This window comes from bacterium (genome assembly GCA_037128595.1).
Classification (GTDB): Bacteria; Verrucomicrobiota; Kiritimatiellia; order CAIKKV01; family CAITUY01; genus JAABPW01.
Genome location: JBAXWB010000024.1, coordinates 1 through 57,671, shown reverse-complemented (window position 1 = coordinate 57,671; position 57,671 = coordinate 1). Strand labels below are relative to the sequence as shown.

At 57.6% G+C, this 57,671-nt stretch carries 40 protein-coding genes (1 of these 40 running past the window's edge); 21 read left to right on the top strand and 19 right to left on the bottom strand.

Translation table 11 applies throughout. From position 1 onward, the window contains the following. The 5 genes from WCS52_14225 to WCS52_14205 form a co-directional block, all read right to left on the bottom strand. Positions 1-288, bottom strand: partial view of a LysM peptidoglycan-binding domain-containing protein gene (locus WCS52_14225; protein ID MEI6168335.1) — the 5' portion only. The gene continues 243 nt to the left of window position 1, outside the view; only the first 288 of its 531 coding nucleotides appear in the window; it begins with the start codon at positions 286-288; the stop codon falls past the left edge of the window. Positions 289-787: 499 nt separating this feature from the next. Beyond that, positions 788-1,492 (bottom strand): DUF1638 domain-containing protein, encoded by a 705-nt coding sequence (locus tag WCS52_14220; protein MEI6168334.1) that lies wholly within the window; start codon positions 1,490-1,492, stop codon positions 788-790. Between the two features lie 148 nt (positions 1,493-1,640). Continuing rightward, positions 1,641-2,423 (bottom strand): nucleotidyl transferase AbiEii/AbiGii toxin family protein, encoded by a 783-nt coding sequence (locus tag WCS52_14215; protein ID MEI6168333.1) that lies wholly within the window; start codon positions 2,421-2,423, stop codon positions 1,641-1,643. Continuing rightward, the gene (locus WCS52_14210; protein ID MEI6168332.1) at positions 2,420-3,037 is read right to left on the bottom strand and encodes a hypothetical protein; all 618 of its coding nucleotides are present in this window, start codon (positions 3,035-3,037) and stop codon (positions 2,420-2,422) included. The genes WCS52_14215 and WCS52_14210 overlap by 4 nt, the downstream gene beginning before the upstream one ends. Positions 3,038-3,177: 140 nt before the next feature. Then, positions 3,178-4,191, bottom strand: a complete 1,014-nt coding sequence (locus tag WCS52_14205) for a LacI family DNA-binding transcriptional regulator (protein ID MEI6168331.1) — start codon at positions 4,189-4,191, stop codon at positions 3,178-3,180. 265 nt (positions 4,192-4,456) lie between these two features. Here WCS52_14205 and WCS52_14200 point away from each other — a divergent pair, with 265 nt between their 5' ends. From WCS52_14200 to WCS52_14140, 13 genes are all read left to right on the top strand, one after another. Beyond that, on the top strand, positions 4,457-8,431 hold the full coding sequence (locus WCS52_14200) for a PQQ-binding-like beta-propeller repeat protein (GenBank protein ID MEI6168330.1): 3,975 nt from the start codon (positions 4,457-4,459) through the stop codon (positions 8,429-8,431). 9 nt (positions 8,432-8,440) lie between these two features. After that, positions 8,441-10,108 (top strand): hypothetical protein, encoded by a 1,668-nt coding sequence (locus tag WCS52_14195; GenBank protein ID MEI6168329.1) that lies wholly within the window; start codon positions 8,441-8,443, stop codon positions 10,106-10,108. Beyond that, entirely contained in the window at positions 10,105-11,787 is a 1,683-nt protein-coding gene (locus WCS52_14190; GenBank protein ID MEI6168328.1) for a hypothetical protein, read from the top strand. Before WCS52_14195 ends, WCS52_14190 begins: the two co-directional genes overlap by 4 nt. Continuing rightward, positions 11,784-12,782 carry a prenyltransferase/squalene oxidase repeat-containing protein gene (locus WCS52_14185; protein ID MEI6168327.1) on the top strand — a complete coding sequence of 333 codons (999 nt, stop codon included), beginning with the start codon at positions 11,784-11,786 and terminating at the stop codon, positions 12,780-12,782. Before WCS52_14190 ends, WCS52_14185 begins: the two co-directional genes overlap by 4 nt. Further along, entirely contained in the window at positions 12,779-13,504 is a 726-nt protein-coding gene (locus WCS52_14180; GenBank protein MEI6168326.1) for a hypothetical protein, read from the top strand. The genes WCS52_14185 and WCS52_14180 overlap by 4 nt, the downstream gene beginning before the upstream one ends. Before the next feature lie 3 nt (positions 13,505-13,507). Then, a complete protein-coding gene (locus WCS52_14175; protein MEI6168325.1) occupies positions 13,508-14,896 on the top strand; it encodes a MoxR family ATPase in 1,389 nt (462 codons plus the stop codon). Between the two features lie 32 nt (positions 14,897-14,928). Continuing rightward, the gene (locus WCS52_14170; protein MEI6168324.1) at positions 14,929-15,846 is read left to right on the top strand and encodes a DUF58 domain-containing protein; all 918 of its coding nucleotides are present in this window, start codon (positions 14,929-14,931) and stop codon (positions 15,844-15,846) included. Further along, positions 15,843-17,852 (top strand): VWA domain-containing protein, encoded by a 2,010-nt coding sequence (locus WCS52_14165; protein MEI6168323.1) that lies wholly within the window; start codon positions 15,843-15,845, stop codon positions 17,850-17,852. The genes WCS52_14170 and WCS52_14165 overlap by 4 nt, the downstream gene beginning before the upstream one ends. After that, positions 17,849-20,287, top strand: a complete 2,439-nt coding sequence (locus WCS52_14160) for a hypothetical protein (GenBank protein MEI6168322.1) — start codon at positions 17,849-17,851, stop codon at positions 20,285-20,287. Before WCS52_14165 ends, WCS52_14160 begins: the two co-directional genes overlap by 4 nt. Positions 20,288-20,308: 21 nt before the next feature. Next, entirely contained in the window at positions 20,309-21,274 is a 966-nt protein-coding gene (locus tag WCS52_14155; protein ID MEI6168321.1) for an aminotransferase class IV, read from the top strand. A gap of 146 nt (positions 21,275-21,420) precedes the next feature. Continuing rightward, positions 21,421-22,773 carry a sodium:alanine symporter family protein gene (locus WCS52_14150; protein ID MEI6168320.1) on the top strand — a complete coding sequence of 451 codons (1,353 nt, stop codon included), beginning with the start codon at positions 21,421-21,423 and terminating at the stop codon, positions 22,771-22,773. Further along, positions 22,770-23,966 carry a hypothetical protein gene (locus WCS52_14145; protein MEI6168319.1) on the top strand — a complete coding sequence of 399 codons (1,197 nt, stop codon included), beginning with the start codon at positions 22,770-22,772 and terminating at the stop codon, positions 23,964-23,966. Before WCS52_14150 ends, WCS52_14145 begins: the two co-directional genes overlap by 4 nt. A 14-nt stretch (positions 23,967-23,980) precedes the next feature. Continuing rightward, positions 23,981-24,148, top strand: coding sequence for a hypothetical protein (locus WCS52_14140; GenBank protein ID MEI6168318.1), 168 nt, complete (start codon positions 23,981-23,983; stop codon positions 24,146-24,148). Positions 24,149-24,196: 48 nt separating this feature from the next. Here the strand turns inward: WCS52_14140 and WCS52_14135 are convergent, their stop codons facing one another. Next, a complete protein-coding gene (locus WCS52_14135; GenBank protein MEI6168317.1) occupies positions 24,197-25,279 on the bottom strand; it encodes a hypothetical protein in 1,083 nt (360 codons plus the stop codon). A gap of 191 nt (positions 25,280-25,470) precedes the next feature. On the opposite strand from WCS52_14135, the gene WCS52_14130 reads away from it, so the two are divergent. Together WCS52_14130 and WCS52_14125 are read left to right on the top strand one after the other, a co-directional pair. After that, positions 25,471-25,749 (top strand): DUF2191 domain-containing protein, encoded by a 279-nt coding sequence (locus tag WCS52_14130; GenBank protein ID MEI6168316.1) that lies wholly within the window; start codon positions 25,471-25,473, stop codon positions 25,747-25,749. Continuing rightward, positions 25,746-26,174, top strand: coding sequence for a type II toxin-antitoxin system VapC family toxin (locus WCS52_14125; GenBank protein MEI6168315.1), 429 nt, complete (start codon positions 25,746-25,748; stop codon positions 26,172-26,174). Before WCS52_14130 ends, WCS52_14125 begins: the two co-directional genes overlap by 4 nt. Before the next feature lie 68 nt (positions 26,175-26,242). Here WCS52_14125 and WCS52_14120 read toward each other — a convergent pair whose 3' ends face one another. The 3 genes from WCS52_14120 to WCS52_14110 all read right to left on the bottom strand — a co-directional run bounded on the left by WCS52_14120 (position 26,243) and on the right by WCS52_14110 (position 28,912). Then, complete coding sequence (locus WCS52_14120) at positions 26,243-26,614, bottom strand: hypothetical protein (protein ID MEI6168314.1); 372 nt, start codon at positions 26,612-26,614, stop codon at positions 26,243-26,245. Between the two features lie 202 nt (positions 26,615-26,816). Next, the gene (locus WCS52_14115) at positions 26,817-28,199 is read right to left on the bottom strand and encodes an alpha/beta hydrolase-fold protein (protein ID MEI6168313.1); all 1,383 of its coding nucleotides are present in this window, start codon (positions 28,197-28,199) and stop codon (positions 26,817-26,819) included. A 26-nt stretch (positions 28,200-28,225) separates the two neighbouring features. After that, on the bottom strand, positions 28,226-28,912 hold the full coding sequence (locus WCS52_14110) for an SGNH/GDSL hydrolase family protein (GenBank protein MEI6168312.1): 687 nt from the start codon (positions 28,910-28,912) through the stop codon (positions 28,226-28,228). Between the two features lie 303 nt (positions 28,913-29,215). Between WCS52_14110 and WCS52_14105 the strand changes: the two genes are divergently transcribed. The 3 genes from WCS52_14105 to WCS52_14095 are packed head-to-tail and all read left to right on the top strand — an operon-like array spanning position 29,216 to position 32,095. Further along, positions 29,216-30,532 carry a glycoside hydrolase family 30 protein gene (locus tag WCS52_14105; GenBank protein MEI6168311.1) on the top strand — a complete coding sequence of 439 codons (1,317 nt, stop codon included), beginning with the start codon at positions 29,216-29,218 and terminating at the stop codon, positions 30,530-30,532. 40 nt (positions 30,533-30,572) lie between these two features. Continuing rightward, positions 30,573-31,007, top strand: a complete 435-nt coding sequence (locus WCS52_14100) for a hypothetical protein (GenBank protein ID MEI6168310.1) — start codon at positions 30,573-30,575, stop codon at positions 31,005-31,007. Positions 31,008-31,024: 17 nt separating this feature from the next. Then, on the top strand, positions 31,025-32,095 hold the full coding sequence (locus WCS52_14095) for a hypothetical protein (GenBank protein MEI6168309.1): 1,071 nt from the start codon (positions 31,025-31,027) through the stop codon (positions 32,093-32,095). A gap of 19 nt (positions 32,096-32,114) precedes the next feature. On the opposite strand, the gene WCS52_14090 is transcribed toward WCS52_14095, so the two are convergent. The 4 genes from WCS52_14090 to WCS52_14075 all read right to left on the bottom strand — a co-directional run bounded on the left by WCS52_14090 (position 32,115) and on the right by WCS52_14075 (position 41,392). Further along, on the bottom strand, positions 32,115-34,922 hold the full coding sequence (locus tag WCS52_14090) for an alpha-L-rhamnosidase C-terminal domain-containing protein (protein MEI6168308.1): 2,808 nt from the start codon (positions 34,920-34,922) through the stop codon (positions 32,115-32,117). Positions 34,923-34,998: 76 nt separating this feature from the next. Next, positions 34,999-36,135 carry a glycoside hydrolase family 172 protein gene (locus WCS52_14085; GenBank protein ID MEI6168307.1) on the bottom strand — a complete coding sequence of 379 codons (1,137 nt, stop codon included), beginning with the start codon at positions 36,133-36,135 and terminating at the stop codon, positions 34,999-35,001. Between the two features lie 31 nt (positions 36,136-36,166). After that, the gene (locus tag WCS52_14080; GenBank protein ID MEI6168306.1) at positions 36,167-38,734 is read right to left on the bottom strand and encodes a hypothetical protein; all 2,568 of its coding nucleotides are present in this window, start codon (positions 38,732-38,734) and stop codon (positions 36,167-36,169) included. 30 nt (positions 38,735-38,764) lie between these two features. Continuing rightward, the gene (locus WCS52_14075) at positions 38,765-41,392 is read right to left on the bottom strand and encodes a hypothetical protein (protein ID MEI6168305.1); all 2,628 of its coding nucleotides are present in this window, start codon (positions 41,390-41,392) and stop codon (positions 38,765-38,767) included. Between the two features lie 141 nt (positions 41,393-41,533). Between WCS52_14075 and WCS52_14070 the strand changes: the two genes are divergently transcribed. Next, positions 41,534-42,574 carry a LacI family DNA-binding transcriptional regulator gene (locus tag WCS52_14070; GenBank protein MEI6168304.1) on the top strand — a complete coding sequence of 347 codons (1,041 nt, stop codon included), beginning with the start codon at positions 41,534-41,536 and terminating at the stop codon, positions 42,572-42,574. 67 nt (positions 42,575-42,641) lie between these two features. Here the strand turns inward: WCS52_14070 and WCS52_14065 are convergent, their stop codons facing one another. Genes WCS52_14065 through WCS52_14045 form a run of 5 tightly spaced genes read right to left on the bottom strand, consistent with a single transcriptional unit; the run spans position 42,642 to position 53,042 of the window. After that, positions 42,642-44,696, bottom strand: coding sequence for a DUF5054 domain-containing protein (locus WCS52_14065; protein ID MEI6168303.1), 2,055 nt, complete (start codon positions 44,694-44,696; stop codon positions 42,642-42,644). Positions 44,697-44,744: 48 nt separating this feature from the next. Continuing rightward, positions 44,745-46,418 (bottom strand): glycoside hydrolase family 172 protein, encoded by a 1,674-nt coding sequence (locus tag WCS52_14060; protein ID MEI6168302.1) that lies wholly within the window; start codon positions 46,416-46,418, stop codon positions 44,745-44,747. Positions 46,419-46,429: 11 nt separating this feature from the next. Next, on the bottom strand, positions 46,430-48,001 hold the full coding sequence (locus WCS52_14055) for a hypothetical protein (protein MEI6168301.1): 1,572 nt from the start codon (positions 47,999-48,001) through the stop codon (positions 46,430-46,432). Positions 48,002-48,044: 43 nt separating this feature from the next. Next, the gene (locus WCS52_14050) at positions 48,045-50,177 is read right to left on the bottom strand and encodes a hypothetical protein (GenBank protein ID MEI6168300.1); all 2,133 of its coding nucleotides are present in this window, start codon (positions 50,175-50,177) and stop codon (positions 48,045-48,047) included. A 39-nt stretch (positions 50,178-50,216) separates the two neighbouring features. Next, positions 50,217-53,042 carry an autotransporter-associated beta strand repeat-containing protein gene (locus tag WCS52_14045; protein MEI6168299.1) on the bottom strand — a complete coding sequence of 942 codons (2,826 nt, stop codon included), beginning with the start codon at positions 53,040-53,042 and terminating at the stop codon, positions 50,217-50,219. A gap of 141 nt (positions 53,043-53,183) precedes the next feature. Between WCS52_14045 and WCS52_14040 the strand changes: the two genes are divergently transcribed. Then, a complete protein-coding gene (locus WCS52_14040) occupies positions 53,184-54,197 on the top strand; it encodes a LacI family DNA-binding transcriptional regulator (protein MEI6168298.1) in 1,014 nt (337 codons plus the stop codon). Positions 54,198-54,216: 19 nt separating this feature from the next. Here WCS52_14040 and WCS52_14035 read toward each other — a convergent pair whose 3' ends face one another. Further along, positions 54,217-55,470, bottom strand: a complete 1,254-nt coding sequence (locus WCS52_14035; GenBank protein ID MEI6168297.1) for an alpha-L-fucosidase — start codon at positions 55,468-55,470, stop codon at positions 54,217-54,219. A 697-nt stretch (positions 55,471-56,167) separates the two neighbouring features. Here WCS52_14035 and WCS52_14030 point away from each other — a divergent pair. After that, positions 56,168-57,595 (top strand): ATP-binding protein, encoded by a 1,428-nt coding sequence (locus tag WCS52_14030; protein ID MEI6168296.1) that lies wholly within the window; start codon positions 56,168-56,170, stop codon positions 57,593-57,595. Positions 57,596-57,671: the final 76 nt, after the last annotated feature.

Sequence of the window (57,671 nt, the reverse complement as noted above, 5' to 3'; positions counted from 1 at the left end):
CGAATCGCGGGCCGCCGCTAACGACTGGACTTGCCGCTCCAGCGTATCCAGCCGGTTCCGCACCACGGTATCCTCCTTGGGCGCCCCCTTCATGGAGCCGATGTCACGCTGGAGGTTCTGCTGTTCCAGCTCGAGCCCGTTGATCTTCTCCTGGATGCGTTGCACATTCTCGCGCAATTTCTCCATATCCGCCTGTTGCTGGGCCATCGTATTCTGATCCACCATCGTCACACAGCCGCTGCTCAGCAGCAGCCCCACGCCCAACAATCCACATAAAAATATTTTCATGAATTTTCCTTCGAGTTATATCCGAACATCAGGTTAACGACATCCCCATTCAGAAGTCAACGTTTAGCAGGCGCTAATAACAACATTTCCATGAAAAAGACTTCACCACTAATTCAAGAAATAAAAGAAATCCAGATCCAGACGAAAAAATAAAAATGTTGCGGCATTATTAATTCGGGGTGCCCGGTCTATTGGATTACACGGGGACGTGTTATGGTCTTCCCCGAATTCAAAATCCCGCAACGGTTTTTCTGGGGACATTAAAGAATAATAGCAGGACCAAGTCCTTGAGCTTCCTTATTTCCCCTGATGTCCGGGAAACACCGTTTTGCGATTTTTCATGGCTGGCAGCACATGAGGTTTTAACGGAGGCTATAATTGATCCCAGCCAGCCATGACAAATCGCAAAACATTTTTACTTTTCGTACCAGCCCGAACTGGCTATTCCGGATTTCCATAATTTCTTCAATTAGTTGAAGTCCCTCTTTTCGGCGGCGCCTCAGGTCTTCAACACCTGTTCATCATGCGAGGGCATAATGGCCTGGCCGGGCTCCACGATCAAAAACCGGTCCGCATCCCATTGGCCATTCACAAAATCCTTGATCAGCGAGGGGTCACCAGGAAGCTCATCACATTTCCACCCCAGCCACTGGGCACATTCATGAGTGAACTCCTTGTGCCGGACAGTATCACCGACTCCGAGATCCACGTAGGCGGCATTGTTATATTCCTTCATCCACCCCTGCTCCATCTCCATCAGGTAATCGGCATTCTCCTCGCCGTACTTTTCCGTATACTCCTTGCGCAGCAGATCATAGCGCCCCTTCCCGGGCTGAACCGAACACTCGACCCAACCCGGCGTGTACCAGTAGGTCCCCGGATGCGCATCAAAATAGGTCCGGTACCGCTCCTTGGACCCCAGGAAGAGCGTAATGCAGTCATGGGCCTTGGGAATGATCATTTTCTTATTGCGGGAAACCACTCCCGCCGCCCCATTGCTGCACAGACCATAGCCCAGGAGAATCGCGTCACACTCTTCCGGCGCCTCATCGACCGCCGCCTGCAGCTGGACCTTGAGCAGTTCAGGGGTATTATGCAGCCCCTGCTTGATGAAATTGAAGGTAAAGAAATGGGGCGACTGGGAGGCGAAATAACACAACTCCCGCCACAATACATGACACGCAATCAGATGATATCTCGCCATATTTCCCCTTGTTTTCATCAAGATACTGGCACACAAAAAGAGAATCAAGCGGGAACGTGGGGCTGCCCCCGTGACTGTTAAACTCAAACGAAAACAGCAGTCCGAGGTAAACATACCCGGGCTGCATGAGATAGGGGGGGGGATCGGGTCACAACGACTGGATGAATTCGCGAACGTGGAGAATGCGATTACTGTTGTCCCGGTTGAATAGCAAATGCTCGAAATCCCTCTGTTTCTTCCGCAAATCGATGGACGCGAGCGAAGTTTCCACGGCCGCCTTCAGTCCCTTCAAATCACCAATACCGTTGCGCGCTTCGAGAAACGTATAGTCCGGCATGGTTCGCGATAACAGAAACATGACATCGTAATAATCCCTGCCTTTACCCCTGGCCAACATGGCTGAAATCTTCATCGCACAAAGCACCGCATCTGACGGAACCGGGAACGAGAAAAAGAAACCACACCCTTTGATAAATCCCATGATCGGTTCGTAGTGAATCTTTTGATCCTGTGATTCCAGTTTCAACATGAAACGCTCATCCTTGTGCCCGGATAACCCCAGCTCAAATAGCAACTCGGGGAAATAGAGACTGCTCCGGAATGCCGTCAGGCGGCTTTGGTCCTTCTCCCTGACCTCGACCTTGAAGCCGTTACGACGAAGAAAAACCTGAACCTCACCCGTCATCCTCCCGAATTCTTCCGCCGGAAAATTCTTACAGTCGAAATCCAAATCTTCAGAAAACCGGTCAATCCCCTTGACCAGTCGCAGGTTCGCTCCCCCGATGAACGTCATTTTGCGAATATGCGGCGTCGTCGCCAGATAGTCGAGAACCAACAACTGGACATATTCCTTGAGAATATGCTTTAGAAAGCCCGCATTCCCGCTCAAGGCGGCGGGGTAGAAATTCCTGATCTGCTCTATCGTAATCATAAATCATAAACCTTGGATAATAAGCGCACCCGCTTCTCAAGTGCGGCACAATGAAAGCGTGCCGTCAGCGATTCCCATTCCGGCCGATTCAACTCCTCGCGCAAAAGCTCACCATCAAGCCGCAGATTTTTCAACTCCTGTTCCGTGTTGTAGAAGGGATAAAGATACAGCAGATCCAGCAAGGCCTTTTCGCGGGTGGCGAACCCCATCGCGCGACCGCCTTCCAGTGGGCGCGGTTCGTAACCGAACATCAGGTCTTCCCGGACGCTTTTGTACGAATACTCTCCAAAGTCGTTCTTGAACACCGCCGTCTTCAATGAAGTCACGCTGGTGATCTGGGTCACGGCCTCGGGAATCAACCCGTAAAACGAGAGCGCTGAGTGCAGGCTGATATAAGATGGATTGTAGATACGCCCCGCGAAATACATCGCCATATCCGGTTTTCCCCGGTACTCCGGGAAGGCATAAAGCCCCTGCCGCAATCTCACCAGGTAACCCCTCTTCGTCCATCGGACAAAGTTATTCCGGTCAAATCCAGGCTGCCAGGCATATACCTGATGGATGCTGAAGCACCCTTGATCAAACAACTTATTCCTGAACTCAATCCACCCCATACTATATTTCCTTAATGCATTAGATATAATGCATATCAGAAATAGATGCAAATATATTCAGCTTTGTCGGTGTAAAGATTCGCCTGTGCCCGCCGCAGGGCGAGGTAATACCGGGCTGCGTCAGCAGGAAGCGTCCTAGCTCAGACGTTGGGAGCCGGCCCGCATGACTCCCGCATCATGAGTTCGGGTGCCAAGACAATCTTCTCCAATTTTCCGGAAGGGCGATCCCCGGCCGTCACCGCCCGGAAAGCACTTTCGACCATCGCCTCCATCGGTTGGCGAATCGTGGTCAACGCCGGGATCATCAGGCGCGCCATCGGAATATCATCCATCCCCGCCAATGAGATATCCTGCGGCACCCGCACCCCGCACTCATACAGCGCCCTCAGCACCAACTGGGCCAGGGCATCATCGGACACAATCAAAGCCGTGGGCCGCCGCAACGGATCCTGGCAGAGCGCTTTCACCGACGCCCTGAGCGGCCCTTCCGACGTCCGTGGGACCTCGATAAATTCGATGGGCAAATGGCGGTTCTCCTGCAGCAACTCCCTCATGATCGCCGCACGCCGCCGGTTGGGGGCCGAGTCATCGCCCACAAACCCGAACCGGGCATGCCCCAGTCCCACCAGCATACGAACCAAGGCATCCAGCCCTGCCCGCTGATCAAAGGCCACCTGCTGAACGCCGGGAACAACCTCCCCCGTGCAGATCTGGACCACCGGCCGCCCTTCTGAAAGAAACAGTCCGACCGCCTTGGGGGTAAAATCGCTTCCGCACAGGATCAATCCATCGGGCCGGAACTGGCGCAGCAGAATCTGCCCCTCGGCTTCCCCCTGGGACGCTTCCCAGCCGGATAGCAACAGCGCATACCCATCCCTCACGGCCAGCCGCTGCATCGTGCCGATCATGTGTCCGAAAAAAGGGTCCTCGAAATTTTTAACCACCACCCCCAGCGTCCGGGTGGGCCCTCCTTTTAACGTCAAGGCCGCCGCACTTGGCCGGTAATGACAGGCCGCCGCCGCCGCCCGGATCTTCTCCGCCGTCGCCGGGGCCACCCCGATCTTCTCTGAATTCCCCGTGAGGACCCGCGATACCAATGCCTGTGAAACGCCCAGACGCCGGGCTATATCCTTCTGGGTAATCGCGCTTTTCATCCCCCCACGTTGACATATTCCCCTCACAGGCGTCAATCTCATGCGAATGAGAGGCCTCACCACCCGTTTCCCGATGAAGCTGATGAGAGGGCTCCTCTTTGAAATATTTCACGCGTCAGAATAAATTTACAGAGCCCCCGATTTTATTTATAATAACCCGATTGTGAACAGGTTGAACGGACAAAAGCGTTGTGACGGCCATCTGGATGTATTAGAATTTCATGTGTATAATCAAGTGGTTCAATGAGGAAAACACCATCCTGTGATGAGGCTAATTTCACATAATCGCTGTCCGATCGGGATGGCCCTGTTGCTCGCCCTCAGCACTCTGCTTGTGGGAAATCACAACGCAGAGGCGGCCCGGCACAAAACCAAGACCAAGGCCAAACTCAATCCCCCTCAGGAGCTTGTGACCGAGGCGCCGGCCTGGTGGAACAACATGACCGCATCCGCTCAGGATGGGTCCTTGCGGCCAGCCCTCGAGAGTTGGTTGCGGAAGGAACTTACCCCGCCTGTGCGTAAGACCTTGTATGATGCCATGGAGCGGACGATCGTGACCGCACCGCCTGAGACCCGGAGCAATCTGGTGAGCATCATTGCTCCCCTCTACATGAAAACCTTGCTGGAGCGCTGTGATACCCAGCAGGCAACTCACTTTCTCAAGTCACAGGACGCGATCCTGACCGCCAGCCTTCCCTTCCAGACGGCCATGTGGCGCTTGCAGTTAGCCATCATGACCGGCAATAGCGAGCAAGCGGGACAGTCACTGGCCAAGGCGATTCTTGCCAATCCGGCCTATACCAATTCAACCGAATACCTGAAAAGCAAAGAGACCATTTTTAAACTCAACGCAAACACCGCCCTGCCGCTCACCATGGATCTCACCCCGCAATCGGTTCCGGATGCCCTGGATGCCTTTGCCCGCAGTGGCGACACCAACCGCCTCTGCACGTATCTGAAGGAGGTGTTGCGCACCCGTAATGAAAACGCCCTTTCGATGGAGGGGGATGCCTCCTTATTTATCGGATCCAAGCCCTATTACCGTCAGGTGCTTGCCAAATATGCCCCCCTTTACGACACCTGGCTGAATCAGGAAATCCTGAATCTCAGTAAACAACCCTCCCGTCAGGCTGACGCCGCCCGCCTTTCACGAATCGCCCGGCTCACCCCCGCTGGCGACACCACCGGCCCCGACTCCGTCGGCCCCTCCGCCGCCGCCCCGCTTCAGTCCTCTGGCTTCATCCCGCTGGTGGACATGACGCCCGGAACCGTGGAGGTCAGCGAGAACCATTTACGGTTTATGACCCAAGGGGACTCGACCCCCATCCCCGTTGCCTCCCTCTCCATACGTGGTGGACAAACCTGGCTATCCAACTCACGAATGTTGACTCGCCTCCAATCGGGACGCGTCCTCTGGAGTTGGGCGGCCCCCCTGCAGCGCATCACCGAATCGGACAGCACCGAGGCCGCCCCGTTCCATCTTCTGGGAAAAACCCAGCCAGCGGTGGCGGGATCGGTTGTGGCGATCAGCGCCTTAATCCAAAATGCCGCGCTCTGGGTGGTTGGACTTGACCGGGAAACGGGCGCGTACCGGTGGGGCTGGCATAGTGATTCTGCCACCGTCGCCAGTGATCCGGCCTCCTGGGGCACCAACCGCCTGGTCGTCATGCAACTCTCCGGCCAACCCGCCCGAGCGGAACTGGTGACCCTCGACGCCGCCACCGGCAAAAGCCTGCTCACCCTACCGGTCAGTTCAAGCCAAACGCCCGGGAGTAAAACGTCCGCAGGCGCACTGGTATGTAACCAGGATTCCTCATGGAAACTTCCTGCCCCCACCATTGTGGGTGACAGGGCCTACGTGTCATCCTCCATGGGATTGATCGGGGCCATCAATTTAACGGATGAGAGCCTCCTCTGGCTTCGCAATTACACCCGTTTTGAAGATCCCGCACTGATGGGCCTGCGCCATCCGGCCAGCCCGGTCGTGGGGCGCACCGCGGTCCTGTTTGCCCCCTGGGACTCAAACAGCCTGTTGTTAACTGACAAAACTTCGGGAAAGTTACTGGCGCTCCGCACCGATCTCCCTTGGTGCGAGGTGGCCCCCTGCGGCCCGGATCATGCGTTGATCACCACCCCGACCACGACCCATCTGGTGAGCCTGACCGATCTCAAGGACGTCAAGATGCTGACCGGCCGCAACTCCCGTCTGCTGCAAGCGGTTCGCGAAGGATGCCTGATCCTGGCCCCCGACGCCACCACCAGCCTGATTCAGCCCAACGGCTACACGTCCATCCTCTCCCCTGAGTCTGATGAGGAACAGATATTGGGCTGTGACCCGGAGGGAAACTGGTATGCCGCAGGGGGCCCGGGCTTGCAGTGGTGCGGCGTCAAAATGGGAGCCACCGGAACCCTTCCCGCCCTACGCCATCCCCAACTGAATCTCCCCTCAACCTGTACCCTGACCGACGGGCTCCTCCTCTCCACGAATGGCGCTACCCCCCTGGCCCTGGCCGGTCAGATCCTGACCCCCGCCACCACCGCGCTCTCACCCCGCTGGGAGCTTCCCACGCCGGGCAATCCTCACGGCGTCCTCGCCCTGAAAGACCGGGTGATCATGGCCCATAGCGGCCGTCTATGGATTTATGATGCCCAGTCCGGCGACCTGACGCACACCTTGCCGGAGGGCACGGCAACCACCCCGAAGCTATCAGACCTCTTCCCCGGTCCCGGCTCCCCGGGCTTTGCCCTCGGACAGGACGAGGCGCCCGAGCTGGCCCTATGGGAACTGGATGCCAATGGCCACTTCACCGGCCCGCCGGTTGCCCGGATGGATAAAGAGTTCAGCTACCGGCAATTCGAGCGCTTTGCCATCCTTTCCAGCCCTAGCCACATTTCCGCCATTGTCACAGAAGCTTACTGGGGCCAGCCCTCCTCCATCTGGACGGCCCCGCGTAAACCTGAACCAGCCATCCTGACCGCCACCAAAGCCCCCCCATGCAACTATATCTGGGTCTCGAGCGACGGTTCACAGGGGGCCGCCGTTATGCCCACAGGCTGGTTTTACACCATCGATGCCTCGGGATTTCATGACGGCCGAACTGAATTCCTTCTGAGCCAGGACACGTGGCAATCCAAGGGCACCTGGAGCTCCGGCAACCTGATTGAGTCCAGACGTGACGCCGACTGGACGGAATATCTGAATCCCATGACAGGCACCATTTTCAACCCGAAAAAACAGAATGTCCGGCCCTCCGCCGTCATCGGCACGCAGGTGTATGGCATTAAGATTGACGGGTTTAATATCCACCCCTTCACGTACAACGTGCAGGGCGATAAAGCCGCCATTCAGGGAAAACCGCTTCCGCCATGGGCGGCCACCCTGCCCTTATCCGGCCAATGGCAGGCCAGGGCAACCCTGAACGGGGGCACCCCGATGCTGTTATTGATGCCCCCGCCCCTCGATGCAAATTCAGATAATATGCACCGGATGAGAAAGCAGACCTTAATCAATCTGCAACCCCCGCCACGCAATGACGGAGTGGCCATTGTTTGGGCCAACGCCGCCACCCAGACCGCGTACCGAGTGCCCAACATTCCGCGCGAGGCCCGGATATGGAGTACCCCCCAGGGGCTGGTCAACATTGCAGGCACCTGGATGAGTGCCACCCAGTGGGAAACCGCACTGCATCTCAGGGATTCGGTCCGGACCTGCTCCGCCACATCGGGCGCAGTAACCGTGGATGGGTTCCTTTCCGAATGGTCGACGAATGAGTTCTTCAGCATTCCCAACGGCACGATGGCCGTACGGATGAGTGCCGAAAACGAACTCGCCATCGCCGTGAAAATCACCAACCCCCGTCTGGCGGAACAACTCGGCATCAAAGGCCTTAACGGCCAACTCGAACTGTCCGCCCTGCCGGATAACGAAATTTTCTTCGGGGAACCCCCTTCCCTGTCGCCTCAAGCCCCCCTCACGCAAGGAACTGTCACCGAATTTTATCTATCCTCGAGGTATCTGAAAAACACGAAAACCGCCACGTTCGCCTGGACGGTTCACCCCGACGGGAAAACCTGCCAGATTGAGGCCATCGTCAAAGACATTCCCGTTGAACGTGAGTCCCGCACTGCTCAGCCTGTGGGCGTCAGAATGCTCTGGTATTCCAACCCGCTCGAGCTACCCGTAAATTTAGTTAGCGAAACTCCCTTTGGTCCTCTATCGTACGTGACGGTAAAATTTTAAACAGGGATCATGGCGACCAAACCCACAACTTCAGCGATTGACTCCGTGGCCTGGCTGCAGCAGCAGCTTCGCGTCGCGGCACGCCGTCATCAGGTCCTCGAAACCGTCAGCTTTGCCGCCACCGCGGGCTCCCTGGCCGTGGTGAGCTTCGGCTTCTATTTTCTCGCTGATTTCCTGGTGCGCTTCCCGGGGTTTGTCAGAATCCTGCTGACGCTCGGACTGCTGGGGGGCGGCGGGTATTGGGCGGCGAAAGTGGCCCGTCGGTGGATCATCCCCTACCGCACCCTCGACGCCACCGCCCGTGCCGTCCACCGGGCCGATGAAGCCGCAGGCCGGAAATCCCACTCCCTCACGATTTCCGCCCTTGAATTCGGTGAACGCCCCGCCATTCCCGGTTCTACCGAACTCAAGAATGCCGTGATTCAATCCGCCCGCGCCCAGGCGAATGACCCGGCCCTGGCCCGCCTCTGCTCCCCGCTCCATCTCAGGCTCATGCGGCATACCCTGACCGCGGCCGTGGCCGTGGCCGTTGTCCTGACGCTGACTGGATCCTATACGAAACTTTTTGCCCGCCGCATGCTCGGCCTTTCCGGGCAGTACCCCTCCGCCACCCGCATCGTGCGGGTCGACTGGCAGCGCCTCGCCTCCGCACGGGAGGACTATCCCGTCTCGGTCACCGTGACCGGCCGGATCCCCGGCACCGCCATGATGACGATCACCCCTGAGAAAAGCCGGCCGTTCACCCTCCCGATGACGATCCAGAGCAACGGCACCTTTTCGGCGACCCTTCAGGGACCGGAACAATCCTTCTCATTCACCTGCACCCTGGGGGATGCCAGCACAGATCCCATGCCGGTGATTATCCGGATGCCCCCCTCCGCCCGGAGTCTGGCCGTCAATATCAAACCTCCAGCCTACACTCAACTCCCCACCCGCGAAGAAACCGGCCCGGTAATCAGCGCCCCGCAAGACAGCCTCCTGAGCTTTACGGTCACCCTCGACACCCCGGTTGCGACCTGCACCCTCACCGGCGAAGGCCGGACTTTAGGCTGCACCCGGACCCCGGAGGGCACCTGGACCGCAAAAGCCATCCTCACCAATTCCTGGAATTTCAGTGTCTCGTTGACCACCTCCGAAAAACTCACCCACACGGACCCGACCACCCGGCAGATCCTGATTACGCCGGACGTCAGCCCGACCATAGAATTGCGCAATCCGAAACCCAACAGCGTGGTCGCCCCCAACAGTCTGCTGGTATTCGATATTCTCGCCCGCGACGATTACGGCCTCACGGAGGTCGGCATCAATTATTCAGTGTATGAACAACGGAATAATAACGATGTCAAAGTCAAGCAAGGCACCTTTGCCCCCCCTCTCAAACAACCTGCTGGACGGGAGGCGACCCTCCATCTCATCAAACCGGTGGCCGAGCTCGGCCTGAACGCCGGACAGCGGGTCGTGTTTACCAGCTATGCCCTCGATAACCGGCCGGCCCCCAAAACCCAGACGGGCGAGTCGGATCAGGCGCCGGTGACCGTCGTCACGCCGGACGAATTGCGCCGGATTCTCGAGACCGGCTTACAGCAGACCAGTGATTTGCTCCGCAAAGTCAGCGAGGATGAACGCCGGCAAAGCGAACTTCTGCGCCAGCGTTTATCCACTAAGGAGAAACCGTGAAATTTTCCCCTCCGATCCTGCTCGTGGTGGCCCTGGGGCTCTCGCCGGTTTTTGGCGAAGATGATTTCCTGCGCGATGCCGCCCGCAGTGACGCAATCATGAAGGATGCGGGCAACCAGCTCGACAGCCTCGCCCGTGAAATGGAAATCAGCAATGTGTTCGCCCCCTCTGACATCATCTCCAATCGCCAGGTCGCCGCCCAGCTGACGGCGACGCGCAATACGGATATGAAGAATGTCCTGAGATCCCTGGAACTCAGCCAACTGCAAGCCACCAATCTTCATACCCATCTGAGAAGCGCCGAGGCGGGCCACCGGCGTATCGCCCGGTCGCTGCTTGAAATGGGCAACCGCCTGGGCGTCGGCCAGGGGACCGACCTGCTGTCACGCGACAAACTGTTAGGCCTCAAGAAAGAAGTGGAGGCGTTGGCCGCCGAAGCCGATGCCGGCAAGGCGCTCACCGAAGACCAGCAACGGCGGGCGGATGATATGGCCCGTGAGTTGAGGGCCACCGAGAAGGCCGTGAACAATGCGGAAGCCGCCAAGGCCATGGACCAGGCGGCCGCCAAACTTGAAACAGGCAAACCGGAGGCGGCCGCGGAAGAAATCAACAAGGCCCTGGCCTCACTCGACAAGGAGTCGAATGCCCGGGAAAATGAAAGCGCCGCCGCTGAGGCCAAAAAGAATGCTCTTGAAAAAGCCGCCGCCCAATTGAATGCCCTGGCCAAGCAGGCCCAGACCCTGGCAGACAATCCCACCACGCCCAAAGCGGGAGACATGGCCCTGGACATGATGATGAAGGCGGAAGAGGTCGCCAAGGCCTTAGCCGGCGAACAACAGAACGCGGAAGCGGACACCGTCCGCTCCGCGGAGAATAACCTGCAAAACAACGAGTTCAGCAAGGCGGCCGCCAATCTGGAGGCCGCCGCTCAGGCGGCGTCTCAACAGGCGAAAGCCCTTTCGGCCCAAATGGAAAAAGCCCTGCAGGCCCAGTCCGAGGCGCTCAAGGCCCTGGCCAACGCCGCCGCTGAACTCGCCGCCCTCCAGGCGTTGCAGGAGCGGATTGACGATGCCGCCCAGGACCAGAAGGAGGCGTTAGCCACCGATGCGAATGCCGGGGAGGCCGCCCAGAAAACGGCGGACAAAAACAAACGGGCCGATCAGGCGGATCAGCTGGCCAAAGACCTGCAGGCCGCCAGCATGACCGAACCCGCCCAGGATGTGGGAAATGCAAAAAATGAGATCACCAGCGACCAGGGAGCCAAAGCCCTCAAATCGCTGGAGAGCGCCAGCCAATCCATGGCCTCGGCCATCAAGAATGCGGAAGCCAAGATGAACGCCCTGATGGCTCAAGCGCAAGGGGCCCCTCCCCAGCCGGGTCAGCCCGGCCAACCCCCGCCACCCGGGCAGCCGGGTCAGCTACCTCAACCCGGTCAGCCAGGGCAACCGCCTCAGCCAGGTCCGCCCACCGGCCAGGACTCACAGGACACCAAGGACACCGAAAGCAAGAATCTCGCCGCCGGCACCACGGAATCAGGCGTCCTCCCCGCCGAACAGGGAGCCTGGAAATCAAACCTGACTAAAAATGAACGGCAGGCCCTCCTGTCGGGTCAGCAGGAAAAAAGCCTGCCTTCCATGACGGAAGATGTTAAACGTTACTTCCAAAACCTTGCCGAATGAATACCCTTTTAACTCAATACTTGCGCAGCCTGACCCTCATCGTCATGGGGGCCTTCACCCTCACCACCAGCCGGGCTGAATTCATCTTTGATGCCGAAGTGCCCCTTGAGCCACAAGTGGAAAAAGCCATTGAGCGCGCCCAGGACTGGCTGGCGAAAACCCAGCAGCCCAACGGGTCATGGGGCACCTGCAATGGCGTGAATGCCATGTCACTGATCGCCCTGATGATCAACGGCGGCACACCCGGCCACGCCAAATATGGCAACAAAATCGCCAAGGGCATCGATTTTCTGATCACCAACCAGCAGGGGAACGGCTATCTGATTGTCGGGCAAACCGGCGACATGTACCAGCACGGGCTCTCCACCATCGCCCTCGCGGAAGCCTATGGCATGACCCATAATCCCGCTATCCGCGAAAGCCTGACCAAAGCCATTGCCCTCACCTTGAAGGCGCAAAACTCGGCCGGAGGCTGGCGCTATAAACCCGTCCCGCTGGATGCCGACCTTTCTGTCACCGTGATTCAGGTCATGTCCTTGCGCGCCGCCTCGGACACCGGCATCTATGTCCCGCGCGATGCGATCGATTTCGGCATCAAATATGTGAAGCAGAATTGGAGTCAGAAACAAACGGGCTTCGGCTATACCTCGTCTGACAAAGTCAGTCCCCGCATGACGGCGGCCGGCACCGTCTGCCTCTATTCCTGCGGACTGGAAGAGGATCCCAGCATTCCCCTGGCCATTCAATACCTCTCCCAGAACATCACCTATGATGCCAAAGGGCATGATCGCATGGCCTGGTATGGCCACTACTATTCCTCGTTGGCCTTCTATCACCACGGGGGTGACGCCTGGAAAACCTACTACCCGAAAATCTGCCAGCACATTCTGACGAGTTGGCAGGAAAAGGGCCATTTCGAGGATCCGCTCACGACGGCCTGGGGCATTCTGGTGATGGGAACTCCCTACCGTTATCTACCCATTTATCAACGATGAACTCACCCACACCATACCGACTCCTCTGCCTTCTGAGCGTCTTCGCGGCCTTGACCCTGCCGGGCTCTGCCGACACCCTCACCCTGCAGAACAAGGCCACGCTCACCCGGCCCATCACCCGCCTCACGTCCGCCGGGGTCATTCTGGACAAGAACCAGATGGTCTCCTGGACCAATCTGGCCAGCCTCGTATTCGACCGCCCTCCCTTGCAGGCTCCCGGCCAACGCCTGCTCCTGCGGAATGGCATCGGCCTGTGCGGCATCCTCGCGCGCACCACCCGCGACACCCTGACCTTCCGCAGCATTACCGCCGGCGAACTCACCGTCCCCTGGAGCGAGGTGACCGCCATCCGCTATGGGCAATCCAACCGGTTTCCCGATGCGGTCAACCTCCAACCCGGTGAAATCCTCGTGGTGTTGAATAACGACGAGCGCAACAAGGGCACGCTGATGGGTGCCACTGATCAGCAACTGGTGCTTCGTACCCCCGATGGCATGAAAAAAATGGCCACGGAAAACATTACCTGGCTGATCGCCTGCCCCACTATTTTCGCTTCCCGTAATGTCGTGATACTGCTTCGCAATGGAGACCGGCTCAATGGGCCGGTCCTCTGGAATCAAAATGAATTTTCGGTCACAGTCAATGGCCGGACACTGAACATGGACCAGGCCGCTATACGGGCCATTATCAATCCCGGGGCTGCCCCACAAGAGAAGGAATAACCAATGGAAGAAGAAATCAAAGTAGAGTGCGCCTCGTGCGGAGCTCATTATCTGGCACTGGCTAGCGACCTGGCGGGAATCACCTGCGTCCGTTGTAAAGGAACCGAGTTTCGCGCCATCACCTCGGCCCCCGCTCCCGCCGCTCCGACTCCGCCTTCGGCGCCCGTGCCCGCGCCCGCACCCAAACCTGCTCCCCCAGCCCCCGCGCCTAAGCCCGCTCCGGCTCCGGCCCCGGCTCCAGCGCCTAAGCCTTCACCTGCGCCCGCCCCAAAACCACCTTCGGCGCCCACTCCGGTCCCGAAACCGGTCGTAGCCCCCGCACCCACTCCTAAACCGGCCCCTGTTCCGGCATCCAAGCATGCCGCGGCACCCGCCCCGGCGAAACCTGCCTCAGAAGCCACCGTTGGAACCAGCGGAATGCCTCTGAAGCGCTTCAGGGAGCTGCATGCCGGCATCCGAACCGAGCTGGCCAAAGTCATTGTCGGTCAGGACGAGGTCATTGAGGAACTCCTCGCTGCCGTCCTGTGCGGCGGTCATTGTCTGCTGGAAGGCGTTCCCGGCCTGGCCAAGACCCTGCTCATCTCATCACTGGCCAAAGCCATGAGTCTCTCCTTCAAGCGGATCCAGTTCACCCCCGACTTGATGCCGAGCGATATCACGGGAACCGACGTCCTTCAGGAGGATCCGGTCACTGGCGAACGCAAGTTCAAGTTCCTGCAGGGCCCGATCTTCGCCAACATGCTCCTGGCAGATGAAATCAACCGGACCCCGCCCAAAACACAGGCTGCCATGCTGGAGGCCCTTCAGGAAAAACAGGTATCGGCAGGCGGAACCATCCATCGCCTCCCCTCCCCGTTCCTGGTGCTGGCCACCCAGAATCCGCTGGAACAGGAAGGCACCTATCCCCTCCCTGAAGCGCAACAGGATCGATTCCTCTTCAAGGTGTTTGTGGGCTATCCCACCCGGCAGGAAGAGCATGAAATCGTGCGCCGGGTCACCAGCGCCAATTTCGGCGACATCAACCCGGTCTGTTCGGGCGAGGAACTGATGGCCCTCCAGCGCTCCCTCACCAGTGTCCCGGTGGCGGATGCCGTCGTGGAGTACGCCAACCGCCTGACCCGCGCGACGCGCATCAAGACACCGGATGCCGTTGAGGCGGCCACCCGCTGGCTGAGCTGGGGCGGTGGCCCCCGGGCCACCATCAACCTCGTGATGGCCGCCCGGTGTATGGCCGTCATCAGCGGACGGGCCGCCCCCTCCTGTGATGATGTGGCGCGCGTGGCTAAACCCGTGTTGCGGCACCGCATCGCGCTCAACTATGTGGCCCGCGCCGAGGGGCTCTCCACGGATGAAGTCATCGACAAGATTGTCGCTGTGGTGCCTAAACACTAACCTCGCCTACACTCGTCCGGAGACGGTCATTTATGTCGGAGCATCCCCAGCATCTGGTCAAATACTTGAACCCTGACGCCGTGTCACGTATTGCGGCGATCGGCCTCAAGCCGTCCCAGCGGGTGGAGGGGTCCCTGGTGGGGAACCACCGCTCGCCGTTCCACGGCTTCGCGATTGAATTCGCAGGCCACCGGCAATATGTGCCCGGGGATGATCTGCGGCATCTGGATTGGCGGTTGTTCTTCAAGTCGGGCCGCTATTATACCAAACAATACGAACTGGAAACCAACTTCGTCGCCCACCTGCTGGTCGACATCAGCTCCACCATGACGTTCGAGCACAAGCACGGCCGCAAATGGGACTATGCCGCCTTCATGGCGGTCACGCTGGCCAACGCCGTGGTGGCCCAGGGCGACCAGACCGCCGCCACCCTGTTTGCCAATGACATCGTCGAAACCATGCCGCCCAGCGGCGCCGAGGAAGCGGGCATCACCCTGTCGCGGCTTCTCACGCACACCCCGCCCAAGGACCAGACGGCCATCGGGCGCGTCCTGACCCAGATCGCCGAACAGATCGGACGCCGCAAGGTGGTGTTCGTGATCAGCGACTTCTTCGGGGATCTCGACAGCATTTTCGACGGCATCCGCCGCCTGCTGTACAGCCGGAATGAAGTCATCCTCCTCCACGTGCTGGACCCGCTGGAGATGGACTTCACCTATCCCGGCCGCGTCGAACTGATTGAGCTGGAAGGTCAGGGACGGATCAAACTGGAAGGCCGGAACATCCGGGACAGCTATAACGCCCTGTTTGCAAAATACCTGGCGGAGATCAAAACCCGCAGCCTCCAGCTGAACGTCGATTACATCCGCTGTATCACCAGCGAAAATTTCGGGATTACGCTGTCGGAATACATGAACACCCGCATCCTCACCCGCGGAGGCCGGCCATGAGTCTGCTTAACCCCCTGGCCCTCTGGGGCCTGCTGTTTATCGCCGTCCCCCTCCTGCTCCTGCTTTTGCTGAACCGGAAAGTGCTCGTCCTGCCGTGGGCCGCCTATGCCTGGATGCAGGAGGCCGTGGTGCGCCAGCGCAAGGAATACGAGCTGACCGACCTGCTGAAACTGATCGCGAAATGTCTTCTACTCCTGGCATTAACCCTCTTCAGCGCCCGGCCTTTTCTGACCACCCAGGGCCAGAATGGCAACCTGATTATCGTGGTGGATAATTCCCCCAGCATGAATGCCCTGCTTGACCAGGGAAGCCGCCTTGACCAGGCCAAAAAGATTGCCGCCGAGACGATTGAGCACCATGAGGGAGCCGTCGCCCTCTACACCTTCGGGGCCACGCTTGAGCCGGTCCTCGGGAAATTCTCACAGGACAAGGGCGCACTGAAGGATCGCCTCTCCCGCATCCAGGGAACCGCCGGATACGGAAATGCCGAACGCATGCTGACGCAAATCCGGGGCCTCCCGATCTTCCCGGATACCGCCCGGGTACTGGTTCTGGGTGACTTTCAGCAATCCTGGCTGGGAAATGGAACGGTCCTCCCCCGCATCCTGGAAACCTACGGGGCCGGCTTCCCCATGATCTGGGCACAGATTGATCCCCGGCCTCTCCCCGGGAACGTGGCCCTCACCGGCCTCTCCATCAGCCCGGATGGCGCCTTTCCCGGCCGGCCGACGTTCCTGGAAGTGGAGCTCCAAAACGGATCCTCGGTCGCCACCAGTAACCGTGTGCTGACCCTCTGGATCGATGACCGCGCCATTCAGCGGCAGATGATCCGGCTGGAGGGCGGCGAAAAACGCCGCCTCCCGTTCACCACGATTTTCAAGACCTCCGGCTGGCACACGATCAAGGCCGAGCTGGATAACGACACGCTCCGCACCGATAATACCCGGTACGCCGCCATCAATATTCCGCCGACCCTGAATGTCCTCTCCATCGTCCCCGCCACCTCACCGGGCGGTCCCCCCGCGGATCTCTATATCAAAGCGGCCCTGCGCGGCATCCTGCCGAGTTCCTGGCTCACCTACCGCAGCATCTCCACACTGGAACTTGACTCCATCCCGCTCGATGGCGTTCATATCCTGCTGAGCTTCGGCATGCCGCTTGAAAAGGGAAGTCCCCTCTCCCGGCAACTCCTGGCCTTCACGGAGCGCGGCGGCGGAACCGTGGCCTTCCTGCCGGCCGTGCATCAGGGCGAAGCCAATGCCACACCATGGGGGTCCGTGCTGGCCCCCACGAATGCCTGCACCCTGAATCCGCGGGCCCTCCAGAATACCTGGGCTGAATTCCTGAAGGAACCCGGACTTAAGGCGGAGTCGATCCGCTTCAAGCAAACGGCCATCCTGACCAATGTCCCTCCGGAACAGGTCCGCCTGACCTCCACCGCCGGCACGCTGGCGGCCATGCGGTCCGTGGGACGAGGGCGTCTGGCGGTGGTCGGCTTTGTCCCCACCCCCAAACACACCTCGCTCCCGTTCAACCCCAATTTCGTGCAGTTGATCCTGAGGATGATCTGGGACATCCGGGGCTGGACGGCCCTGCGCTCGGATAACGGACAAGTGAGCGAATGGCAGATTTCCGACCTGCGGCCGGATCGCACCTACACCCTTTCCAGTGGCAAGGAGATCAACAAAACCGTCCCCGTTGAGGGCGTGGGCAAGGAGGCCCGTCTCCTGCTGCCGACCGATCTGCCCCAGGGCATCTACACCCTCCGCGAAGACGGCATCGAACGAAACCTGTTCGGCCATAACGGGGATACCGGGGACAGCCAACTGGACCCGGTGACGGCCGGGGATCTGGATGCCGCGATCAAGCGGGGCCTGATCTATGCCGACGCGACCAATATGGATAAAATCCAAAGCCGGCGCGATCTGGGCTGGCTCATGTTTCTCCTTCTCATGGCCGCCCTGGGCCTGGAAGCCTACGCACACTTTTTCAGGAAACGCCGATGAACCATATCCTCTACTGGCTGACACAGGATCCGAGACTGCTGGGTGCGGAAACCCTGCTGCATGTGGAGATCCAGACACGATTCCCGGGCTGGATCACCCTGTTTGCCCTCATTGCCGCCGTAGCCCTGGCCATCACCTGCTACCGCCGCGTCCCGAATCTTACCCCCCGACAGCGCCGGGTATTAACCACCTTGCGGGCGTGCGCATATGCCCTCATGATTTTCATGCTGGCCAACCCCATTCTCAAGGTGGAAGGCGAAGGCTGCCCGACGGGCCCCCTGCCCATTGTCGTGGATCGCACCGAAAGCATGAGCCTGGAAGACGGTATAGCGGGCCACTCACGCCTGAAGGCCGCCCAGGCCATCGCCAATGCCCTGACGGCGGCTCAAGCGGCCACGCCGTCACTCCAGCAGGTTCAATACCTCTATGGCACCGAGCTGACTGCCGCGCCGCCTCCTGAGAAAGGGAGCAGCCTGCCCCCCGCCTTCACCGCCGAAGGCCTTCGCACCTCGCTCCGCGCCCAGATCGAGGGAGCCTTCCGGGAGCACCGCGGTAATTATTGTCCCGGCCTCCTGCTGATCACGGACGGCGCCAATAATGTCCCCGAGACATTGGATGCCACGCTGGAAAGCCTCGTCCAACACCAGACCCCCGTCTATGCGGTGGCGATCGGCCGGGCGGATGCGGCTGATATCGCCCTGGACGAAATCCTCTGCGAGGACATTATTTTCGTCAACGAAAAGGCCAAGTTCTTTATTAATGCCCATCAATCGGGCTTTAGCGGACAACCTATACCCATCAAAGCCACGTTGGGCAGTGAAACCTCCGTATCCACCAACGCCACCACCGATCACGACGGCGAATGGTCCTTTGCCTTTGAGATCACGCCGCACACCGAAGGCGTCCAGGAACTGGTGGTGGAAGCCCCGCCCAATTCGCGTGAAGTGACCACCAAGAATAACGTCATCAAGCGACGCGTCCGGGTGATCCGCGACCGGATCCGGGTCCTGATGATCTTTGGCCAGCCGTCGTGGGAGTACCGTTATCTCTGCGGCGCCTTCGAGCGGGATCGTCGCGTGCAGAACCGGGTGTTCCTGCAGAGTATTGATCCGCGTATTTTCAAGGGAGGCTCGCCGCTTTATCTGGAGACCCTCCCCACGACCCGGGACGAACTGTTCAGGAAATACGATATCGTGTGCCTCGGCCGGCTGGATGTCCGGACCCTCCCGCCCGGGTTCATCAGCCTGCTCAAGGATTTCGTCATGGAGGATGGCGGCAACCTGGTGATCCATAGTGATGGGGCCAGCCTGCCCTTCAGCGCCAAAAACACCCTGCTGGAACCCATGCTCCCGGTGCGCCTGCTCTCGGCCATCGGGGACAGCTCATTCTCCCAGGAATTATTCAAACCGCTGGATACGGCCTACCGGTTGGAACTGGGTGATGAGGGTCAGGGCCACCCCCTGGTGACGTTCACCCCGAACATCGCGGACAACCGGAAGACCTGGGCGGACTTTGTGCCGGTCTATGAACTGGCCACGCAGGTGGAGCTGAAACCGTCGGCGATCCCGCTGGTGAATGCCAAGGCGGACGAGAACAGCCCCCGTTATCCCGCCATTGCCTACCACAACTATGGGCGGGGCATGGTCCTCTACATGGGCTTTGACTCCACCTGGCGCTGGCGGAAAATCTATGGGGACCGTTATTTCCGCGATTTCTGGGGAAAAGTCGTCCAGTTCATGGGCCTCCCCCACCTGTTGCGGGAATCCGCACAAGCCCGGTTGATTCCCGACCGCCTTGAGGTCGCCCTGGGCGAGCGCGTCCAATTGACCGGGATGATCCGCAACCGCGACTTCTCCCCGTTCCTGGCCGAATCGATCGAAATTACCAGCCAACTGGAGAAGGGCGAAGAACGACACCTCAAATTGGAGGGATCACCCGACCGGCCTGGCATTTTCAGGGGATCCTTCTATCCGGAAGCGGAAGGGCGCTGGCAGATTCGACTGCCGGCCGAATTCGAGGCTGAACCGGTTGAAATCACCGCCATCAAGGTGAACAGCGAATTCATCAATTCCACCATGCGCCTGCCCCTGCTCAACTCCATCGCCGAAAAAACCGGAGGCGCGGTCTTTGTGCCCGGCACCCTTCCCGCCGGCGTCACTCCCTATGACGCAAAGTTCACCCCTGCGGCCCGGGACCGGGCCACCGCCCTGGCCAACGACCGCATGGTCCTCGAGAAAAACGGCAAGGATCCGTTTGCCGATTCCGGTTATGTCAAGGCCATGGCCACCCATATCCTGAAAACCATCGCCGACCAGAGACCGAAACAACCGGTGACCGTCGAACGGTCGCTCTGGGACTGGATTGGCTTGCTGATTCTCGCCGCCACCTTGTTCTGCGCTGAATATTTCTTCCGGAAAATCTGGTATCTGGACTAAGCGGCCTGTTATCATTCAACGATGAAACGTTTTGAACTTGCAGACTTGCCCGCGCTCGTCGAGGCGCTGGGACGCGCCTACCAGAAGACGTATTTCGCGATGTACTCCAGTGTCTACGGCGGGATTGTGACCGATCCCCGCCTCATGCTGATCCCCATTGATGATCACATGGTGCATCGCGGTGACGGCGTGTTTGAGGCACTCAAGGCCGTTGACGGCAACCTCTATAACCTGAGCGGGCATCTGGAACGGCTCGTCAACTCGGCACGGGGCATCGCACTGGATCTGCCCGTCAGTCTGACCGAACTGGAACGTATCATCCTCGAAACGGCCCGGGTGGCCGCATTGCCCACCTGCATGATCCGGATTTATGTCTCGCGCGGACCCGGCGGCTTCGGCGTCAATCCCTATGAATGTCCGGCCTCCCAGCTCTATGTCGTGATCACCGCCCTGGGAACCCCCTTCATGACGCTGCACCCCGAAGGGGCCCGGCTCTGTACCAGCGCCATCCCCGCCAAATCGGCCGATATGGCCAAAATCAAAAACTGCAACTATGCGCCCAACGTGTTGATGAAAAAAGAGGCCGTGGACCGTCACTTCGACTTTTCCATGGGTTTTGATGAACGCGGATTCCTGACCGAAGGGGCCACGGAAAACATGGGGATCGTCACGCGCGATAACCGGCTGTTATTCCCGAACCTCGCCCGGATCCTCACCGGCACCACGATGCTCCGGACGATGGCGCTGTCCCAGGAACTCGTCCGGGAAGGGCTCCTGACGTATTCAGGATTAGCGGACATCACGCTCCAGGAAATCCTGGATGCCCGGGAACTGATTATTGCCGGCACGACCCTGAATGTGGTGGCAGGAGTGGCCTTCGATGGACACCCGATCGGAACCGGCCAGCCCGGCCCCATCTTCAAACGGTTGGCGGCTTTGCTTGACATAGACATGCGGCATAATCCAGCCGTTCTCACCCCCCTGTAACCACGCGTCCGCCCCCCTCTTAATGGAGGGTTTCGCTCCGTCAAAACCACTCATGTGCCGGCGCCGACAGAGCGGCGCCCTCCATTGAAAGGATGCCGCCAGTATTTACATTCGGGCCAAATTAGCAGATACTCCTCCCCCTGATGATTAATACACTTCACCAATGGATCATTGCCACGAACAGCATTCTGTGGGGACCGCCCATGTTGATCCTGCTGTTTGGTACCCACATATTCCTGACCATCCGGACGGGGTTCATGCAGCGGCATCTGATGAAGGCCTTGAAACTGTCCGTCGCCAAAGAGAAGGATGCCCCGGGCGACATTTCCCCCTATGGAGCGCTGACGACCGCGCTCGCGGCAACCATCGGTACCGGTAATATTGTCGGGGTGGCCACCGCCGTGGCCCTGGGCGGGCCCGGAGCCGTGCTCTGGATGTGGCTCACCGGCGTGCTGGGAATGGCCACCAAATACGCTGAAGCCCTGCTCGCCGTGAAATACCGCATCCGGACGGCCGACGGCTCCATGCTCGGCGGCCCGATGTACGCGCTGGAAAAAGGGCTCGGCCTCAAGTGGATGGGGATGCTGTTCGCCTTCTTCACCGTGGTGGCGTCGTTTGGAATCGGGAATATGGTTCAAGCCAATTCCATCGCTTCACTGGCCAAGGAAACGATGAATGTGCCGCCCCATTGGATCGGGCTCATTCTCAGCGTGATCACCGCGCTGGTCATTCTCGGTGGGATCCGCTCCATCGCGCGTTGCTGTGAGTTTCTCGTTCCCTTCATGGCCGTGTTCTATGTCATCGGCTGTGCCGTCATCCTGTATGTCCATGCCGGCTATATTGTCCCTGCGCTCAAGTTGATCCTGAGTTCAGCCTTTACCTCCACCGCGGCGGGCGGTGGCTTTGTGGGGGCCACGATTGTGATGACGGCACGCTTCGGCGTGGCACGGGGCTTATTCTCCAATGAGTCGGGCATGGGCTCGGCTCCCATAGCGGCAGCAGCGGCTCAATCCCGCAACCCCGTCCGCCAGGCCCTGGTGTCGTCGACCGGAACCTTCTGGGATACCGTGGTGATCTGCGCCATGACGGGGCTGGTGGTGGTCACCAGCGTCATGCGGGCGCCCGAGGCGCTGGCCGGACTCAAGGGGGCGGCCCTCACCAATGCGGCCTTCGCATCCCTGCCGGGGATTGGCCCCATTGTGCTGACGGTCGGACTGCTCACCTTTGTCTTCTCCACCATTTTAGGCTGGTCCTATTACGGGGAACGGTGCGCTGAATATCTGTGGGGCAAAAAAGCCATTCTGCCCTATCGTATTTTATGGATCCTGGCGGTCTACGCCGGGTCCGTCCTGACCCTTCAATTTGTATGGGATTTCTCCGATATGGCCAATGCCATGATGGCCATCCCCAACCTGATTTCCCTGCTCTTGCTTTCCGGTGTCATCGCGAGCGAAACCCGCAAATATCTAAAAGAAGGACATCTGGAAGAGGCGTCATGAAAAAAACTACCCCCCGTTGGCTCGTTCAGCTGATGACCGTTCTGGCGGCCTGTGCCGGATCCGTCGGCGTATCGGCCACCACCTCGGAAGACATCGTGGCGGGAATGCGTCCCCTGCCGGAAGCAACCGGGGGGGCACTGGACACTCTGTTTACTTTCGCCCGAGCCCCCCAGGGCACCTTTTCGCCGGAGTCGGTCAAGCCCCTGGTCGCATTTATCCGCCAGGCCTGTGTCACCGACAGCGGGTGGGAACTCCCCAAGCGGGAAGGGGCGGCAGGCTCGGCCTATATTGTCAAGGTGAGCACCCCCCTCCCCCAGTATCTCGCCCTTAATTTCCACCCGGGCATTCCCGATTATGCCGTCTTCCCGGCCGCCTTGCGCTACTCCTCCTGTGTCAACAGCCACGAGATGCAGCAGGCCTATGACTGTATCGGAGCGGGCTTGACCGGCGCGCTCCCCTATGTAACCGCCCGGATGACCGGGATGGAGGAGATCACCCCGAATCCTGAGTCAGGCTGCTATTTCTCCTATACCAACTCGCGCGTGTTTCTGCGCTGCAAAGTCGACGATCAGGATGTCTTATTCTCCTGCGCGGAAACCATGGCACCCTCCACCTTCAGCAATCGCGGCGTCCCGGTCGGCCCCCTGGACCAGGCCTTATTCTATTACAGCGAAAAGCCGGGCCTGAACCTGACGGGGATGACCTGGATGCTCTCACAGATCATCCGCTCCCAAACGCTCAGTGTTTACATTGCGGTGAACTCCAATGAAACCGCCATCGCCACCTTTGCCTGGCTGAATGCGGGTTGGAAAGGCATGAACGTCACCCGGGCCACCCACATTCTCAATACCCAGATCACCACCCTGAACTTTTCCCGCCGGATTGCCCAGCACCCGAAGGTGTCGGCCCCGGTCATCGCCGCCCTCGTGGCGGACGTCACCGCCCTGTCCCCCGCCGATGTGGATGCGGATTACAGCAAGTATCTGGCCTACGTCCGTACGTGGCGGGACAAGAAGAACAGCGAATTCTATTACAGCTCCCTCCTGAAGAATCTGTATGACCCGAAGACCACCCAGGCCATGCCTCTGTCCCATCGACGTGCCCTCCTCGTCCAGGAGCGGATCCGGAAATTGATGGATAGTCCCTCGTGGTCGAACACGGCCGACGCCGGGACAGTCGCCTTCAAGCCTTAAGGGAGATCAATCTCGTGCGTACCGAAGATCTACTCCCGCATTCCCTGCCGCCAGGCTGGGAGCTGGGCAACAAGGGCCACCTCTTTGAACGCGTCCACGGCAAGGATCCCCACGCAGTGGTGGAGTTCCTGGTGGAACTCGGAATGGGCCAAAAAGCCTATACCCTGCAGGAAGTGGAATAAGATTCCGGGGCGACACAGGTCAACGGAGGCCAGGGAAGCGGGCTGGCCTCAAATCTCGACATCGTATTTTTTGAGGCGTTCGCGGATCACCTCTGTCTCCGATACGTCTCCTCCGACGATCGCGACAATTCCTTTCGCTGTACCGATCTGTTGGGCAACCGCATCCAGCGCATCCAAGCCATATACTTGGATCTTTTTGCCGGCCGCATGAATCTTCCGGTACACCTCTGGCCATTGCGTCATATCCGGCTGCCCTGCCCCCGGAATCCACTGGACACAACCCAGCTCCGGGATCGTCAACAAACTGTCCAGATGCGGCAGTTCGCCGGGCCCGTCAAGATGATAGATGGAATTCTTGAGGCGTTTCGCCGACGCCGCCAGTTCGGGCTTCACAAACTCATCGAACATCTCCGGCCCGATCATATAGCAGAAATCACATTGCATAATGTACATGGGATCTCCTGAGAAGACCGGGCACCAGGTCGAGAATCCCGGATTCGGTTGTGCCGCCCTGGCCAACGCCTCAAAGCACGCCCACCATGTCCGGTGCACCTCCCACCCCAGCCGCTTCACCTCATCCGGACAGTCATAGAGGTCCAACAGCAATTGCTCGCTCGGACGGAAGGAGGCAACCACATCTAGATTTCCCCCGATATCCGTCATCGCCACCTGAACCTGCCCCTGCCACCGCTGAGTGGCAACGGTCATGATATCCCGGATCCGCTGGAATGCCGCACTTTGAGGATCGAACGTGAATTGAAGGTCTTTCAGTTCACGTAATGACGGCGGATGATACCATACCGTATCCTCCCCGTTTTCCATCCGGCATCCCAAAAACGCCGCCAGCACCCCCGGCCCAAAATTCGGCCAAACCACAGGAAAGCCATCACCCAACCACCGACACCCGGACAGCTGCGCATCCCAGGAGTCCACCACCGCTTCCGCGGATACCTCATCGCCATAAAACGCGGTGAAATGCTGGAATGGATGACGCGCCGGAGGACGCCGACCCGGCGCCCCATGCAACGCCACATGAATCAGGGGACGATCCAGATCATTGGCCCACCAGCGCCGATGCGCCTCCTTCACCCGGTCCCATCGTTCCCTTGAAAAATCAATCGTAGACTCCATGATACCTTCCCGGCCCGCCTCACGGGCCTTCGATACAGTATGTGATCCCTCCAAAACTGTCTTCTCGTCTCGATACAAGATGGTATCAGAGAAACAGGGACAGGCAACCTATCAGCGCTCTCAATTACGCTGACGCTCGATTGGCGGCCTAACATCTTGACATCATTATAATTAAGCATCATGATGTCAGCATGAGAACGACGTTAACAGTTGATGATGATATCGCGGCAGAAATGCAGCGGATAGCGGCCTCGACCCGGCAGGGCTTTAAGACGGTGGTAAACGAACTGCTTCGGCGCGGCCTGACCGCCGGCCCAAGGCCCATGGTTTCATCCACCCCTTTTGTCGTCAAAGCCAAGTCCTGTGGTTTTTTGCCCGGCGTCGATCCGCTGAAGCTCAACCAACTGGCCGATGAGCTCGAATCCGAGGACTTTGTAGAGCGACATCGAAGGAAGCGAAGCAAAACGTGATTATCCCGGATATTAACCTGCTCATCTATGCATACAATCGGGACGCCCCTCACCATGCCTCTGCCATGGCTTGGTGGAAAGGCTTGATGGAGGGATCACAGCCGGTCGGCCTGACGTGGGTAGCCTGTCTTGGTTTTCTGAGATTAATGACCAACAGAAAGATTCTGGCCAAACCGCTGGAGACCCATGAGGCCTTGTCCCATATTCAGTCCTGGCTAACCCGCCCCCAAGTCCAGATGCTCCAACCCGGCCCCCGTCATCTCCAGATCCTTGAGTCCTTTTCTCGCCATCATCTGTTGAGTAGCGCACTCGTGACGGATGCGCACCTGGCGGCGCTGGCCATTGAAACCCAATCGGAACTGCATTCCAATGATACTGATTTCGAACGCTTCCCGGGTTTGCGCTGGCGTAACCCACTGGCTTGAACCTAAAAAGAGCAGTTCAATCGCGCGATAGCGCGACCGAACTGTTTATTCCCATGCCGGACAAGTCGTCAAGCGAGTTGGAAAAGGACCTGATCGCCATGCATGACCGGCTGAAGCACCTTTCCCCGTAACCATTTGATAAACGCGGCTGATAAAATCATGGCCCAAAAAGCTTCAACGCTCAACTGCTCCGCAGTTCGGGTCAGGTTGTTGAGGAACTGTCCTATTCGATTGAGCGTCAAGCGGATCTGATCGGCCAAGGCATGCATGGAGGTAAGGCGGATCATCTTCCGCCGTCCTGTGGTCACGAGTCTGCCGACCGCCTGAAGCAACAAGGGGCGGGAAGTAATGGCCTCCAGATGCCGGATGTGTTTCTGGACTTTGGTGGTTTGCTTGAGCTTGAATAGATAAGGTTGGTGGCGTTGCTCTGCCTCCGTCATGCCTGCATCACGTAACGCGCTTATCTGCAAGGCATTGAAAAGAACAGTTCGACTGCGAAGCAGTTGAACTGCTCTCTAAAGGATTAAGAACGCCACTGATTCCGGTTTCGCCATCCGGTGGCACGCCCCAGTTCCGGACATCACGGGTGGTCTCGATCCAGGCGGGAACCCAATCACGTTCTCCGTACTCACAGTGTCGCCGTCAGAATGGCGGCGACACGGGCTCCCCCAGCGGGCTGGTTTCTGTCAAACCGTGCGTCAGGACTTTCCGTTTGAACACCTTTCCATTTGATTCCGCATACAGCATGCCATGGTCCTCTCCGCCGAACGCCAATCGCGTTATGGGCAGGTGCCCCGGCAGGGGCAAGATTGCATTGTTTTGGCCTGAATGTGACGTTATCTGGATCCCCATCTGCGTCCCGGCATAAAGGCGCCCCAGCACATCAACGCAGAGGGCCGAAGCCCCAAGCATCATGCTGTCATCGGCGAGATGGAGGTGCGCATGGGCGTAGCCGTCGGTCAGCGTCCCGTCCTTCTGGATCGCCATCACATAGACAAACCGGCGGTTCCGGTCGGCAATATAAAGGCGCCAGCGGTCACAGGAAATGGCGATCGAGGTAATTTCACGCTTCGTTTCTGCTGCAATCACACTTGTCCCGTCAGCGCGGTTTAGCCAGATGCGGCCGCCCTGGTCGAAACGGTAATAGCCTTCAGGAATGGTCGGCACACACGCTTTCGGCACCGGCTCGCTGGTTTCACACCAGGGGTCTGACAGCGTGACGAGATCGGCCACTCGCGGTGAAAGCCCCAACGGCTTGATGACCTCCGTCTGCCAGTCTTTCCAGATGAAGCGCAGGGCCTTCTCAAACACTTTGGCGTCACGGAACCCCGCCCCATGCGGCCCGCCCGGAAAGACCTCAAAAGCAAAATCATACTGGGCATATTTCAGCGCCTCGCTGGCTGACATCGCTTCCAGATACCAGTCGCCAGCGGAATTCCGCATATCATCCGTCCCGACGGTCATGTAGGCGCGAATCGGCTTTGTTTCATATTTCCGCATAAGAACGGTCAGGGAATCGCCTCCGCGGAACGCGGAAAAAGTCGGGCTGTTCATATAGACGCGCCGGAAATAGTCGTTCCGTTCCCAGGCGGCATTCCAGGACGCGATCCCGCCAGATGAGCACCCCGCGATCAAGTGCATATTCGGATCATCTGAGAGATTCAGGCTGTATTCCTTCCTCACAAAAGGGATCAGTTCTTCGACGAGAAAGTTGGCGTAGTCCGGACCGAGTCCATCATATTCCGGGGAACGCGTGGATCTCGCGAAACCGCCCTCGCGCGCTGCGGGAGATGACCCGGAAACCACACCCAACGCCACGCAGGCGGGCATAGCCCCGTCCGCACTGAGTTGCTTGAAAAGCTCCGGCACGAACTCCAGCAGGCCGTCTTGCTGGACATACAGGGCGGAAGGTTGTTCGGGATTGGCATTCGCCGGGATGTAAAGCGTGTACCGGTGAACCGTTCCCGGCTTAATCTTGGAGCCGGTAAATCCACCTTCGCGGATCGTGCAAGTCGCAGTATTCATAGTTAACCTTTTTTCGACCTTTCATCTTACAAACCCTCAACATTAACGTCGCCGAACATCAACTGACTGCACAAGGACGGGCAATTGGCATGCATCGCCCGTAACCACGCCTCGGCGATCAGCCAGTGACCTTGGGCGTTGGGGTGAATGCCATCAAAAGACCAGTATTCCACAGGGGCCTGTTTCAGCGCGTCGGCAAAGACGGCCTGAAGCGGCACGAAGATCGCACCGGCCTCCACCGCCAGGCGGCGCACGATCTCGCCACGTGCCGCAATATCGGCCAAGGCCCGTTCTCGAACGGCTCCGTAGTGAAGCACGAACGGTTCCAGCAGCACCAGTCGGACTGACGGCAATGCCGCACAGGTCCGAGCCAGCAATTCCTGGTAATACCGCCCATATTCCTCGAGCGGGGTGGCGGGGTTCTCATGAGTCACATCCGCATCGTTGACTCCGACGAGGAGACTCAACACATCTGGCCGCAAGTCCAGGCAATCACCCTGCCAGCGGCTCGCTAATTCCTTGACCCCTTCACCACTGACACCCCGGTTGGTGAAACGGAGGGTATCCCCGGGACGAGTGGCCAGCAGTTGCGAGGCCGCGATCATCGCGTAGCCAGCGCCCAACTGGTAGGCATTGCACATTTCCTCCGGCTTACGGAAGGCGTTGGTGATGGAATCGCCCTGGAACAAAATATGGTCATTAGCTCTAATCATGGTTCATCCTTTGCCGTTTCACTCGTGTCTCACAGGTCGCAGGTTTTTAGCCTGTAAGCTGTAGACGCTTCAGAAATTCATGCATCTCTATATATGCTGACTTAAGGGCATTTGCGATTTTTAAAATGACTTTCCTAAAGCCTACAGTCTTAAAACCTACGACCTGTGGGACGCTAGTGATTCTGCTGAACAAGCACCTTATACCTCGGCGCCAAAGGGACTTTTTCCGCAGGATCAAATGATTTGACTTCATTTGTGATAAAGACGAAATATCCCCGGTTTTAACGAATAAGAGGAGGCCCCATGTCCATTAAACATATCGTCTCGACTGAAACGCACCGCTGGCGCACCACCCCGGTCAGCCCCTCCGCCACAGGCCCCGTCAACCTGGCTCTCACGGGAGCCCGGCACCAGACCGTGTTGGGGTTCGGCGGGTGTTTCAATGAACTCGGCTTCACCGCGATCCGCTCCCTCCCCGTCAATAAACAGGCCTTGATCTTCAAGGAGCTCTTCGGTGAAAACGGATGTCGGTTTAATGTCTGTCGGCTTCCGATTGGCGCTAACGATTATGCCGAGCAGTGGTACAGCCTGAATGATACGGACGGCGATTATCAAATGCGGCACTTCTCGATCGAGCGTGACCGGAAATACCTGATCCCCTACATTCGCATGGCCCAAAAGGCGGGCACCTCCTTGACGCTGTTTGCCTCGCCCTGGAGTCCGCCCGCATGGATGAAATTCCCCAAGGCCTATAATTACGGCACGCTGGTGTGGGACAAGAAAACCCTTTCCGCTTATGCCCTGTATTTCCTGAAGTTCGTACAGGCGTACGAGAAGGAAAACATCCCTATTACCCAACTCCACATCCAGAACGAACCGATGTCCTCACAGAAGTTCCCCTCCTGCGTCTGGACCGGGGAGCAGTTCAGGGAATTCATCGGATCCTATCTGGGCCCTCTGTTCAAGAAACACGGCATCCAAACGGAGATCTGGCTGGGGACACTCAATGGCCCTGAAATTGACCATCGCATGTTTAAAACCCGTTTCAACCAGTACGCCAACCACGTGCTGAGCGACCCCAAGGCCGGACCTTATGTCAAAGGGGTGGGATACCAGTGGGCCGGGAAATATGCCCTGCAGCAAACCCAGGCGGCCTATCCTGATCTCCCGCTCATGCAGACGGAAAGCGAATGCGGGGACGGCACCAACACGTGGGCTTATGCGGAGTATATCTTCGAAATGATGTGGCATTATTTCACCAACGGGGTCACCGCCTATGTGTATTGGAACATGGTTCTGGCACCGGGCGGCGAAAGCACCTGGGGCTGGAAACAGAATTCCATGATCACCGTCGATCCGGACCGGAAGACCGTGCAACTGAATCCCGAGTTCTACCTGATGAAGCATTTTTCCAGTGCGGTGCTTCCGGGCGCCACTCGTCTTGGCCTAACCGGCCCATGGGCGGCCAATGCGGTGGCTTTCCAGAACCCGGACGACTCCAAAGTCCTGGTGGTGACCAATCCCTTCAAGGAAGCACGCCGCATGACGATGGATTTTGGAAATGCCCGCCTATCCGCCCTGCTTGAACCGTCATCATTTAACACCTTTATTCAGCGGTAATGTGATTGCGTTCCGGAATGAGTTTCGGCACATTAACCGTATGAGCAATTCCACCCTTTCGATCCTTTTCGGCGGCGTCGCCGCGGCCATCCTGCTTGGTATCTCTGGCGTCTTTCAAAAATCAGCGCACGGAATCAGTCAGGGCCCCTACCTGGTAGTGGTAGGCCTGGTGATTTCCTGCGTGGGCGGCATCTGGTGGGGCGTCACCCGCGAGAGCGCCTGGACGCTGCCAGCCATCGGATATACGGCCCTCTTTGCGCTCTTCTGGGCCCTCGCGACCGGTTGCATCGCCATCGGGCTCTCCCGATACGGTGGCAACATCAGCCAATTGGCACCGCTTTATAATATGAACACCCTGGTAGCTGTGCTCATCGGCCTGACCCTCATGGGCGAATACAAGACCGTAAATCCAGGCACCATCACGATCGGCGCCCTGTTCATTGTCGTCGGCGGGATCATCGCCTCGCGCGGCTGAACGGAAACGGGCACCCTATGCTCAAGAACAACTGGTTGGAAACACGAAAGAACTTCGAAGCCTGGTGGCGACATGAAGGTTGTGTCATCGGTTCCTGGCGTCCAATATGCCCATCCGCTACACCCCCCGAACGTCCTTCCCCATTGCCACGAGACACCGACTATAAGCATCCGTTGGTTCGGGCAAAGGGGACCCTGCAGGATTTGCAGACTCAGGTCTTTCCCGGCGACACCCTCCCCCTCTTTGAAACAGACATCGGGGCGGGTTCCCTGGCTCTTTATCTCGGTTGCCATGCAACCATAGGGCCAGACACCGTCTGGTATGAGCCACTTTTCGAAACGGCCGAAGACCCGACTATCATCCCTCCACTCCACTTTGATCCACAAAATCTGTGGTGGCAGATCACGGAACGGCTGATTCTGGAGGGAAAACACCTGCCCCATGATGATGCCCTCTTCGGGATTCCCGCCCTCTGCGACGGACTGGATGTCCTCTCTTCCCTGCGGGGCGGTCAACCGCTTCTCATGGATTTGCTCGAACAGCCGGACTGGGTCGTTTCAAAACTTGATGAAATCTACCTGGTCTGGCAGGAATGCTTTGAACGGCTTTACCAGATGACGTCCGCCCCGGATGGAAGTTCAAGTTATGGGGCATTCAGGTTATGGGCTCCCGGGCGCGTCACCCTTCTGCAATGTGACGCCTCCGTCATGATTTCTCCGGAGATGTTCGAGAGCTTTGGCATGCCCTATCTCCGGGACCAGTGCACCAAGATCCCCTTTACCATGTTCCATGTCGATGGAACCCAAGCCCTCGTCCACCTTGACGCCATCCTTTCGCTTGAGGGGCTGAAGGCCGTGGAATGGTCGCCCCAGGCCGGGATCGAGCCTCCCGGAGATCCCCGATGGTACGAACTTTACAAACGGATTCTGGCATCAGGAAGATCCCTGCAAGTCTGCGGGGTAAAGGGACACGAGATCATCCCTTTATTTGATGCGATCGGAGCAAAAGGCGTCTATGTCATCGCGGAATTTGAATCCGAAACAGAAGCCGAAATGATATTGAAGAAATCGGAGCCCTATCGGAAATAACGTGTCCAAGGGGATCCCCTCACTTGGCCACTTCCAGAACCACACCTTCCGGCGCATCCACTTTGAAAACGAGCCCTGCACCGGTCCGGGTCCACGCCACATTGATAAGCCCTTTGGCGTGAGGCACACGACCTGACGCCTGGGTAATGTGCCCGGAAACCAGGGGTTGAAGGATAAAATGATCCGGATTCCCCTTCGTGGTCTGCCGCAATCCGAGCATATACCGCGTCAGATAGACGGCGGGATAGCCGCTCCAACTATGGCACCAACTGCCGTTGCGACGGCTCGGCGTGCTGAAACATTCAGGCAAGGTCGAATACCCCGTCTTGATGATGGTGCCCAGATGCTCCTTGATCAGTGATTCCCCCAAGTCAAACTGTCCATGCTCCCCCAAGGCCGGCAACAGATAGGCCAGAAAGTATAATTCGGCATGCCCCGCTCCCCCACCCCCGGCCAAACCCAGTTCGTAATTCACCTTCGCCCGTCCGATCACATAGCGTTCGACCTGTTCCTGTTGTTCCAGGGTTCCAATCCTGAATAAATAGGCCAATATATTGGCGTGAAAAGCGGTAGACCGCATCGGACCATCAGGGGCCAAGCCGGCGGCAAATCGCCCTGTGTCTTGAAGCCATAGGGTTTCTGAATACGCCTGGCGCAGGGCCTGCCCCTCCGAGTGCAGCAACACCCCGTCATCGTCACGGTCGATCACCTTTGCCAGTTCAGCAGCACCGTCGAGCGCACCAATCCGGAAGGCGTTAAGCACCGCATTGGCGGCCCCTTCGCGCTCCTCCTTCACCACCCCCCAATCAATAAACTGCCGGCATCGGTCCGCATTCCATAATCCGCTGCTGTGAACCGCGAATTTCCTGCCGGCCAAAACCGACTGCACCGCCGGCCATAATTCCTCCACCAAGGCCTTGTCACCCGTGACACTCCAATAGGTATGTAACAGCAGGACCCAGATCAGCGTGAAATCCTCATGAGAAAATGCCAGACATGAGGGAACGGCACCAAGCATCTGGCCATCCACCGTGACCGTCTGGGCGAAGAGCCGCACCACCCGGCGGGCCAGGGTGAGGTCATGGTGCAACAACGGATGCAGCAACATATTGACGTAAGAGTCACCCAGGTAGGTGCCTCGCTCACGCCAGGGCGAATCGGCGTAGGAGTCCTCCGTGCTGGCGGACAACGTTTCCACCGCCGCACGCCAGATGGCATCAAAAGCGGAATCAGAGGCGTGAAAATCACCTAGCACGACGGGAATAGTTTTGGTCTGAAGCACCGCAACGCCATGCAGTCTGGCCTTTCCAGGGTGCGCGCCCGTCACGGGCAACCTCACGGTCACCTGGATGAAGGTTCCGCCGCGGGAGTGGAATAATTGAACCTGTTGGCGGCCACCCTTCAAGATCACGCGTTCCACGCTGTTGATGAACGGATTGCTCCGGTAGAGATCAATCAGGCCATCAGGGCGTAACCAGTCATCGAATCCGACATCGACGACGGTTCCCGCCGGGGCGTCAAGATCAAGCGTCACATGCCCCAAGGCCCCGCCCTTGAATTTAAAAACCCAAACATGCCCTGCCCCACGGATGTCCGCCACGGAGGCTAGATCAGCATAGGAGCGATCATGGATCGCGCCCCCAAGCGGGCGATCCCAAGCCGTCAATCGGGCGGGACAGACCAATAGGGGATCCCCCACCACCTGCCTCCACCCTTCCGGCGGCAGGGAGCACGGATCGGTACTCCACGTTAAATCGATTGCATTTCGGGAAACTAACGGGGACAACATGAACGCCGCTGTTTCCAGCTCATCGGCCCTGGCCCGGAGTTTCAGGTGTGCCGCTTTGGGTAAGCCAATCAGAAATGACCAGAACTCTGCCGCCGTAAGGAACTCCACCACCCCTGTAAGATGATTCCATCCCGTCTTGAGATTGAGAGTCGCATCATGACGGTTCCCAAGGATTGGATGCGGGACCGTCTCAAGGGCCGTACCGTTCAGGGCAAAATCACCCCAATGCAACCCCGCCACCACCGCTTGCCCGGTTGCCGCGTAGATCCATGATGAGAAGGCCGTATACAGCTCTTGGGGGGCGGTTTTCGACGTGCCCATGACCTGATCAGGGATAGTGAACCCCCACCGTAACTCACTCGCGTCCAGTTCCGCAGAACAAAGAATGGTCTCCGGCGAAACCGGCGAATAGGGGATCACGGGGGCCGTGGAGGCACTCAGCCGCCCCCACGGAGCCTCACACGCCGGAATAATATCTACAGGCAACCAGCCACGGAAGTCCCATGAACCGGGCAGTACCCAGGCCTCGTTAAATTTTTGAGTATCGAGGATTTCAACCGGATTCTGGGCAAAACTGTAGAGGGGCGAATGGGCATCCCAGGCCTCCACCTCGCGTGCCAACCAACCACCCGGCGTCGCCAGATCAATTTCCAATGCCTTTCCCGCCTGCCCCACCGTACCCCACGCCAGAAACCCACCGCGCCCATCCGGCATGGTTTGGTACGACGCCGCTCCGTAGGTGTTCACCTCGACCGTGATACAATTGGGGCCGAGTTTAAGGTGAGGGAGAAGGTCCACCGTGTCATATTCGGGATACTGCGTAACGAACCGGGGCGGTCCCGCATAAACAAACCGCCCGTTGACACGCAACCGGTAGCGCGAGTCGGCAAACAGATGGAGGTCGACCGAAGCGGGCACCTCATCGATGAAAACATTGCGGCGAAACAGCACAAAGCGATTCCGCTCACGCCCACCAGCGCCCAACCAGACAAAGGAGGCGGAGCTTTCAGGGTTGTTGCTGGCCGTGATCGATTTCATTTTTTTCTTCACTGAGCCGCATCCACCGCCCCGGAACATTCCTCACCACCACAAACGGGCTCACTAGACCGTAGGGTTAAATGATCTCCAACCGGTCCCGCTCAGGCAGTTTCGGGAAAGTCATGTGAGGTTCGGACTGATACCAAAACGCAACCGAGGCGATATCATCCTGGGCCGGAAGGTAGCGGCCCCCGGCACGCCAGCCCAACGCCTGCATGGTCACGGCAAAATCAGCCTGGAACCGCACGGGATCCATGATGTGCCACCGGTAAAGGCTGAAGCGGGTATTGGCGTTATAGAGCCCATCCGGACGCACTACCTGGGAGACTCCCGCATAGGCGGTCGTGAACTCCTGATATTGCCTGGTCGCCTTGTTCTCAAAGTTGTAGGACCCGCAGAAATAGTCTTCTGTGCCGGTTCCGCAGATCGTGGGATAGCCCTCACCCCCGTGCTCCTTGATATTGCGGCCAACCACCCCATCGGGCAGGTCGCCATCGAGATAGAATTTGACTTCACCCTCACCCCACCAGCCATTGTTGTTCATCTGCCAGGCCATGTAGGTGCCGACGTAATGCCCCTGCCCGCGCACGCCATCAAGAAGGGTAAACACTTCCTTGTATGGCAAGGGATTGCTTCGCCGGAATTGCGCATGGAAATAGGCCGCGTCGGCGGGCACCTCGGTCAGGGTGTAGTTGATCTGATAGAAGATCCGCATCGCTTCGAACCCGATGTTCTCCAGGGTGATCTTGCAGTGTTTGCGGAAAGGCATCTCCCAGTAGCAGTTAAAGGCGTTGCCGGGGTTGACGCAAACCGGCTGTGAATTCAAGGGGGCATAAACATTGAAACTGGTGTACGCACTGGCAAAGAAATCACCGATCGGCACTTCGACCGACGGCGTTTCCTCACCATCCCAGTAGAACCGGAGAATGGTGAAACGGTAGTTTCCAGTCGGGGTCATCCAGATCTGCTGGATCGCGCCGGCCCCTTCAAGGTCAGCCAGGACCAGCGTCTCTCCGGGATTAACGCTCACGCAAGGCCGGACCTTCCACCCCGTGCCGAGATCGCGGGAGGGGCCGTGATCGGGATCGATATGCCGTCCGCCCTGGCCTTTCGCACCGGTGGGGTTTTCCGCAGAACAGGACCGTGATTCCGCCCGCGAGAGGCGCGACAGGTTTCCGAGATGTAGACCGAGACCATTATACGACGGATGCATACTGATTATTTCTCCTTATATTTCTAGGGACTTAACGGATTTTAAAAATGGTTCCTATAGGCTGGAGGGCGGCGATGTCATTGTTGCTGATTTCAACGGCATCGGGAATGTTGTTGTGATTCAAATCGGAGGTTAACCCGGCCGGCACCCCTGCCGCCATCGACAGATCATCCAGATAGGTGGACCCAAAAATGTTGTTCAGCGCAAAGGCGGTATAACCGCCCAGATTGGCTGGGGTGGTCAATCCTTGCGCCACCATGTCACCTGCCACAAACACTGCGAAGGTATGGTGAACCAGTTCCTGATAGACCGAGATACGCGTGAAGGCATTGCCCGGGATCAGCGTGGCCGGTGTGCCATCAATCCGGTTCGAACACACCACCCACCCGCCGCCAGCCACAGCGACTACCAGATAGCCGTTCGTGTTCGCATACGCTAGGAAGCTTGAACTATTGGTGGCTGGTGATAGAGGCTCAAGCCCCAGCGTCGGCTGGATGAAAAAGTCCGTCCAGATCTTCGTCATGGAGGCGGAGTTGATGCTGTTTGAAAGGATCGAATCATCCGGCACTTCCGTTGCCTTGTTTCCCGCGTGCTTGACCGCACTCTCCACCTTGACCGACCCGTCCGAGGCATACCACCCCCGGAAGCCCAGGTTCGTCATCACGGTGTTATTGGCATACAGCTCGAAATCATCCGCAAATGGCAATGCCATGGTCATCGCCGTACCCCAGGTATTCGAAACGGCAAAGGTTCCCGACATATCCACGTTACTGGCCGGTACCGTGAGCCTGCCGCTGGCAAAGGTGAGCGTTCCGCCGCCGGTCACATTCAGGGCGGCGCTTACCGACATCGTCCCCGCCCCACTCACCAGAACGGAACCAGTCACCGTCGCGGCCGTCGCCGTCACCGTTTGTCCGGAACCCACAATCAACGTCCCGATAACATCCAAGGTTCCCAACGTTGCCCCCTGCCCGAGTGTGACCGAAGCGCCGGAGTCCACGGTGAATAGCCCGACACAGGAGGCTGAACCGGAAAAGGCCACCACGGCATTCTGCCCGAATGTGCAGGTTCCGGAACAGTGGAAGGGCCCGCTACACGTGAAGTGCGCGCCCGGCTCCACCACCAGGTTGCTGCAGGTCAAAGATGACATCACCACCGTTGAGCCGGATCTGACGGTCAGATCCCCACAAGCCACGACTTTGCTGAAGGTGACCGTTGAGTTTGTTCCCAGCACCAGTGAATTTAGAGGCGGATTGGTCAACGCCTGGTTGAAGGTGCCATTGGCTCCAGAAGGGAGCGATACCGAGTTTCCCTGCCCCCAATGGTTACTCAGGCTGAAGGTTCCGGTCAGGTCCACCGACAACGGGGTAAACACAAAACTGGCCGTGGTGAAGTCCATATGGCCGGGGGGCGGCAGGTCCAACGACGCCGAGGCCGTGACCGTCGCCCCCGATGCCACGCCCACCGTGCCGGTACAAGCCAGGAGCATGGAACAGGTCAAGGTGACATTACTTTGACAATTCAAGACCGCATTGGTCTGCACGATCAGGTTGCTGCAGGTGACATTCGCCACCGTCACGGTCGTCCCCGGCCAGATCACCAAGTTACTGCAGACCAAGGCTGCGTTGAAGGTCGCCAGGGAATTCGTATCAACGTTCACGGTTCCCCAATTCATCGCATTCTGGAATACCACTCCGGAACCCGTGCGAACGGTAAGCGTTCCGCTGTTGGTGAACGCGCCACCGGTAAAGGTGACCGCATTCGATACCAGGACGTTTTCGGCATAGGATCCTGAGGAAACGTAGATAATGTCCCGTGACCGGGCCGCCGCCACCGCCGCAGCGATGGATCCATAAGAGGGATATCCCGCTCCGCCGACATACTGCGTCCGGCTGGCATAGCCGTAAGTCTGGATCTCAAGCGCATCGACCCGGCCATCCCCGTTACGGTCATAAACCAGACTGTCGGGACCGATATTCGTCGCGACCCATACATTGTCCAGCCAGCAGTTGCTGTCGCTATTCTGGATCAGCAACTGGCTGTAGTTCGCCATGTTGACCACAAAGCCGGCATCCTGAAGAATGAGCTGATCGTTGAGCAAAACGGCCTGCCGGGCGGTGGTGTAGTCCTGGAACACCGAGAGTCTTACATAGGCATTCGCATTCGTAGCCGGGGGCACCGGGCTACCCCAGATATCATTCGAGCAAACCTGGAACCCGGATGGCGTGGCCACACAGAGATAGCCGTTGGTGGTGAAATAACTGTAAAAACTGGCGAGGTTCGTCTCCGGTCCGGCGAGTAGCTCCCCGATATACGGCTTGATCCTCATATCCGTCCAGATCTTGAGGTTCGGGCTCGTATTCAGCGTATTGGTCATCGACACGGTTCCACTCAGGAATACCGCATTCGGGGCCGAGTATGCCCCGCTGCTATTCGTCACGATCACCGCCGCGCCGGACGCCTCCCACCCGTTCGTCAGGTTAACGAACGTAGCCCCGTTGGTATAGAGGGTATCGAATGAGTCGTATAAATTGGGAACGGCCCCCAAGGATGTGATCGCCCCTCCCGCGATCAGCGCTAACAGCAGACATTTTTTCATAAATCCCCCTCCGCAAGAAATGAGAATTTATTACCGGATCTGGATGAGTGTGGCACGAAGCGGCGCAGCAGCCACTTTGAGCGACACCGAAGTCGGGGAGTTGGTAACGCTGTACACCCAATGCGTACTAGTCGGCAGGATCCAACCCGTGGTCCGGTAGGTCACCGTGGTCGTCGAGGTGATCAGCGGGTAAGTACCCACCCCGAATCCGGACAACTGACCGATATTCAGGGTATTGGTCCCAACAGCCAGATTGACCTTACCGGTGACATTCAGCGTATCGCCCACACCAGGTGCGGCAAAGTTGTAATCGAACACCGCGCCGGCGGCGATATCCAGAGAGTTGGACGTCACGTTGCCCACGGTAATATTCAAGGTAGCATTGCTGACGCCCGTACCGACATGCGGTGAGATATGAGAACCCGCCTGGAGCGCGACCAATACGCCAGTATTGGGCGTGGGAGCTATGTAACCCGAACCAGCGAGGGTGGCGTTGCTGAGGACGGTCAATGTCCCGTATCCCGTCCCTGAACCAGCGGTGTTGCACACCGAGAGGGTTCCATTGCTGACAGTGCCCAAGGCGATGCAGGTGTTGGAAGCGGCAAGCGTCAGCACTCCGGTCCCGATCTTGTACCAGGGAGCTGATGAATTACCCCCTGAAATCGCAGCTTTGATCGTCAGATTACCATCTCCGCCCAACTGAATGACCGAAGAGCTGACACCATAGAATGCTAACGCGGACAGATTGGCATAGGCGCCAAACCCCGTGCCACTGACCCCCGAGAGCGAAACCGTTGGGACGGAGGTATAACCGCTTCCGGCATTGGTCAAGGCAACGGACGCCACGCTGAAGTTATCGAAGAAGGCAACGGTGGTTCCGTTTGTGGTGGGCGCGAACGAATTCGTCCCTTTGGAAGCGGTAAAGTTCGTTGGGATACTGGTGTAGCCGTAACCTGGCGCATAGATAGCATTCCCGAGAACGCCCGACCACAGAACCAAATTCGTGATAGCACCAGGAGCGCCGTTGGCATAAACAAAGTAAATCGCACTTTGAGAGGCACCACCGCCCATCAAGGTAATGAAATTCCCCGTATACCACCCTGTACCGCCACTAGCGGTAAAGGTATTTGTGTTGACAGAAAGCGCAGCAATGATCGCCGCTGCACCGCTGCCACCACCGCCCGAAATCGTCAGGGGCTTGCCCACATCGGCTCCAACAAATCCGGCGCCGGTGTTGGTAAAGGTGATACTGGCTAGTCCATTGTCCATCGTCGAGGGGGTGTTGGTATTGGAGTTGACGAGTGTTGCAAGGTTGCGGTTTTGAGTAATCGCCTTGTTGACGATCACACCGGAGAGATTCAGGACAGGAGCAGGGGCTGTATCCGATCCATAGTTCATCAAGCCAATCTCACCATACCGTGCCTCCCCGCCGAAACCCAAGGCATCGTTGTTCGCCGCGATCAATGTTCCTCCTTGTAACGTGATCGTCGCGGTCAAATTATTTGTCCCCGCCAACGTCCAACTACTGCTGTTGTTTTTGATCAGCGGGTAACTGGACCCGCCCCCAACTGGATTTAAGATGGAGCCGGTCACGACATTGCTCGAACCCGCTCCATCCAAAGTCAAGGAAGAAGATCCGACAGCGTTACATATGGGAACCATGGATATACTGCCCAGGATCAGATTCGCCGTGGTCGGATTGAAAGTATTGACTTTGCTCCCCCAGTTATCGCCTGCGATTACATTGGAGATGGACAGACTGTAGCCATTAGAACCCCTGATATTCAACGTAGCACTGTCAATATATAACTTCGAGGAACGAAGCGTGTTATTGGCCCCGGAAGGGGTCAACCGATTAACTTCAATGGAACCAGTAGCGTTTTGCGCAAAGATGTCACCAGCTGAACCAAACACGTCGTTATTATTGTCACTGAAAAGCTGCAGAGTTCCCCCGTTACCGATGTTCGCCCTTGCGGACTTCAGCGCATCAACATTAGCTTCCCGAAGGATTCCTGCTGCCAGAGGTTGAACTGAACCAGTAAAGCTCGGCGAGGCACTGGACAGTATGAACGTATTGCTCGTGATGGTGATCGCTTGGCCACCACCGTTGGCGAGTTGCCCGGTAATATTGACCGTTGTGGCTGTGCTGGTGCCAATGAACCCATTCTCATTCCCTCCATTTTTGAGCGCGCCCTGTATCGTCAGCGTCCCAGCATTGTAGAGATAGCAGTTCACGCCATTGGCAGGCTGTAAAGTGACGTTTGGCCCGAAGGTGAGGTTATGGTTGCCAGAGTCATCCATAAGCAGAACAGCGGTCAAGCCGTTGTTGACTGCGGACAAAAGTGTGACAGTCAATGGAGTGGAGGCGTTAATCGTCACATCTTGCCCCACCCCTGATTTGAGCCAGAATCCCTTTACCTGGTAAGACCACGGCAAAGTCGCGATATCCGGCTGTATGGAAAACGTACCGTCAAAAACGGCGCCTAATGAACCGCCCGGCACGCCTCCCGACCAGTTGGCGGTATTGGTCCAAACCGCGGTCGTCGGAGTCCAGGACGACATCGGCGTATCCGCCGCCCATCCCGACAACGGGACCAGCCCTAGACAAGTGATCACTACCAAGAAAGAATTCCCCCACCCCAATTGCTTCTTATTCATGTGCCCCTCCCTTTTTCACATAATCCTGTTCAGGCTAGAAGATTAGCATCATCGGCCATAAACAAGTACCTCTTGTTGTGGTTATGCCGTTAACCTAAAATGCTTGCCTATCTCATCCCACAGTGGTTATCGTTGGTATTAATGATGACTCGCACCACCATTCATGACATTGCGGTGAAAACCGGCTATTCGACCGCCACCGTATCGATGGCGCTGCGTAACCGAGGACGGTTGCCCGATACAACCCGCAAGAAAATCCAGCAGATCGCGCGTCAAATGGACTACCGGCCGGACCCGGTACTGGCGTCAATGGCCGCCTCCCGTTGGCACGGACACCGTTCAATGGCCTCCGCCACAGTGGCCTTGATCAGCGATAAAAGGGAGTTTGAAGGTCAGGCTGGCCTGATCAAGCAGGCCGACCACCTCGGCTATCGAGTGGATAAATTCATTATCAGCGACTATGTCGATGGGCGGCGCCTTTCTGACATCCTTTACAATCGGGGGATCATGGGGGTCGCCATCGCTCAAATCTTTACACCGGGATTCTGCGAATCCTTCGATTGGCCCCACTTTGCAACAGTAGGAATCAGTGAAGGGGCGTTTCGCCCCCCCGTCCACCTGATCATGCCGAATCACTTCCGCGCGGTCCAGGGAGCCTGGGATTATGCCGTCGCACGGGGCTTTAAACGCATCGGCATGATGCTCTTTGACATGCCCTATGCACTCGACTTTCACGACCGACGTGCCGCCTTTGTGGACCGCCAGAGCGACCTGCCCACCCGCCTCCGCATTCCCATGCTTACCATCCAACCCGAGGAATCCGTCACCAACCCCGACACCCTTCTCCGCACCAGGAAATGGCTCGACCGGTATCAACCTGAGTGCATCTTGGGCTTTAATGACATTTTCTGGTGGCTACTGCGCAACGCCGGCTGGCGTGAACTCGTTAATCCTGAAAGTTTTGTCTCATTGTGGAAATCTAGCACAATGCCAAACTGTCCTGGATACCTCCTGTCTCACGACGGGATCGGAAACCGCGCGGCGGACTGGCTTGATTCGCTGCTCCGCACCGGGGAACGTGGCCTGCCCAAGAACCCTGCCACCATGGAAATTGAGATGGAATGGGAGGACGTCGATCGGGCCGCACATACCGCCATCTGTCTGCCGGAATTGAGGCGCTGACCAGGCAAATGGCTCAAGGCCAAATGTCGCTGAGTTTACGAATAACCCCTATTATCCGGAATTTTGATTATTCAGAGAAAACGAGGGCAAACCGAAATACCGCATCGTCATCATACCAGGCGGGGAAGTTTGTTCCCCAGAAGTTATTATGAAGATTGAAGTGCATCCCTCCTGCCAAATCCTTGAAGCGATCATCGAAAAGGCCGAGCGAAGGTTGCCCCGGCGCAACCAGGCAGGCATCTTTGGATTCGATCCAAACCGACTGGCCGTTTGTACCCCTCCAAACGACTCCGTCCTGGATCGCGTGCAGCAGGCGAGCGCCCTTGGAAACGACCTCGCCTGGAGCAATTTCGCGTCCGAGCTTATGCAATCGCCATCCGGAGGGATCTGGCACAGCGAGAGGAAAGGCACACCAGGCGCTCTCGGGCAAACGCGTGGCCGTCTTGCCGAACCACGTCACCCTCAGCTCGATATGATGATTGGTATGCGAAAAGGTCCATTCCAGCCATACCTCGCGCGGTGCCCCATATTCAAGATGCGCCTGGGCGGCCGGAGCGAGTTGAGCAATCACCCTGGTGCAATCGGCTTCGCGGGCAACCAGAACCGACACCACCGCCGAATCCCACCATTTACCAATGGCATCTTCCGGCATACCGGGTTTTCCGAAATCCGCACCGGCCCAGCTTGCCCCGTTGGTATAAGACTCCACGAAAGCGCGCATCTCCGTCACGGATCGCGTTTGATAGCCGAACCTCCCCAGCACCCCTCCCCCAGTGACCCATTCCCGCCCGGTCTCCGAGTCAACCAGAGATGAAATACCGCCCGCGGCGAACCGCAGTCTCCAAGGACCCGCTTCCAGCGGCGCATCCGGGTCGAGCGGCTGAAACCCTTGGAGATCCGGACGAACCGGAATCAACTCGCGAAAACTCGCCTCCGCCTCCTCCGCCAACGTCCGATCCGCCAGCGCCTCCACGGCTCGCTCAATGTAATCACGCTGCTCCTGCCATGAGGCTTCCGCCATTCGGAATGTGCCCCGGTGCCGCACCCGATCGAAGTCCGCGTTCCGGTAATGATCCAGGTCCCCCAACAGATGCGGCGTAATGGAAACCCCCCAGGTGTGCTCTGGAACGCAGAGCAACTGCGTGGTAAATGTGACGTAATCCTGGCGAGCAGGCAACAGTCGTTCGCTGCGCAGCCACTCCTTGTGGAGCCGCAGCAGCGCGCGATAGCGGGAAAGTTTCCAGGGATCTGTGCCCCCGCCATGGATCCAGGTATCGCCGATCTCTTGATCGACTACCGGAAACGAGCCGGTAAGCGGTTCGATGGCTTCGGCAAATTCATCCAGGCGCCCGAAGGCAATGTTCGCATGGGGCCACTTCCGGCGTGCCGCGTCGAACCAGGCGCGGATATCGTCCAGGGACGGTACCTCGCAGTTATCGCCCACCATCCGAAACGCCAGCACGGTATCAGCGCCATCAATACGGTGATCCGCTCCGTAACCCCGGCAGTAAATAGTGGTGACCTCCGAACCGGTCGCCCGGTCCCGCCAACGAAACACAGGCGGGACATCCGGCACCGCGCTCATGTGGTTGACGCCGATGTGAAGCAGGCGCACTCCGGCCGCTGCCAGCAGTGGCACGATCCCCCGGGTATTGCCGGGGACGTCGGTGGCTTTTGCGGCAATGGTTGTCTTCCCGAAGCGCTGATCCAACCGGCGCGCCAGCGCGAGACCCGCATTGAAGAGTTCGGGGTCGAGCAGTTCACAATGCATGGTGAATGGCAACGCATGCCAGGCCACATCACCCCGTTCCATCGCTTGTTCAATTTGCTTTAGACTATTTCCGGCATGAAGCTCCAAGGCCCGGAATGCCGTCCAGGCAGGCACGGTCCAGACGAAATTCAGGCCCTCCTTGCGCAGGATCTCCGACTGCCCAATCGCAACCGGCAACATCCAATTGATCGCGTCGTGGGTGACCTTCGCCACCGACTCGGTGAACCCGAGATCGAGGTGATTCTTGCAAATCAGAATCACCTTCCGAACGCTCGGATCGACTCCGCCACTGCCGGGGGGGGTGAGGGCCACCGCCTTGTTCGGTTCGAGTTCGTCGAGGGCTTTAATCATGGCTTATCCAGTAATGTACTCCGCCGTCAATAAACTCCGCACCGGTCATCACTTTTTTCCAATATTCACGACGAAGGCGTGACCAAGTCCCCCGGGATGGACTTTGATAAGAACTTCATTCTCGCCGTCTTTCAATATTGCGGGGAAACGAATCGGCGATGATGGAGCCCCATTGATACGCTTCAGCTCGATCTCTTTGCCGTTAATCCAAAGTCTCGCGAAGTAGTCCACCCGCAAGCCCATCGGCACAGCGGCATCGCCCTTGCTCGCCAGCTTTAGGCGGGCATAACAGATGCAGGGCGTGAATGAGCCATTCCACTTGGCGAAGTCGAAAATACCATTCTCCATTTCGCCGCACGGCTTCCAAAGACCCGGCTCAGAATAGGCTCGTCCGTTTTCCGCGAGGCCTTCCTCGGGTTTGAAAACGCTGCTGAGGTCTGGCGCAAGCACATCCACGCTTTTCTTGACACTGAATGGACCGGCCCATTCCCAGCCGGAAAGGGGAACGGGATCGAACTCTTCCTCGAATTTGCGCGGGTTGCACTCATTGTCCGCCCATCGCACCTTGCCTGCCTTCATCTCGTCGTTCAGGACGATGTCCCGGGAACCGGTCTGTCGTTTGTCATCGACAATCCATTTACCGTCCTCGTCGCGCAGGATTGGCAGACGCTTCACCAGTGGCGGAACAGGACAGGCCGCACAGGGCCGGTCCGCATACCAATAGGCCACGCTGGCCATCTCGTTCCTGAGATGATTTCCATGTCCGTGCTCGATGGTGACTTTGATTTCCTCGGTGAAATGGACCGGATTTTCCAGATGATGCACATAGCTGGTTTGATAGCCACCATCGCTGGCGGCACTGGGGTTCAACGAGGAGCCTGCCCTGACTTTGGTGTTGTTTTCAAAGATCGACGAGCCATTGCGCAAGAAGGCGTTCGGTTGCATCCCCCAAGCTTGATTGAGATAATCTTCGCTTCCGGTTCCATGGAGGTCCGGCGGCCACTTATAGCCGTCAACCCAGATCATGTCGTCGCCTTCGCCCCACCAGGAGCCCTGCAGGTTGGTGACGCTGAGGTTGCAGCCGATATAGTGTCCGCGCCCCCTGGTTTCCAGGATGACGTAGTTGTTATCCCAGGCCAGACGCTCCTTGTTTGCGATATTGCATTCCGGGGTGTTGACCGTAATTTCATGGCCCCAGCCACCGAAGGGGTTCGCCCGGCGGAATTCCGCATGAAAGTAACCCATATCGTCGCCTGGCACGGAATCTGTGGTCTCGTAGTCAATATAGAAATACTGATTATGGTCCGCATCGGTTTCATTGACCAGTTCGACGACCGCGCGCTCCCGGAAAGGCATGGGCGCGTAGCAGTTCAAGGCGCACCCGTCGTTGAAGATGTTGTGGGCATGGGTATTGGCCGAGGCGCTGAAGAGAAGGGACTGGTAACTGTTGACGAGACCATGGCCGAGCCCGAAGAAGTCGCCGAGCGGGACCAGAACCGAGGGCGCCGACGCGTTATCAAACGTAATCTTCACCAGGCATTCGCGGTAGTTCTTGTTTTGCGTCATCCAGATGTGGGTGATGCGGCCAGGCCCTTTGATATCGGCCAAAACCCGGGTTTCTCCGGCGGCGATACGCCACCAGTCGTCATTTCTCCCGCTGCGATCCCAGGATGAACATCGCGAGGTTTTCGCCCTACGTAATGTGCTTAATGATGCCAACATAGATACTCCGGTTATTCCAACCCGCTCCTGGGATTGCCGTGGTTCCACTCCATGACAGCCTTGAATTTAGGTTGATCCCTTTCGGTCTCGTCGAGGTATTCCGTCAGGCTAAAGCTTCCCCACTTGCTCCAAACGCCTGTCGAAGCGTAGATACACATGAGGTCGCCACCGGCATCACGCCAGGCGTCCAGATATTTCCGGTAAATAGCGCCCATGCGTGGATGACGGTTGGCGGCATGGAAGAGACTGGTCATCGCCTCGTTGTTTTCGCCACCCCCGACTCCGACGAGGTGCTGGCCTGCCTCATAACAGGCCAGCTTGAGTCCATACTTGTTCGCCACCTTTTTCTGGGTGTTGATCCACTTGATGCTTTCCGGCATGGCATTGGTTTCGACGAAATCGAGCACCCGGTCAACGGTCCACTTTGAAACGTCGTCGGAGGTCGGCTGGGTGGTCGGCCCGATGCATAGGGTGATATACGGCGCGATGGCCAGAACGTCCGCATGTTTTCCGGTGTCATTGTTTCCAAGCAACATCGCGTCGCTCCAGTATTCGCCGCCTGCGGCCTGCCAGGCGATCACCCGGTAGAGCCGCTCATGCCCGTTGAAGACGCCCTCCCAGATCTTGAAGATTTCCTGGGAACGCTTTCCATAGTACATGGCCACACCTTCCCACGGGCGCTCTTTGGGGCCGAGCTTAAGAGCCTGCCCCTTGTTCTCGGCATAGCGATGCTGTTCGAACATCCCGTTCCATACCTCATTGGAGTACTCGATATAGACCTTCAGGGTCGGATCGAGCCGTTTCTTCACGAGTGTTGCGAGATTGGCAACATAATCGTCCGAGGCACCATGCGGCAGGCAGAACCAGGGGTTGATCTTCAGCCGGTTGCACAGGTCAACCATGACCTCCACAGGCATACCGCGTTCGGTGTAATTGCAATATGAAGGGGTTGCCCGATCGCTCCATTCCTTCTGCTTCGAGCCATTGGTTTCCATCCATTCCATAAAGCGGAACGTATTGAACTCCTGCCAGCGACGGAGGAACGGCGGGTAGTAGGGATCACGTTTGTATGACTGCTCGAAACCGGGCATAATGACCCTTATATTTCTGACGTGGTTGGTGGGGTTGGTTGACCGTAGCGCGAGGAAAGTGCCGCCCTTCTGCGTGTCAATATTTACAACGATACGACCGGGTTCGCGGGAAACAACGGTGCTGTTGTGGGTGAAATCAATTTCACCCTGGCCCTCGTAGAGGCAGACATATTGACCTGACGGGGCGTGGCCATTGTTACTGGTGAGGATCGGCGTTTCGGCCCAGCAGCTATCTTCAAGCTTGTTGATCCAGCCGTTCTCGTCCCGGTCCAGCTCCGGGCCTTTTCCCCAGTTGGCCCCCTGTTTCTGGCTAATCCACTGACGCGACATGCGGAACACGTCGACAAAGACATATTCGGTGGTCCAGTCGCATGGGCCGGCAAGGTTCATCCCGAGGCGGCTTTTAGCAGGCGGGAGAACCTGCCCCGCACATTTGGATGCCTGGGATAAAGCAAGAAGTATGGTTAGCAATGCAATGGTTTTAATTTTCATCGGATTTCCTTATACTTACATGACAGAAAAGAGTTTAGCATCCCTACCGGATTTTAAAGAGACTTCCGCCCGGCGGGAAAGTGGCCGTATCGCTTACATGAATCTCAATGGCATCCGGGACACTATTGTGGTTCATGTCCGAAGTCCCCTCTGACGGTACGGTTGTCGTGATGGAGACGTTATCAATATATGACGAATCATCCTTATTATCCGCAACAAATCCCGAATATCGGTTCAGGCTGACGGGCGAGACCAACCCCTGCGCCACCAGATCGCCCGCCACGAAAACGGCAAAGGTGTGATGGACCAGTTCCTGGCAAATCGTGATTCGCGTGAAGGCGCCCGTTGAAATCGGCGTCACCGGAGTATTGTCGTATTTATTGGAACAGACAACCCATCCACCTCCGGCCACCTCTACCACCAGATAACCGTTAGTATTCACATAGGCTAAGAAGCTGGCGGTGTTCGTTGGCAGAGAATCCGGTAACAATCCGATCGTAGGCTGGACATAATAATCCGTCCAGATCCGCGTCGCGGCACCTGAGTCAACACGATTTGAGACCACCGTGCTACCTGGCACCACCAGAGCGTTGTTTCCGCCATGCTTGACCGAGGTCTGCACCTTCACTGTTCCTGCCGAAGCATTCCACCCCCGGAAACCGAGCGTCGTAAGGGTCGTATTATTCGCATAGGACTCAAAATCATCCGTAAACGGCAGATTCATAGTCGCCGCCGTCCCCCACGTATTATCCACCGTGAAAGTGCCCGTCATATCCACTCCGCGGGGAATGACAACGAGCCTGCTGCTGGTAAAGGTCAGCAATCCGCTCCCCGTCACGCTCAACGTGCCGCCTACCGAAATCGTCCCTGAACCCGTCACCTGGACTCCCCCCGACACCGAAGCCGTCGTCACCGCCAGCGTCTGACCCGCGCCGACCGTCACCGACCCGTTGTCCACCAATGCCCCCAGCGTCGCCCCTTGCACCAGGTTGACGGAAGCCCCGCTGACCACCGTGAACGAGCCGCCGCAGGCCACCATTCCTGAAAAAACCACCACCGTGCCGGAATTGAACAGACAGGATCCCGAACACTGGAAAGCGCCATTACAGGTGAAGTGCGCCCCCGCCTCCACCGTCAGATTGCTGCAGGTCAGCGACTGCATCACCACCGTCGCGCCCGACCGGACAATCAAATTGCTGCAAACCAACGCCCCATCAAATGTGGCGAACGAGTTCGTGTCAACATTCACGGTCCCCCAGTTCATCGGATTCTGGAAAACCATACCGGAACCCGTGCGGAGGGTAAGCGTGCCGCTGTTGGTGAACGCGCCGCCGGTGAAGGGAATTACATTCGTGACTATCACATCACCTGAATAGGAACCGGCTGAAACATATAAAGCGTCCCGTGCCCGCCAGGCGTTTACGGCTGCCTGGATCGCAGGGTAGTTGGGATATCCTGCCCCACCGACGTATTGTGTCCGGCTGGCATAGCCGTAAAGCTGGAGTTCGACCGCGTCATTCGTCTCATCACCATTGCGGTCTCCCACCAGGTCGGTCGGCCCGATATTGGTCTTGATCCAGACATTATCCAGCCAGGAATTGGAATCGCTGTTCCGGAACACCAACTGGTTGTAATTGCTCGCGCTCCCCACAAACGGCAAATCCTGCGCCACCAGTTGGGCATTCAGAAGCACCGCCTGTTTCGAGGTTGAATAGTCCTGAAAGATCGACACTCGCGCATAACCATTGGTAGCGGGCGGAACGCGGCTCCCCCAGATGTCATTGGTATACGCCTGGCAGCCGGACGGTGTCGCCACCATCAGCCAGCCATTGCTGCTGAAATAGCACAGGAAACTGGCGGCATTGGTCGGCAGGTTCAGGGGTTCCACTCCCAGCGCAGGATTCACCTGGTAATCCGTCCAGACCCTGAGTCCGACGGAACCGGCCTGGGCGTTGGTCAGGGCGACCGCACCAGCGAGAAGGGCCGCATTTGGCGCCGATACCGCCCCCCCATTGGTCACCGACGACGACGCGGACGCGGCCTGCCACCCATTGGTGGAGGATGCGGTGGGGAAAGTAAAGCCATTGTCATAGAGTGAATCGAACGTTTCGTATAAATTTGGCACGGCACCGGATGACGCCACCGCCACCCCCGCGATCAGAGAAAATAATGCCATTTTACTCATAACACCCCCCCACAAGTTGTTCGCTGCACCTTACTGGATGTACATGATCAATGCCCGACGGGGGAATACCAGATTCAACTGAGTGTTTCCCGACGCCGTCTGCAGCGAATACCCGTTCCCGACTGCCGGCAACGTGCCAGAAATCGTTCCCCCGCCCGTGCATTGCAGAAGCGTCCAACTATTCCCGGCCCGCGGTGTGAAGGTGCCGGGGAAATTGGTCACCGTTACCATGGTGGAAGCCGAGAGCGTGACGTTGGATCCAAGCCCAACGGTAAGCTGGTCGCAGGTCGTGTCGCTCAGCAGGTTCGCCACCAGGGCTCCACCCGTCAGGTCCAGTGCCCCGTTGATGGTTCCGGTTCCGCGCAACGAACCGCTGTTCGTAACGCTCGTCTTGCCGACAATCGTGCCATTGACCACCAGGGTGCCGCCGGAACTGGCCGTGATGGTGTTGGAGACCACGATACCGGCATCCAGCAACAGGGTGCCGGTATTGGTCACCACCACCGCCCCTGTTCCCAGATTGCCGGAACGGGCAACCGCGCTCACGGCGATGTCGGTAGCCAGCGCAGTCGTGTTGCCTCCCACTGTCACGCTGATCTCATAATCGTTGTTGATTTTCTGGATAGCGCTGCCGGCACCAAGCATCGCACTTGAAATGGGTTGCCCTATCACAAAACCATGAGCAATGGGTTCCAGAAACGTCACGTTGTAGCTATTCCCTCCGTTATTGTTCACCGTGGCTTTCAGACCACTCTGAGCGGTAGCGGTAATGGCAGAAACTTGCAACGTGCCATTGTTGACGGTGGTTCCACCCGTATAGGTGTTGCTAGTCGTGAATTGCAACACCCCCGCACCGTTCTTGGTGATGCTTCCCGCCCCGCCAGTCCCGTTTGCAACAACCAGATCCACCACCATCTCGGGCGTCCCAGTGGCGAGATTGACGGACTTGGCGATACTGAAGGTTCGGTTGCCGCCGTCCAGGTTGATCGGCATGCTCCCCGTACTATAGCGTTCCCATCGCGCCTGGTCGACGGAAGCCGAGGCATAGCCGACATCGGTGTCAAGGCTGAAGGTGCCATTCCCCCCACTTATGTGGCAGATCCATCCTCCGTTAAACTGAATCCCCGTGCCGACATGTGTGTTCTTGTAGGTGGTGACATTGCCCCCACGCAAGCGCCCGCCGCTGATCGTCATGACACCTGCGTGCGACACGGTGACAGCGTCGTTAATTGTTAGATAGGATCCTTTCTTGAGGGTCGCGTTGCAGTTACCGGCAAGAGGTATACTCCCGTTGCAAGTCAGCTTGCTGCCATTCTCGACAACCACATCGCCAGGAATCGCGACGGCACTACCGGACTTATTCAGGTAAAGGCCATTGGCGCCGCTGACGTACGTGGTGCCGGTATAGGTATTGTTACTGGCTCCTCCGAAGTAGACAAGGGAATCGCCACTCTGAATCACATCCATATTACCCGTGAGTTCGCAGTTCAGGGTTAGGTTGTACCAAGGCGTATTGCCGTTCAACAGATAGAGTTGGTCGGTGCCGGATGTGAGCCGGCCATTCATGATGGTTACCGTACTATTCTCAACGGCCACCCCTCCTGAAGCGATGGTCAGCGTGCCATTGGCCGCATTGGTCAGGGTAGCCGAGGCTTTAAAGCCAAGGGAATTGATCGCGAGATCACCCGCGAGGGTGTTGGCCAACGCAGCGGTCACTTGATAATCGCTGCTTGGCAACCAAGTGGTGATATCCGACGGGGCGATCGTCGCGGGGACTGTGACGAGCACCATGGATGCGTTCAATTGCATGAACTGGGCGTTGTCCGTCATGATCCAAGGGAGTAATGTCCCAATGGGAACACCATTCGAAACGACGATATCGGTCAGCGGCGATCCACTGGAAGTCGAAACAACCAACGCTCCCCGCCCGGCTGTTCCCCGATCGAGACCCGCCGTGGCATCGGACAACACCAACTTTGGATTCGCCGAACTGCCTGAATTGATACTACCCAGGTCAAGCCTGCCAAATCCATTGACTGTAATCTTACCGATGGTCTCCTGCGAAATCGCACCACCGTTGTTGCCCCTGCCAATATACTGGAAGATTCCCTGGTTCATCGAAATGATGGCGTTATCTGCAAGCTGGTTGATGACGCCTGCAGTGCTGTTTTCCACTCGCAGAACCGGGGTGGCCGCAGGACGTGCCGGACCTAATTCATAAGTACTTACATTGAAGGCGGGCACTGAATGCATACTGCCATTGTTTATCCGGAAACCATAGCCTGACCCGTAATTGCCAACATTGACCGATCCGCTGTAGGCATCACTCGCTGATTGGATTTCTATCATTCCATAACCCAGAGCATTAAGCGTCGCCGTGCCCGCAAGTTGAACATTGGGAAAGAAAAGCATTTCACGCGTAGCTTCGTGAAAAGCAACCGAATTGATAAAAACGTTAGCCCCCGCAAGGGTCAGAACCTGAGGGCTTGTCGCGGTCATGGTATAGGTAGGCCAATAACCAGAAGTGAGATCAAGATTAGCCATGATACTTGAAATTGTGGGACTGCCCTGAACGGTAATCGTGGCACTGGCACTCGTATTCAAACCGACAAGGTTGATCGATGCTCCGCTGATGGAATTGGTGTAGGCGGTACCGCTCGAGTTGGTGGCCCAGTTTTTGGTGCTGCCGGTCCAGGTGCCAGAAAGGCCGGCGTCCGATTGAGGCAAAGCCGTACCGTTACTGATATCGTTCGTGCCGCCACCCCAATAAAGCGTCTGCGCCATGGCCGGCCCGGACCCGACGATGATCATTGCCACTAGAAGACCAATCCCCCACCCCATTTGCTTCTTATTCATGTGTCCCTCGCTTTTACCTGTTTGCCGCCCGCATTCGACATCCCTTAACCTATCGCGCCTTAATAATACTCTCTCTGCGCGGTAGAGTGGTGCGATAATTATGTTTAACCGTTAACTGAAATCGGCTATTCTGCACCCATCATGACGATTCGTATCACCTTGCGCGATGTGGCGAGACAGACCGGATTCTCGACCGCCACGGTCTCCCTGGCCCTGCGAAACCACCCGCGGCTGCCTAAGAAAACCTGCGTAACCATCCAGCGGGCGGCAAAGAAGATGGGCTACCAGCCTGATCCCGTGCTGTCGTCGGTCGCCGCCTCCCGCTGGCGCGGGCACCGCGCCATGTCCACGCTGGCCTTGATCAAGGACACCCAAGATGCCGAAGGCGAGAATGGCCTGATGGAGCAGGCGACCCGTCTCGGCTTCAAGTTGGAAGCGTTCAACATCCACGACTATGAAAACGCGCAACGGCTTTCAGACATTCTTTATCATCGGGGCATTACCGGGGTTCTCGTGGCCCAGATCTTCACTCCGGGATTTTGCGAATCTTTCAATTGGTCGTATTTTTCGACGGTAGCCATTAGCGAGGGAACATTTCGTCCGCCCGTTCATTTAGTGATGCCCAATCACTTTCGTGCCGTCCAGGGCGCATGGGACTACGCCGTCGCACGGGGCTTCAAACGCATCGGCATGGCGATTTACGACATGCCATGGGCGCTCGATTTCCACGACCGCCGGTCCGCGTTCGGAGACCGGCAAAGAGACGTGCCTGCCAAGCACCGTGTTCCTGTTTTAGCGCTTAACCCCTGGCATTCCCAGGAGGAACGGCTTGCCGCCGTGGCCATAGGCAAGAAATGGGCCGATCAGCACCAGCCCGATTGCATGCTGGGATTCAACGACATTTTCTGGTGGCTGCTCCGCGATACGGGCTGGCGGGGAATCGACCAACCCGACGGCTTTGTCGCACTTTGGAAAACCAGTCATGAACCGAAGTATCCGGGATTTCTGGTATCGCCCGACGAGATCGGTCGGCGCGCAGTTGACTGGTTGGACTCGTTATTGCGCACCTGCGAACGCGGTCTCCCCGACTACCCCGCCACCATGCAAATAGAAATGCACTGGGAGGGCCAGGGACTGGCCGTCAAGGGGAGTTAGTAACCCGCCGTCAGCTGGTTCATTCCAGTTCCGCAATTCGTACAACCAACCGGCTACCATAAGGATAACTGGTGCATTTCAAGACCGTGATACCCGCTTTCGGGTCATGCGTCATCACAAGACGCTCATCATTGTCGAGCCAGCGGACCGACCGGAGCGGGCGCCTGAGTCCCGAAATCGTCCGCAGCCCCGGACCGCTTACCCCCACCGTGACATCACCATGTCCCGCAATACCAAGGTCGAAAGCGAAGTAGTAGAGCTTCCTGCCGGCTTGCAGGACAAAGTCGCGTCCTGAGCAAGTGCAATCAACCGGCTTGCCTGAGCGAATCGGAACTTCATGCAAGGCGATCCACTGACCCACTTTGCGCAATAGCGCGCTTTCCAGATCCGGCAACCCGCCCTGAGCGGTCGGGCCGATATTCAGCAGGTAATTGGCGCCGGCCTTGCGGGACAGGCAAAGGTTCTCGATAATCTGGCCTATTGAAAGATAACTAAAATCCCGCCCCCCGATGCCCCAGTGGGCGTTCATGGTTTGACACATTTCGCCAGCGATATATTTTGGAGCGCCCCGGCGGTCGACCGGCTTGGGCAAGCCCTGCTCATACGTCACGCTGTCAACTTCCGGATGGCCGACCACTCCCCTCGCCTCCAAACCGGTGTTGTCTATGATCATCGCTTCAGGCTGGTATTTGCGGATCATCCGATAGAGCCGATCCACTTTCCAATCAACATCCTTCCGCGACCAATTCCCGTCAAACCACAAACCACCGATGGGCCCGTAGTGCCGGCACAGCACCTCTACCGAAGCATGCAAATAATCGAGATATTTCGCAAATGCCCGGGCATCACAGGTGTGGGACTTCCAACGCCAGTCAAGCGTCGTGTGGTAAAGAAAGGGAACAATCCCTTCTGCCCGGCAGCCTTCCACAAATTCGGCCACCAGATCACGGGCCGCGGGAGAATGGGGAGCATCAAAGTCGGACAAACCCCGAGTGTCATAAAGAGAAAACCCCTCATGGTGTCGTGTCGTGAGGGTGATGTAGCGCATCCCTGCTGCACGCGCAAACCGGGCCAAGGCGCGGGCATCGAAATCAGTGGCAGAGAAGGCATTCTTCAGTTCGTCATAATCTGTTTGAGGGATGGGCTTCAAGTGCTGAATCCACTCCCCCTGCCCTAACTGCGAGTATAACCCCCAATGCACGAACATCCCGTATGCCAGCGATTCAAAACGCTTAATTCGAGGAGCTGGTTCAGGAATCTTTTTAGTATCCACGCCCATAAGGATGATCCTTTCTTAAATTCAAAATATTCCGATAGGGGTATCATATTAGGATGAAATAGAAAGCGATTTTAAATCGGTTTCTTTCGGCTATGGGGGGAGAACTGCGAATGATTGCATCCTTCCCTGAAGGCGACGTTATAATCTCACAGTTTAAAGATCTGCTACCAAAAGAGCCCGCGAAAGCCAACGCCTGACATCTTGCACAACCCTCAGTTTATTGGTTGTGCACGAGATAGGCTCCGGGAATAGGGACTGTTCCTGGAGGGCTCCTTAGGCGAGGATTTAGGGGTCACATCCTTGCTTGACATTCCCATTAGCGGTTCATACACGGCGCGCTCCTGGGTGGTAAGCCAACGATCCCACTGCTCTGGCGTCCCGCGTTTAAAGGCGCGACGGATACTGTCTTCCGAGACGATCTTTCCCAGACCCAGCACATCGGCGCCTTGATCGAGCAGGCCAGGAAATGGGTTAAAGACCGCGTGGCGCAGGAAAATATTGCAAAGTCGGCTTAACTTGCGCATTTCGTGCCCAAAAAGCCTCCATTTATGAAGGCACAAACATCGCATGCTGCGCGTTTCGTGCCCACTTATTCTAATCTGAATCTGGCACTAACTTGACATTATGCGCGTTTCGTGCCCAGAATGTCCCGCCATGATCAGTACTGGAAAGATGAACAGGAGGAGCGATAATGTTTACTGGACGAAAAGAACAACTGAAAGATCTCACGGCACTATTGCGCAAGAAAACGCCGTCACTAGTCACATGCCGGGGACGCCGCCGCATCGGAAAAAGCACACTAATCCGCGAGTTCGCCAAGAAAGCGGACCGATTTCTTGTCATCGAGGGGCTACCGCCGCGGCCCGGCCTCACGAACCACGATCAACTGCAAGCATTCAGCCGACAGCTTGCCCGGCAGACCGACCTACCGGAGGTTGAGCTTACTAACTGGCCACAGGCATTCCAGTTGCTGTCCAGCGCCATCCGCACCGAGTGGACGGTTATCCTGCTCGATGAGATCTCTTGGCTAGGTGGTTCCGACCCGGACTTTCCCGGCCACCTCAAGATGGCCTGGGACAGCGTTTTCAAGCAGCACCCCAAGCTCATACTTGTGCTGTGCGGTTCGGTATCGGCCTGGATTACGAAGAACATCCTGAACAATACAGGATTCGTGGGGCGGGATTCATGGGACGTCCTGTTGGATGAGTTGCCGCCGTGCGACTGCAACAGGTTCTGGGGGAAAGTTGGCGACCGCACCAGTTCCTACGAAAAACTAGCCGTCTTGTCCGTTACGGGCGGCGTTCCGAAATACCTAGAGGAGTTGGATCCGGCGCTTTCGGCGGACGAAAATATCCGGCGGCTCTGTTTTCAGAGGGAAGGATTTTTGTTCAGGGAGTTCGACCAGATATTCAATGATGTTTTCGGAAAACGTGCGGAAGGTTATAAGTCCGTCCTCGAATCCCTAGCGCACGGCAGCAGAACGGTCTCGGAAATCAGTACGGCACTTGGCAAGGAGCGCAGCGGGCACCTGAGTGAGCACCTTGAAGACCTGGTACAAGGCGGGTTTCTCGCGCGTGACCGCGTGTTTAACCCGAAAACGATACGCCCTACCCGCACCGAGAAGTACCGCTTACGTGACAACTATGCACGTTTCTACCTGCGTTACGTCGCTCCCCGACGCGATGCCATCGAAAAGGGGTTACTGCGCGGGTTACCGCTCGACCAACTGCCCGAATGGGACACCATTCTGGGACTTCAATTCGAGAACCTCGTAGTAAATAACGTGACAGCGCTGAGCAAACTCATGGGTTTGGAGCGAACTCCCTTACTGGCTGCAGCACCATACAGTCAGCGCCCAACGGCCCGCAAAAAGGGCTGTCAAATTGACCTGCTAATACGCACCAAGCATTCCCTTTATATCGTGGAAATCAAACTCCGCAAATCCATTCCGCTGTCCGTTGTAGAAGAGGTCCGGGAAAAAGTTTTACGTCTGCCATCAGACCGCCGCATCTCTATCCGCACGGCCCTGGTATACGAAGGGACCCTCGACAAGGCGATAATGTCAGAAGGCTATTTCGACTTCCTGATCCCCTTTGACCAGTTACTGAAGAGCCAATGAGGCCAATTAGCCAAGGTCACCTAGCCCGAGTTCGCCAGTTGGGCGGGTATTGAAGTTGTAAGTCATTGGAAATCAA

Excerpts from the sequence above, each read along its gene's own strand:
- WCS52_14220 (MEI6168334.1), bottom strand. The coding sequence starts at position 1,492 with ATGGCGAGATATCATCTGATTGCGTGTCATGTATTGTGGCGGGAGTTG.
- WCS52_14215 (MEI6168333.1), bottom strand. The coding sequence starts at position 2,423 with ATGATTACGATAGAGCAGATCAGGAATTTCTACCCCGCCGCCTTGAGC.
- WCS52_14210 (MEI6168332.1), bottom strand. The coding sequence starts at position 3,037 with ATGGGGTGGATTGAGTTCAGGAATAAGTTGTTTGATCAAGGGTGCTTC.
- WCS52_14205 (MEI6168331.1), bottom strand. The coding sequence starts at position 4,191 with ATGAAAAGCGCGATTACCCAGAAGGATATAGCCCGGCGTCTGGGCGTT.
- WCS52_14200 (MEI6168330.1), top strand. The coding sequence starts at position 4,457 with ATGAGGCTAATTTCACATAATCGCTGTCCGATCGGGATGGCCCTGTTG.
- WCS52_14195 (MEI6168329.1), top strand. The coding sequence starts at position 8,441 with ATGGCGACCAAACCCACAACTTCAGCGATTGACTCCGTGGCCTGGCTG.
- WCS52_14185 (MEI6168327.1), top strand. The coding sequence starts at position 11,784 with ATGAATACCCTTTTAACTCAATACTTGCGCAGCCTGACCCTCATCGTC.
- WCS52_14180 (MEI6168326.1), top strand. The coding sequence starts at position 12,779 with ATGAACTCACCCACACCATACCGACTCCTCTGCCTTCTGAGCGTCTTC.
- WCS52_14175 (MEI6168325.1), top strand. The coding sequence starts at position 13,508 with ATGGAAGAAGAAATCAAAGTAGAGTGCGCCTCGTGCGGAGCTCATTAT.
- WCS52_14170 (MEI6168324.1), top strand. The coding sequence starts at position 14,929 with ATGTCGGAGCATCCCCAGCATCTGGTCAAATACTTGAACCCTGACGCC.
- WCS52_14165 (MEI6168323.1), top strand. The coding sequence starts at position 15,843 with ATGAGTCTGCTTAACCCCCTGGCCCTCTGGGGCCTGCTGTTTATCGCC.
- WCS52_14160 (MEI6168322.1), top strand. The coding sequence starts at position 17,849 with ATGAACCATATCCTCTACTGGCTGACACAGGATCCGAGACTGCTGGGT.
- WCS52_14155 (MEI6168321.1), top strand. The coding sequence starts at position 20,309 with ATGAAACGTTTTGAACTTGCAGACTTGCCCGCGCTCGTCGAGGCGCTG.
- WCS52_14145 (MEI6168319.1), top strand. The coding sequence starts at position 22,770 with ATGAAAAAAACTACCCCCCGTTGGCTCGTTCAGCTGATGACCGTTCTG.
- WCS52_14135 (MEI6168317.1), bottom strand. The coding sequence starts at position 25,279 with ATGGAGTCTACGATTGATTTTTCAAGGGAACGATGGGACCGGGTGAAG.
- WCS52_14130 (MEI6168316.1), top strand. The coding sequence starts at position 25,471 with ATGAGAACGACGTTAACAGTTGATGATGATATCGCGGCAGAAATGCAG.
- WCS52_14120 (MEI6168314.1), bottom strand. The coding sequence starts at position 26,614 with ATGACGGAGGCAGAGCAACGCCACCAACCTTATCTATTCAAGCTCAAG.
- WCS52_14115 (MEI6168313.1), bottom strand. The coding sequence starts at position 28,199 with ATGAATACTGCGACTTGCACGATCCGCGAAGGTGGATTTACCGGCTCC.
- WCS52_14110 (MEI6168312.1), bottom strand. The coding sequence starts at position 28,912 with ATGATTAGAGCTAATGACCATATTTTGTTCCAGGGCGATTCCATCACC.
- WCS52_14105 (MEI6168311.1), top strand. The coding sequence starts at position 29,216 with ATGTCCATTAAACATATCGTCTCGACTGAAACGCACCGCTGGCGCACC.
- WCS52_14100 (MEI6168310.1), top strand. The coding sequence starts at position 30,573 with ATGAGCAATTCCACCCTTTCGATCCTTTTCGGCGGCGTCGCCGCGGCC.
- WCS52_14095 (MEI6168309.1), top strand. The coding sequence starts at position 31,025 with ATGCTCAAGAACAACTGGTTGGAAACACGAAAGAACTTCGAAGCCTGG.
- WCS52_14090 (MEI6168308.1), bottom strand. The coding sequence starts at position 34,922 with ATGAAATCGATCACGGCCAGCAACAACCCTGAAAGCTCCGCCTCCTTT.
- WCS52_14085 (MEI6168307.1), bottom strand. The coding sequence starts at position 36,135 with ATGCATCCGTCGTATAATGGTCTCGGTCTACATCTCGGAAACCTGTCG.
- WCS52_14080 (MEI6168306.1), bottom strand. The coding sequence starts at position 38,734 with ATGAAAAAATGTCTGCTGTTAGCGCTGATCGCGGGAGGGGCGATCACA.
- WCS52_14075 (MEI6168305.1), bottom strand. The coding sequence starts at position 41,392 with ATGAATAAGAAGCAATTGGGGTGGGGGAATTCTTTCTTGGTAGTGATC.
- WCS52_14070 (MEI6168304.1), top strand. The coding sequence starts at position 41,534 with ATGATGACTCGCACCACCATTCATGACATTGCGGTGAAAACCGGCTAT.
- WCS52_14065 (MEI6168303.1), bottom strand. The coding sequence starts at position 44,696 with ATGATTAAAGCCCTCGACGAACTCGAACCGAACAAGGCGGTGGCCCTC.
- WCS52_14060 (MEI6168302.1), bottom strand. The coding sequence starts at position 46,418 with ATGTTGGCATCATTAAGCACATTACGTAGGGCGAAAACCTCGCGATGT.
- WCS52_14055 (MEI6168301.1), bottom strand. The coding sequence starts at position 48,001 with ATGAAAATTAAAACCATTGCATTGCTAACCATACTTCTTGCTTTATCC.
- WCS52_14050 (MEI6168300.1), bottom strand. The coding sequence starts at position 50,177 with ATGGCATTATTTTCTCTGATCGCGGGGGTGGCGGTGGCGTCATCCGGT.
- WCS52_14045 (MEI6168299.1), bottom strand. The coding sequence starts at position 53,042 with ATGAATAAGAAGCAAATGGGGTGGGGGATTGGTCTTCTAGTGGCAATG.
- WCS52_14040 (MEI6168298.1), top strand. The coding sequence starts at position 53,184 with ATGACGATTCGTATCACCTTGCGCGATGTGGCGAGACAGACCGGATTC.
- WCS52_14030 (MEI6168296.1), top strand. The coding sequence starts at position 56,168 with ATGTTTACTGGACGAAAAGAACAACTGAAAGATCTCACGGCACTATTG.